Annotated in this window: 56 protein-coding genes, 1 tRNA gene, 1 pseudogene and 1 riboswitch (2 of these 59 running past the window's edge); of the genes and pseudogenes, 34 read left to right on the top strand and 24 right to left on the bottom strand. The window is 68.2% G+C overall.

Annotation, left to right across the window (positions count from 1 at the left end; translation table 11 throughout):
* The 7 genes from nudC to BMZ38_RS05345 all read right to left on the bottom strand — a co-directional run.
* On the bottom strand, positions 1–188 hold the start of the coding sequence (gene nudC, locus BMZ38_RS05375) for an NAD(+) diphosphatase (RefSeq protein WP_091335084.1). The gene continues 766 nt to the left of window position 1, outside the view; only the first 188 of its 954 coding nucleotides appear in the window; it begins with the start codon at positions 186–188; the stop codon falls past the left edge of the window.
* A 7-nt stretch (positions 189–195) separates the two neighbouring features.
* Positions 196–564, bottom strand: coding sequence for an iron-sulfur cluster insertion protein ErpA (gene erpA, locus BMZ38_RS05370; protein WP_091335081.1), 369 nt, complete (start codon positions 562–564; stop codon positions 196–198).
* Between the two features lie 60 nt (positions 565–624).
* Entirely contained in the window at positions 625–1,059 is a 435-nt protein-coding gene (locus BMZ38_RS05365; RefSeq protein WP_091335079.1) for a bactofilin family protein, read from the bottom strand.
* A 2-nt stretch (positions 1,060–1,061) separates the two neighbouring features.
* Positions 1,062–1,808: a DUF6776 family protein gene (locus tag BMZ38_RS05360; protein WP_091335077.1), complete on the bottom strand. Its 747-nt coding sequence runs from the start codon at positions 1,806–1,808 to the stop codon at positions 1,062–1,064.
* Between the two features lie 122 nt (positions 1,809–1,930).
* On the bottom strand, positions 1,931–2,401 hold the full coding sequence (gene bfr / locus BMZ38_RS05355) for a bacterioferritin (RefSeq protein ID WP_091335075.1): 471 nt from the start codon (positions 2,399–2,401) through the stop codon (positions 1,931–1,933).
* Between the two features lie 99 nt (positions 2,402–2,500).
* Positions 2,501–2,707, bottom strand: a complete 207-nt coding sequence (locus BMZ38_RS05350) for a (2Fe-2S)-binding protein (protein WP_091335070.1) — start codon at positions 2,705–2,707, stop codon at positions 2,501–2,503.
* A gap of 47 nt (positions 2,708–2,754) precedes the next feature.
* Positions 2,755–3,300 (bottom strand): RNA pyrophosphohydrolase, encoded by a 546-nt coding sequence (locus tag BMZ38_RS05345; RefSeq protein WP_091335068.1) that lies wholly within the window; start codon positions 3,298–3,300, stop codon positions 2,755–2,757.
* 258 nt (positions 3,301–3,558) lie between these two features.
* Here BMZ38_RS05345 and BMZ38_RS05340 point away from each other — a divergent pair.
* From BMZ38_RS05340 to glmU, 15 genes are all read left to right on the top strand, one after another.
* Positions 3,559–3,635 (top strand) — tRNA-Met (locus BMZ38_RS05340).
* Positions 3,636–3,717: 82 nt separating this feature from the next.
* Positions 3,718–4,080 (top strand): 6-carboxytetrahydropterin synthase QueD, encoded by a 363-nt coding sequence (queD, locus tag BMZ38_RS05335; protein ID WP_091335066.1) that lies wholly within the window; start codon positions 3,718–3,720, stop codon positions 4,078–4,080.
* 119 nt (positions 4,081–4,199) lie between these two features.
* Positions 4,200–4,571, top strand: coding sequence for a phasin family protein (locus BMZ38_RS05330; protein WP_091335063.1), 372 nt, complete (start codon positions 4,200–4,202; stop codon positions 4,569–4,571).
* A 254-nt stretch (positions 4,572–4,825) separates the two neighbouring features.
* Positions 4,826–5,191, top strand: coding sequence for an ATP synthase subunit I (locus BMZ38_RS05325; protein ID WP_091335060.1), 366 nt, complete (start codon positions 4,826–4,828; stop codon positions 5,189–5,191).
* 3 nt (positions 5,192–5,194) lie between these two features.
* Entirely contained in the window at positions 5,195–5,998 is an 804-nt protein-coding gene (gene atpB / locus BMZ38_RS05320) for a F0F1 ATP synthase subunit A (RefSeq protein WP_091335058.1), read from the top strand.
* Between the two features lie 64 nt (positions 5,999–6,062).
* Entirely contained in the window at positions 6,063–6,356 is a 294-nt protein-coding gene (gene atpE, locus BMZ38_RS05315; protein ID WP_056390773.1) for a F0F1 ATP synthase subunit C, read from the top strand.
* Positions 6,357–6,457: 101 nt separating this feature from the next.
* Positions 6,458–6,928: a F0F1 ATP synthase subunit B gene (locus BMZ38_RS05310; RefSeq protein ID WP_091335055.1), complete on the top strand. Its 471-nt coding sequence runs from the start codon at positions 6,458–6,460 to the stop codon at positions 6,926–6,928.
* A gap of 2 nt (positions 6,929–6,930) precedes the next feature.
* Positions 6,931–7,464, top strand: a complete 534-nt coding sequence (locus BMZ38_RS05305) for a F0F1 ATP synthase subunit delta (protein ID WP_091335053.1) — start codon at positions 6,931–6,933, stop codon at positions 7,462–7,464.
* Positions 7,465–7,596: 132 nt separating this feature from the next.
* The gene (gene atpA, locus BMZ38_RS05300; protein ID WP_091335051.1) at positions 7,597–9,147 is read left to right on the top strand and encodes a F0F1 ATP synthase subunit alpha; all 1,551 of its coding nucleotides are present in this window, start codon (positions 7,597–7,599) and stop codon (positions 9,145–9,147) included.
* 86 nt (positions 9,148–9,233) lie between these two features.
* The gene (gene atpG, locus BMZ38_RS05295; protein WP_091335048.1) at positions 9,234–10,151 is read left to right on the top strand and encodes a F0F1 ATP synthase subunit gamma; all 918 of its coding nucleotides are present in this window, start codon (positions 9,234–9,236) and stop codon (positions 10,149–10,151) included.
* Positions 10,152–10,229: 78 nt separating this feature from the next.
* Positions 10,230–11,663: a F0F1 ATP synthase subunit beta gene (atpD, locus tag BMZ38_RS05290; RefSeq protein ID WP_091335045.1), complete on the top strand. Its 1,434-nt coding sequence runs from the start codon at positions 10,230–10,232 to the stop codon at positions 11,661–11,663.
* Positions 11,664–11,716: 53 nt separating this feature from the next.
* Complete coding sequence (locus tag BMZ38_RS05285) at positions 11,717–12,145, top strand: F0F1 ATP synthase subunit epsilon (protein WP_091335041.1); 429 nt, start codon at positions 11,717–11,719, stop codon at positions 12,143–12,145.
* Between the two features lie 215 nt (positions 12,146–12,360).
* Positions 12,361–12,879, top strand: a complete 519-nt coding sequence (locus BMZ38_RS05280) for an energy transducer TonB (protein ID WP_091335038.1) — start codon at positions 12,361–12,363, stop codon at positions 12,877–12,879.
* Between the two features lie 72 nt (positions 12,880–12,951).
* The gene (locus BMZ38_RS05275; RefSeq protein ID WP_091335035.1) at positions 12,952–14,034 is read left to right on the top strand and encodes a DUF748 domain-containing protein; all 1,083 of its coding nucleotides are present in this window, start codon (positions 12,952–12,954) and stop codon (positions 14,032–14,034) included.
* Between the two features lie 63 nt (positions 14,035–14,097).
* Complete coding sequence (gene glmU / locus BMZ38_RS05270) at positions 14,098–15,474, top strand: bifunctional UDP-N-acetylglucosamine diphosphorylase/glucosamine-1-phosphate N-acetyltransferase GlmU (RefSeq protein ID WP_091335032.1); 1,377 nt, start codon at positions 14,098–14,100, stop codon at positions 15,472–15,474.
* Positions 15,475–15,592: 118 nt separating this feature from the next.
* Here the strand turns inward: glmU and BMZ38_RS05265 are convergent, their stop codons facing one another.
* Complete coding sequence (locus BMZ38_RS05265) at positions 15,593–16,585, bottom strand: chorismate transformation FkbO/Hyg5 family protein (protein ID WP_091335030.1); 993 nt, start codon at positions 16,583–16,585, stop codon at positions 15,593–15,595.
* 91 nt (positions 16,586–16,676) lie between these two features.
* Here BMZ38_RS05265 and BMZ38_RS05260 point away from each other — a divergent pair, with 91 nt between their 5' ends.
* The 8 genes from BMZ38_RS05260 (at position 16,677) to fabG (ending at position 23,056) form a co-directional block, all read left to right on the top strand.
* Positions 16,677–16,946 (top strand): phosphopantetheine-binding protein, encoded by a 270-nt coding sequence (locus BMZ38_RS05260; protein WP_091335028.1) that lies wholly within the window; start codon positions 16,677–16,679, stop codon positions 16,944–16,946.
* An 85-nt stretch (positions 16,947–17,031) separates the two neighbouring features.
* Positions 17,032–17,736 carry a COG4648 family protein gene (locus BMZ38_RS05255; protein ID WP_175483677.1) on the top strand — a complete coding sequence of 235 codons (705 nt, stop codon included), beginning with the start codon at positions 17,032–17,034 and terminating at the stop codon, positions 17,734–17,736.
* Positions 17,733–18,035: an ApeI family dehydratase gene (locus tag BMZ38_RS05250; RefSeq protein ID WP_091335021.1), complete on the top strand. Its 303-nt coding sequence runs from the start codon at positions 17,733–17,735 to the stop codon at positions 18,033–18,035. The genes BMZ38_RS05255 and BMZ38_RS05250 overlap by 4 nt, the downstream gene beginning before the upstream one ends.
* Positions 18,032–18,985, top strand: coding sequence for a lysophospholipid acyltransferase family protein (locus BMZ38_RS05245; RefSeq protein ID WP_091335019.1), 954 nt, complete (start codon positions 18,032–18,034; stop codon positions 18,983–18,985). The genes BMZ38_RS05250 and BMZ38_RS05245 overlap by 4 nt, the downstream gene beginning before the upstream one ends.
* Positions 18,909–19,547, top strand: coding sequence for a LolA-related protein (locus tag BMZ38_RS05240; RefSeq protein ID WP_091335017.1), 639 nt, complete (start codon positions 18,909–18,911; stop codon positions 19,545–19,547). The genes BMZ38_RS05245 and BMZ38_RS05240 overlap by 77 nt, the downstream gene beginning before the upstream one ends.
* A 23-nt stretch (positions 19,548–19,570) precedes the next feature.
* Positions 19,571–21,898, top strand: a complete 2,328-nt coding sequence (locus tag BMZ38_RS05235) for an MMPL family transporter (protein WP_425431859.1) — start codon at positions 19,571–19,573, stop codon at positions 21,896–21,898.
* Positions 21,882–22,322, top strand: coding sequence for a hotdog family protein (locus tag BMZ38_RS05230; RefSeq protein WP_091335012.1), 441 nt, complete (start codon positions 21,882–21,884; stop codon positions 22,320–22,322). Before BMZ38_RS05235 ends, BMZ38_RS05230 begins: the two co-directional genes overlap by 17 nt.
* Positions 22,319–23,056: a 3-oxoacyl-ACP reductase FabG gene (gene fabG / locus BMZ38_RS05225; protein WP_091335010.1), complete on the top strand. Its 738-nt coding sequence runs from the start codon at positions 22,319–22,321 to the stop codon at positions 23,054–23,056. Before BMZ38_RS05230 ends, fabG begins: the two co-directional genes overlap by 4 nt.
* Positions 23,057–23,123: 67 nt before the next feature.
* On the opposite strand, the gene BMZ38_RS05220 is transcribed toward fabG, so the two are convergent.
* The 7 genes from BMZ38_RS05220 to BMZ38_RS05190 form a co-directional block, all read right to left on the bottom strand.
* Positions 23,124–25,001 (bottom strand): M56 family metallopeptidase, encoded by a 1,878-nt coding sequence (locus tag BMZ38_RS05220; protein ID WP_091335007.1) that lies wholly within the window; start codon positions 24,999–25,001, stop codon positions 23,124–23,126.
* Between the two features lie 2 nt (positions 25,002–25,003).
* On the bottom strand, positions 25,004–25,390 hold the full coding sequence (locus tag BMZ38_RS05215; protein WP_091335004.1) for a BlaI/MecI/CopY family transcriptional regulator: 387 nt from the start codon (positions 25,388–25,390) through the stop codon (positions 25,004–25,006).
* A gap of 242 nt (positions 25,391–25,632) precedes the next feature.
* Positions 25,633–26,082 carry a nuclear transport factor 2 family protein gene (locus BMZ38_RS05210; RefSeq protein WP_091335002.1) on the bottom strand — a complete coding sequence of 150 codons (450 nt, stop codon included), beginning with the start codon at positions 26,080–26,082 and terminating at the stop codon, positions 25,633–25,635.
* A 28-nt stretch (positions 26,083–26,110) separates the two neighbouring features.
* Complete coding sequence (locus BMZ38_RS05205; protein ID WP_091334998.1) at positions 26,111–26,977, bottom strand: AraC family transcriptional regulator; 867 nt, start codon at positions 26,975–26,977, stop codon at positions 26,111–26,113.
* Positions 26,978–27,007: 30 nt separating this feature from the next.
* Positions 27,008–28,015 carry a ribonucleotide-diphosphate reductase subunit beta gene (locus tag BMZ38_RS05200; RefSeq protein WP_091334996.1) on the bottom strand — a complete coding sequence of 336 codons (1,008 nt, stop codon included), beginning with the start codon at positions 28,013–28,015 and terminating at the stop codon, positions 27,008–27,010.
* Positions 28,016–28,219: 204 nt separating this feature from the next.
* Positions 28,220–28,444: a hypothetical protein gene (locus tag BMZ38_RS05195; RefSeq protein ID WP_091334994.1), complete on the bottom strand. Its 225-nt coding sequence runs from the start codon at positions 28,442–28,444 to the stop codon at positions 28,220–28,222.
* A gap of 12 nt (positions 28,445–28,456) precedes the next feature.
* On the bottom strand, positions 28,457–30,874 hold the full coding sequence (locus BMZ38_RS05190; RefSeq protein WP_091334991.1) for a ribonucleoside-diphosphate reductase subunit alpha: 2,418 nt from the start codon (positions 30,872–30,874) through the stop codon (positions 28,457–28,459).
* 241 nt (positions 30,875–31,115) lie between these two features.
* A riboswitch (cobalamin riboswitch) is annotated at positions 31,116–31,331 on the bottom strand.
* A 373-nt stretch (positions 31,332–31,704) separates the two neighbouring features.
* Between BMZ38_RS05190 and BMZ38_RS05185 the strand changes: the two genes are divergently transcribed.
* Complete coding sequence (locus BMZ38_RS05185; RefSeq protein ID WP_091334989.1) at positions 31,705–32,733, top strand: SDR family oxidoreductase; 1,029 nt, start codon at positions 31,705–31,707, stop codon at positions 32,731–32,733.
* Between the two features lie 4 nt (positions 32,734–32,737).
* The gene (locus BMZ38_RS05180; protein ID WP_091334987.1) at positions 32,738–33,208 is read left to right on the top strand and encodes a DUF421 domain-containing protein; all 471 of its coding nucleotides are present in this window, start codon (positions 32,738–32,740) and stop codon (positions 33,206–33,208) included.
* A gap of 57 nt (positions 33,209–33,265) precedes the next feature.
* Here BMZ38_RS05180 and BMZ38_RS05175 read toward each other — a convergent pair whose 3' ends face one another.
* From BMZ38_RS05175 to BMZ38_RS05160, 4 genes are all read right to left on the bottom strand, one after another.
* Positions 33,266–33,676 carry a hemerythrin domain-containing protein gene (locus BMZ38_RS05175; protein WP_175483676.1) on the bottom strand — a complete coding sequence of 137 codons (411 nt, stop codon included), beginning with the start codon at positions 33,674–33,676 and terminating at the stop codon, positions 33,266–33,268.
* The gene (locus BMZ38_RS05170; protein WP_091334985.1) at positions 33,673–35,493 is read right to left on the bottom strand and encodes a putative bifunctional diguanylate cyclase/phosphodiesterase; all 1,821 of its coding nucleotides are present in this window, start codon (positions 35,491–35,493) and stop codon (positions 33,673–33,675) included. The genes BMZ38_RS05175 and BMZ38_RS05170 overlap by 4 nt, the downstream gene beginning before the upstream one ends.
* Positions 35,494–35,644: 151 nt before the next feature.
* Positions 35,645–36,751 (bottom strand): cell division protein ZapE, encoded by a 1,107-nt coding sequence (zapE, locus tag BMZ38_RS05165; RefSeq protein ID WP_091334983.1) that lies wholly within the window; start codon positions 36,749–36,751, stop codon positions 35,645–35,647.
* Between the two features lie 133 nt (positions 36,752–36,884).
* Entirely contained in the window at positions 36,885–37,574 is a 690-nt protein-coding gene (locus BMZ38_RS05160; RefSeq protein WP_091334981.1) for an alpha/beta hydrolase, read from the bottom strand.
* A 60-nt stretch (positions 37,575–37,634) separates the two neighbouring features.
* Between BMZ38_RS05160 and BMZ38_RS05155 the strand changes: the two genes are divergently transcribed.
* On the top strand, positions 37,635–38,231 hold the full coding sequence (locus tag BMZ38_RS05155; RefSeq protein ID WP_091334979.1) for an acyl carrier protein phosphodiesterase: 597 nt from the start codon (positions 37,635–37,637) through the stop codon (positions 38,229–38,231).
* A gap of 189 nt (positions 38,232–38,420) precedes the next feature.
* Here BMZ38_RS05155 and BMZ38_RS05150 read toward each other — a convergent pair whose 3' ends face one another.
* Positions 38,421–38,942, bottom strand: coding sequence for a c-type cytochrome (locus tag BMZ38_RS05150; RefSeq protein ID WP_091334977.1), 522 nt, complete (start codon positions 38,940–38,942; stop codon positions 38,421–38,423).
* A 318-nt stretch (positions 38,943–39,260) separates the two neighbouring features.
* Between BMZ38_RS05150 and BMZ38_RS05145 the strand changes: the two genes are divergently transcribed.
* From BMZ38_RS05145 to BMZ38_RS05135, 3 genes are all read left to right on the top strand, one after another.
* Positions 39,261–40,487 (top strand): efflux RND transporter periplasmic adaptor subunit, encoded by a 1,227-nt coding sequence (locus BMZ38_RS05145; protein WP_091334975.1) that lies wholly within the window; start codon positions 39,261–39,263, stop codon positions 40,485–40,487.
* 139 nt (positions 40,488–40,626) lie between these two features.
* Positions 40,627–43,869: an efflux RND transporter permease subunit gene (locus tag BMZ38_RS05140; RefSeq protein ID WP_091334972.1), complete on the top strand. Its 3,243-nt coding sequence runs from the start codon at positions 40,627–40,629 to the stop codon at positions 43,867–43,869.
* Between the two features lie 589 nt (positions 43,870–44,458).
* Positions 44,459–47,572 (top strand): efflux RND transporter permease subunit, encoded by a 3,114-nt coding sequence (locus BMZ38_RS05135; RefSeq protein ID WP_091334969.1) that lies wholly within the window; start codon positions 44,459–44,461, stop codon positions 47,570–47,572.
* Between the two features lie 156 nt (positions 47,573–47,728).
* Here the strand turns inward: BMZ38_RS05135 and acpA are convergent, their stop codons facing one another.
* Positions 47,729–49,417, bottom strand: a complete 1,689-nt coding sequence (acpA, locus tag BMZ38_RS05130) for an acid phosphatase (protein WP_091334967.1) — start codon at positions 49,415–49,417, stop codon at positions 47,729–47,731.
* Between the two features lie 94 nt (positions 49,418–49,511).
* Complete coding sequence (locus tag BMZ38_RS05125; RefSeq protein WP_091334966.1) at positions 49,512–50,009, bottom strand: Lrp/AsnC family transcriptional regulator; 498 nt, start codon at positions 50,007–50,009, stop codon at positions 49,512–49,514.
* A gap of 115 nt (positions 50,010–50,124) precedes the next feature.
* Here BMZ38_RS05125 and BMZ38_RS05120 point away from each other — a divergent pair, with 115 nt between their 5' ends.
* The 3 genes from BMZ38_RS05120 to BMZ38_RS05110 are packed head-to-tail and all read left to right on the top strand — an operon-like array spanning position 50,125 to position 52,038.
* Positions 50,125–51,048: a DMT family transporter gene (locus tag BMZ38_RS05120; protein WP_091334964.1), complete on the top strand. Its 924-nt coding sequence runs from the start codon at positions 50,125–50,127 to the stop codon at positions 51,046–51,048.
* Positions 51,035–51,340, top strand: coding sequence for a cupin domain-containing protein (locus tag BMZ38_RS17930; protein WP_245747186.1), 306 nt, complete (start codon positions 51,035–51,037; stop codon positions 51,338–51,340). Before BMZ38_RS05120 ends, BMZ38_RS17930 begins: the two co-directional genes overlap by 14 nt.
* An 11-nt stretch (positions 51,341–51,351) precedes the next feature.
* Positions 51,352–52,038 carry a glutathione S-transferase family protein gene (locus tag BMZ38_RS05110; RefSeq protein ID WP_091334961.1) on the top strand — a complete coding sequence of 229 codons (687 nt, stop codon included), beginning with the start codon at positions 51,352–51,354 and terminating at the stop codon, positions 52,036–52,038.
* Between the two features lie 101 nt (positions 52,039–52,139).
* Here the strand turns inward: BMZ38_RS05110 and BMZ38_RS18165 are convergent.
* Positions 52,140–52,319, bottom strand: a pseudogene (locus BMZ38_RS18165) (TMEM175 family protein); the annotation flags it as partial.
* Positions 52,320–52,384: 65 nt separating this feature from the next.
* Positions 52,385–53,137 carry a bifunctional demethylmenaquinone methyltransferase/2-methoxy-6-polyprenyl-1,4-benzoquinol methylase UbiE gene (gene ubiE, locus BMZ38_RS05100; protein WP_091334956.1) on the bottom strand — a complete coding sequence of 251 codons (753 nt, stop codon included), beginning with the start codon at positions 53,135–53,137 and terminating at the stop codon, positions 52,385–52,387.
* A 363-nt stretch (positions 53,138–53,500) separates the two neighbouring features.
* On the opposite strand from ubiE, the gene BMZ38_RS05095 reads away from it, so the two are divergent.
* The gene (locus tag BMZ38_RS05095) at positions 53,501–53,998 is read left to right on the top strand and encodes a MarR family winged helix-turn-helix transcriptional regulator (protein ID WP_091334953.1); all 498 of its coding nucleotides are present in this window, start codon (positions 53,501–53,503) and stop codon (positions 53,996–53,998) included.
* 14 nt (positions 53,999–54,012) lie between these two features.
* Positions 54,013–54,464: the 5' end (the start) of an FUSC family protein gene (locus BMZ38_RS05090; protein ID WP_091334951.1), read on the top strand. Its footprint extends 1,642 nt past the window's final position; only the first 452 of its 2,094 coding nucleotides appear in the window; the start codon lies at positions 54,013–54,015; its stop codon lies off the right edge, out of view.

Raw genomic sequence — 54,464 nt, 5'->3', positions numbered from 1 at the left:
TCGCTCAACCAGCGCAGGCCTTCGCTGTCGCGCAGCAGGTAGCTGTCGCCAGGGGCATCGAGCACCAGGTAGCGCGCCTCTCGGCAACCGGCCTGTTCGGCCAGCCATGCCTCGTGGTCGCGGCGTTCGGACATGCGGTCGAGCACCAGGCTCAGGCCGGCGAAGATGTTGGTGACGCCAGCGCTCATCGGCGGCTCAGGTGGAGAACGAAGAGCCGCAGCCGCAGGTGGTCTTGGCATTCGGATTGCGGATCACGAACTGCGCGCCGGACAGGCTCTCGGCGTAGTCGATTTCCGCGCCGGTGAGGTACTGCAGCGAGAGCGGGTCGACCAGCAACGTGACACCTTCGCGATCGAGCGCGAAGTCGTCCTCGGCCTGTGCCTCGTCGAAGGTGAAGCCGTACTGGAACCCCGAGCAGCCACCGCCGGAAATGTAGACGCGCAGCTTCAGCGCCGGGTTGCCCTCCTCGACGATCAACTCGTGCACCTTGCGCGCGGCGGCCTCGGTGAAGACCAGCGGGGCGCCGGCCTGGCGGTAGTCGGGGATCGAAAGGACGGTTTCCATGTGGCGGATGTGCGGTTGCGGAGGCGCGATCTCAAGGATAGCGCCTGTCGGGCGCCGCAGTCAGGCCGGTACGGCCTGATCCAGTTCGGTTTGCTCGGCGGCAACGGGCGCAGGCAGTTCGCGCGCGACTGATTCCACGCGGTGGCTCATGCGGCCGTTGACCTGCGCGCCGCCGGCCATCTCCAGCGTGCGGTAATGCACGTCGCCGATGATGCGCGCCAGAGGTGCCAGCTCCAGTCGCTCGCCGGCGTGGATGTCGCCTTCAACGGTGCCATTGACGATGACGTGCGGCACATGGATGTCGCCCCGTACCTGCCCATGCTCGCTCAGGGTAAACACCGCATCCTCGCCTTCGGCCAGCACGGTGCCCTCGATGCGGCCGTCCAGATGCAGCGCACCGCTGAAGCGCAGGTCGCCACGGATCACCGTGCCGCGGGCGATTAGGCTGGTGTCGTTGCTGCCGCTGGCGCGGTCGGTGCGGCGACGGTTGAACATGGTCAGTTTCCCCCTTCGATCGTGGTGAGGTTGCCCGACAGCGCGTCGTTCCACGCCACGGCGCGGTCGACGGCCTCGTCTCCCTCGGGTTTGACGTGGATACGCAGCCGCGTCGGCTTGAAGTCGGCAGGCAGCATGAACGTGGCGTGCAACTGCTGGAAATAGCGGAAACGGAACGGCAGGCCATCCTTCTGTGCGGCATCGCCCAGCGCCGGCCAGTCCAGCGCGACCACCTTGTCCCCGCGCACGCCTTCCACGCTGATCGTGACCGTACCGTTGACGTCGCTGCCCCGCTTGGCGTTCTGGGTCAGGCTGAGCGCCAGATTCCAGGCGTGCGAGCCGCTCACCGGGCGCAACTGCACTTCCTGCACCTTGAGTCCCTCGCGCTGCGCGTTGCCACCGACCAGGCGCGAATAGAAGCCGAGGTCGGCACGCAGGCCGTTGATCTCCTCGTCGCGCTCGGTGAGCGTGCCGCGCAATGATTTGGTGGCGATCTCAGTGACCTGCTGCGCGCGCTTCAGGTTGGCGATCTGCTGTTTGAGCTGCTCGTTCTGCGCTGCCAGTTGCCGGGCTTCGCGGTGGTCGATCGCCGCTGGCGTGGTGCGCCAGGCCAGCGTACCGACCACGATTGCGGTCAACAGCATGCTGGCCAGCCACGCCGCGCCCAGCCACAGCCGGCGGCGGCGGCGGCGCAGGCTGGCCTCATCGTGCGGGCGCACGACGAAGCGCGGGGGCGGGCGTGAAGCCATGTGGAGATCCAGGACTGCTGGGGTGACCGGTATAGCTGCAGCGTGACGAGAGCGTCAAGGAACGGTCGCACGCTTTGCCCGGTTGAAAATTACAGGGGCCGGATCAGGTCCGGGCCTTCACTTCAGCTGCCCATCTTGCTCTGCAGGTAGCGCCCGGTGCCGATGTCCTTGACCAGGTTGAGCTGGGTCTCGAGCCAGTCGATGTGCTCTTCCTCGTCGTGCAGGATGGTCTTGAACAGGTCGCGGCTGATGTAGTCGGCGATGCCCTCGCTGTGTGCGATGGCCGCACGCAGGTCGATGGCGGCTGCCAGCTCGAGGTCGAGGTCGCCCTGGATGCACTCCGGCACGTTCTCGCCGATCCGCAGCTTGCCCAGGTGCTGCAGGTTGGGCAGGCCGTCGAGGAACAGAATCCGCTCGATCAGGCGATCGGCGTGCTTCATTTCCTCGATCGATTCCTTGTACTCGTGCTCGGCCAGTTCGCCATAGCCCCAGTCCTTGAACATGCGGTAATGCAGGAAGTACTGGTTGATCGCGGTCAGCTCGTTGTAGAGCACCTTGTTGAGGTACTCGATGACCTTGGCGTCGCCTTTCATGGAAGTCTCCGGTGCGGGGCCGACCGGGGACTATACGGCCTGGTCCCCCGTGGGGAGTAACGCGAATGGTTGCGTTTTGGATGGCCTGAACCGGTCTGGTTACGCAGTGACCAACGGCAGCGGAAACGCCACAGGGGCCAGCGCGGCGTCCAGGGTGGCGCGTGCTTCGGGCTCGCAGCAGCCACAGCAGTCCGAACAACCGGTGCGCGCCTGCAGTTCGGCGAACGTACGCACGCCGCCCGCGACGGCGCGTCGGATATCGCCGTCAGTCACGGCGTTGCAGAGGCAAATGTACATGCCGCGCATTCCAACGCGAATGCGAATGATTGTCAAATGACTTCCGCGGCCCGGATTCAGGCGACGGCGCGGTCGCCCGGCTGTGCGCCTTCCTCAGCTCGCGGGAGCGAGCCCAGCTTGACGCTGAGCAGCTCCTCCACCAGCGGCGCGAAATGGCGCAGCGCCCGCTCGTAAACCTGGCGCTTGAAGTTGACCACGTGCACCGTCGGGTACCAGAAATCCACCCAGCGCCAGATGTCGAACTCCGGTTTGTCGCAGGCATCCAGCTTGAGTACGTCCTCGCCGCCGACCAGGCGCAGCAGAAACCACACCTGCTTCTGGCCGATACAGGTGGGTCGCTGGTGGTGGCGCACGTAGCGGTTGGGGAGGCGGTAGCGCAGCCAGCCGCGGGTGTTGGCGATGACCTCCACGTGCTCGGGCGCCAGGCCGGTTTCCTCGGCCAGTTCGCGGTACATCGCTTCGAGCGGCGTCTCGTCGCTGCGCATGCCACCCTGCGGGAACTGCCAGCCATCGTGGCTGACGCGGCGGGCCCAGAACAGCCGGCCATCGCCGTTGAGCAGCACGATGCCTACGTTGGGGCGATAGCCATCCGCGTCGATCATGTCGCCTCCTCAAGCCCGCGCCGCATGGCTAGGGCTCGGATTCAACCATAGCGCGCACGGCAACGAAAAGCGAAGTGCGCCTGGTGGGTACCTGGACGCGAGGTTTTTGCCGGCGCGGCGCATTTCGAATCCCGAAAGCACGCCGGACTGGGTCTTTCCTGCAAAGTGGCCGATTGCACCGCGTCGAGGCTTGAACCGACCCATTCCCCCGATTACACTGCCGGGCTCCGTTGGCGCCTTGCGCTGGCGACGCCCCAAGGCTATGTAGCTCAGCCGGTTAGAGCACAGCACTCATAATGCTGGGGTCGGTGGTTCGAGTCCACCCATAGCCACCACGCGCCCGCGGGCGCCGTGCCTTCCGCTGCTTCCCCTCGCTGTCGTTGCCCAGGCTGGCCACGGGCGTCGTTACAATGCCCCATGCACATCCATAAAGTGTTCCAGATCGAGGCCGCTCACCGGCTGCCGAACGTGCCGGCCGGGCACAAGTGCGCGCGACTGCACGGGCATTCGTTTCGTGTCGAGGTCCATGTCGAGGGTGAGCCCGATCCCGCGCTCGGCTGGGTAATGGATTTTGCCGACATCAAGACGGCTTTCGCGCCGCTGTTCGAGCAGCTGGACCATCACTATCTCAACGATATCGAAGGGCTGGACAACCCGACCAGCGAGATGCTGGCGCGCTGGATCTTTCGCCGGCTGGAACCGCGTTTGCCGGGCCTGGACCGGGTCGTAGTGCACGAAACCTGTACCTCGGCGGCAAGCTGCAGCCGGACGAGCTTCTGACGCACTGCAAAACCGGCTTCTCTTCGTGAGGCAAGGCTAGGCATTGATCGCATGTTGCAGTGCACAAAACAACCTGTTAGGCTTGTTCCACTCCAAAGACCTCCCGCGAGGGACAAGCCATGACCAACTTCGATTTCCAGGTGTTCGCTTACGCCCGTCAGTTCGCCGACAACGCTTTCAAGGCCCAGGCGCTGGTGCTCAAGGGTCTGGAGCAGGCCGCCGGCCTGCAGCTGGGCGCGCTGGAGCAGCAGTCTCGTTCGACCACTGATTTCCTGCTCGCCGCGGGCGAGGCGCGTGACGCCGACGCACTGCGTGGCCTGTGGGACAAGAGCGTAGCGCTCGGCCGTTCGCAGGCCGAACAGACGGTGGTCTTGACCCAGGGCCTGGTCGCCGTCGGCAAGCAGACTGCCGAATCGCTCGGTGCCTTGGTACAGCCGCAGCAGGCCGCCAACGACGCGGTCGCCGCGAGCGGTCGCAAGGCTGCCAAATAAGCTTTCTGCCCGCGTCCCCATCCCCTCCCCGCCGGGACGCGCTCCTGGGCCGGACTCTCCGTCCGGCCCTTTTTTGTGTGCGCATCTGCAAGAAGTTGCGAGCAGCGGAAAGTGAACGCGAGCGCCCGCACGACAAGATGTCGCAGCCCGTGCGGCTTGTCCGTGCAAAAGCCCGGCTGATATACTTTTGCGGATTGGATCGTGGCCCGCAGCTGCAAGGGTGACGCCTGGTGCGAAGCCGCGCGGGAACACACGTGCTCAACAGTCTTGCCTCCGGTCGCCGCCTGGCCTTGCGCATCGTGATGTCGCAGGTTGTGGTGGCCGCGCTGGTCGGCCTCGTCTTCCTGATGCAGGGGCGCCGCGAAGCTTTGGCGGCCCTTGCAGGCGCCCTCGTGGTGGCGCTGGGCAACGCGCTGCTTGGCGCGCGGGCCTTCGCCGGGATGCACGGGGCTGGCGTGGCGTTGGGTCGGCTGCTGGTGGGCATGATCCTCAAGTGGATCGCGGTCATCGGAGGGATGGGCGTGATCCTGATCAAACTGAAACTGCCGCCGCTGGCCGCCATCACGGGGCTGGCGGCTGCTTACGCGGTTCATCTGCTGGCGTTTCGATTCAAGGGTTGACACATGGCAAGCGAGCCGCAGGGCGGTCTTACCGAATACATCTCGCATCACCTGCACTTCCTGCAATCGACGCATGATGGTGATTTCTGGTCGGTCCACATCGATTCGATCACCGTATCGCTGGTGCTGGGCGTGCTGTTCAGCCTGTGGTTCTGGCTGAAGGCGCGCAAGGCGACGGCCGGTGTGCCTGGCAAGGGCCAAGCCTTCGTCGAGCTCGTGCTCGAGTTCGTCGATGGCCAGGTCAAGGATGTATTCCACGGCGATCGCCGCATCCTCGGACCGTTGGCGCTGACCGTGTTCGTCTGGGTGTTCCTCATGAACGCGATGGACCTGCTGCCGGTCGATCTGCTGCCCTGGATCACCCAGAAATTCGGCGTCGAGCATTTCCGTGCCGTGCCCACGGCCGACCTGAGCCTGACCTTCGCCATGTCGCTGACCGTGCTGGCGCTGGTGATCTTCTACAGCTTCAAGGCCAAGGGCTTTGGCGGGTACATGCACGAACTGTTCACTGCGCCGTTCGGCAGCAGCCCGTTTCTGTGGATCCCGAACTTCCTGCTGAACCTGGTCGAGCTGCTGTCCAAGCCGGTGAGCCTCGCCATGCGACTGTTCGGCAACATGTATGCCGGCGAGCTCGTGTTCATGCTGATCGCCGGGCTGTTCAGCGCCGGCAGCTGGGCGCTGTATGGCATGGGCATCATCGGCTACACCGTGTGGGGCCTGTTCCACATCCTGATCATCTCGATCCAGGCCTTCATCTTCATGGTGCTGACCGTCGTGTACATCTCGATGGCTCACGATCATCACTGATCGCGCACCGGGCTGACGCTTCACCCTTCCAACTACAAAAGTTCGCTTTTCTCAGGAGACCACCGTGGAACATCTCGTCCAGTTTGCTCAAATCCAGGGCTTCACCGCCATCGCGCTTGGCCTGATCATCGGCCTGGGCGCCCTCGGTGCCTGTATCGGTATCGGCGTCATGGGTTCGAAGTTCCTCGAAGCCGCCGCTCGCCAGCCTGAGCTGGTGCCGCTGCTGCAGGGCCGCATGTTCCTGCTGGCCGGTCTGATCGACGCGGCGTTCCTGATCGGCGTGGCGCTGGCGATGTACTTCGCCGTGGCCAACCCGCTGCTCGGCAAGATCCTGACTGCTGCCGGCGCCGGTCAGTAAGTCTGCGCTCCAGGCGCGCCGCGGTCGCGGCGCGCCTCATCCTGGCAAGGGCGCTCTAGCACCCGTGTCCGTACCACCCCGCATTTGCAGGTAACGCAGCGATGGATATCAACGCGACCTTGATCGGCGAAATGCTGTCTTTCGCCATCCTGATCTGGTTCTCCGTCCAGTTCATCTGGCCGCACATCAACAAGGCCATCGAAGAGCGCCAGCTCAAGATCGCCGAAGGCCTCGACGCCGCCGAGCGCGCACGCGCCGAGCTGCGCGATGCCGACAGCAAGGTGGCTGCCGAGATCAAGGTGGCGCGCCAGCAGGCGGCGGAAATCATCGACCGCGCCCAGCAGCAGGCCAACCAGATCCTGGACAAGGCACGCGGCGACGCCATCGCGGAAATCAACCGCCTCAAGGCCAGCGCCCAGGACGACATCGCCTCGATGGCGCAGCGCGCCCGCGAGGAGCTGCGCGAGAAGGTCGGTGCGCTCGCCGTGCAGGGCGCCACCAAGATCGTGCAGCGCGAGATCGATCCGGCCGCGCACAAGGCGTTGCTCGATCAGCTCGCCACGGAAATCTGACCATGGCCCAGGCAATCACCCTCGCCCGTCCGTACGCGCGCGCCGCTTTCGAGTTGGCGCACGAGGCCGGCACGCTCGGCGAATGGTCGCAGGCGTTCGCCTTCGCCGCTTCGGTAGCGAGGGACCCGCGTGTGACCGTCCTGGTCGGCGACCCGCGCGTGCAGCCGGCGCAGCTGGTGGCATTGCACCTGCCGCAGGGCATGGGTGCGGACACCGCGTTTGCGCAATTCCTGCAGACGCTGGCCGAACAGCGCCGCCTGGCGCTGCTGCCGGAAGTGGCCGAGCTGTACGAGGAACACAAGCGCGAAGCGGGTTCGCAGCTGAAGGTCAAGGTCACCAGCGCAATGGCGCTGGACGCCGCCCAGGCCGAGCAGCTGAAGGCGTCGCTCAAGCGCCGCTTCAAGCGCGAGATCGAGCTCGAGGCCAAGGTCGACCCGGCACTGCTCGGCGGCGTGGTGATCGACACCGGCAACGAAGTGATCGACGGCTCCGCGCGCGGCCGCCTGCAACGCCTCGCCAGCGTCTTGGCAAGTTGATCTGAGCGCGGCGTCCGCGCCGCGAAATGGAAAGGGCCATCCGTGGCTGGTTCCGGAAAAAGCATCGAAGAGCAAAACCGGCCAACGTGGTCGGACTCTTGAAAAAGCATTCCCAAATTCAGGAAAGCGACCATGTCCAGCACCACTCTGAATCCGTCCGAGATCAGCGAACTGATCAAGAGCCGCATCGAGCAGTTCAAGCTCGGTGCCGAGGCCCGCAACGAAGGCACCATCATCAGCGTGTCCGACGGCATCGTGCGCATCCACGGCCTGGCCGACGTGATGCAGGGCGAAATGATCGAGCTGCCGGGCAATGCCTACGCGCTCGCGCTGAACCTCGAGCGCGACTCGGTCGGCGCCGTGGTGCTGGGTGAGTTCCAGCATCTGAAGGAAGGCGATACCGCCAAGACCACCGGCCGCATCCTCGAGGTGCCGGTCGGCCCCGAGCTGCTCGGCCGCGTCGTCGACGCGCTGGGCAACCCGATCGACGGCAAGGGCCCGATCAACGCTGCGAAAACCTCGCCGATCGAGAAGGTCGCGCCGGGCGTGGTGTGGCGCAAGTCGGTCGACCAGCCGGTGCAGACCGGCTACAAGGCGATCGACTCGATGATCCCGATCGGCCGCGGCCAGCGCGAGCTGATCATCGGCGACCGCCAGACCGGCAAGACCGCGGTCGCGATCGACGCGATCATCAACCAGAAGGATTCGGGCATCTTCTGCATCTACGTCGCGATCGGCCAGAAGCGCTCGTCGATCGCCAACGTGGTGCGCAAGCTCGAGGAGCACGGCGCGCTGGCCAACACCATCGTCGTGGTCGCCTCGGCCTCCGAGTCGGCCGCGCTGCAGTACATCGCGCCGTATTCGGGCTGCGCCATGGGCGAGTACTTCCGCGACCGCGGCCAGGACGCCCTGATCATTTACGACGACCTGTCCAAGCAGGCCGTGGCCTATCGCCAGATCTCGCTGCTGCTCAAGCGCCCGCCGGGCCGCGAAGCCTACCCGGGCGACGTGTTCTACCTGCACTCGCGCCTGCTCGAGCGCGCCGCGCGCGTCAACGAGGCCTACGTCGAGAAGGAGACCCACGGCGAGGTCAAGGGCAAGACCGGCTCGCTCACCGCGCTGCCGATCATCGAGACCCAGGCCGGCGACGTCTCGGCGTTCGTGCCGACCAACGTGATCTCGATCACCGACGGCCAGATCTTCCTGGAGACCGACCTGTTCAACGCCGGCATCCGTCCGGCCGTGAACGCCGGTATTTCGGTGTCGCGCGTGGGTGGTGCGGCGCAGACCAAGATCGTCAAGAAGCTGTCCGGCGGCGTGAAGCTGTCGCTGGCGCAGTTCCGCGAGCTGGCTGCGTTCGCGCAGTTCGCCTCCGACCTCGACCCGGCCACCCGCGCCCAGCTCGACCGCGGCCAGCGCGTGACCGAGCTGATGAAGCAGAAGCAGTACGCGCCGCTTTCGATTGCCGAGCTCGCGCTGTCGGTGTACGCCGCCGAGAAGGGCTACCTGGACGACCTGCCGGTCGCCAAGGTGCTGGACTTCGAGCGTGGCCTGCATGCCTTCTTCCATCAGAACCACGAGGAACTGATGAAGAAGATCGTCGCCACCGGCGACTGGAACGGCGAGATCGAGGGCGTCTTCAAGAGCGGCCTGGACGAGTACAAGAAGACCGGTTCCTGGTGAACCCCCGGCGGGCCTTCGGGCTCGCCGAGCACGATGACGGCCGGCTTTGAGCCCGCCCCACGCAGGTCGAACCCAAGAGCAGACAGATGGCAAGCGGACGCGAAATCAAAACCAAGATCAAGAGCACGCAGAACATGCGCAAGGTGACGCGCGCGCTCGAGATGGTCTCGGCCTCGAAGATCCGCAAGGCGCAGGACCTGATGAAGGCCTCGCGTCCGTATGCGCGGATGATGCGCCGGGTGATCGCCCACGTGGCCCAGGCCCACACGGACTTCAAGCATCCGTTCCTGATCGAGCGCGAGAACGTGGCGCGCGTGGCGTTCATCGTGATCTCCACCGATCGCGGCCTGTGTGGCGGCCTGAACTCCAACCTGTTCCGGCGCGTCCTGCCGGCCGTGCGCGAGTGGCAGGACAAGGGCGCGCAGGTCGACGTCGTCGCCATCGGCCAGAAGGCAATCCAGTTCTTCCGCCGCATCAAGGGCGTGAACCTGGTCGGCAGCGTAAGCCACTTGGGCGAGCGGCCGAAGCTGGAGCAGCTGGTGGGCGTGATCAAGGTCGTGCTGGACGCCTATGCGGCCAATGGCCTGGACCGCGTGTTCCTGGCCTACAACGACTTCGTCAACACCATGACGCAGAAGCCGATGGTCGACGCGCTGCTGCCGCTGCCGCTGGTCGCGGCCGAGCTGGCCGCGCAGCAGGCCTCGGGTGACAACGCCTACGCCGGCATCACGCTGGAGCAGACCCACGACTGGGACTACATCTACGAGCCCGATGCCGCGGCGGTGCTCGAGCACGTGCTCGGCCGCTACGTCGAGTCGGTGGTGTACCAGGGCGTGCTGGAGAACCTCGCCAGCGAGCATGCCGCGCGCATGGTCGCCATGAAGAGCGCCTCGGACAACGCCAACAAGGTCATCGCCGAGCTGACCCTGAGCTACAACAAGGCGCGCCAGGCCGCGATCACCCAGGAAATTTCCGAAATCGTGGGAGGTGCCGCCGCGGTGTAACCGCGGTAGCACAGCCTATCTAGCGACGCGTAGCGGCGCTGCAATCAGACACTGAAAGAATCCATCCGGAGCACATCCATGAGCCAGGGCAAAGTTGTTCAGATCATCGGCGCGGTCATCGACGTCGAGTTCGCGCGCGATCAGGTGCCGCAGGTGTACGACGCACTGAAGATCGACGGCATGGACATCACGCTGGAAGTCCAGCAGGTATTGGGCGACGGCGTCGTCCGCACCATCGCGCTGGGCTCCACCGAAGGCCTGCGCCGCGGCCTGGTCGCGCGCAACACCGGCGAAGGCATCAAGGTGCCGGTCGGTGCCGCCACGCTCGGCCGCATCATGGACGTGCTCGGCAATCCGATCGACGAAGTCGGTCCGATCAACGCCGAGGACCACTGGGTCATCCACCGCGAAGCGCCGACCTACGACGAGCAGGCCGCGGCCAACGAACTGCTGGAAACCGGCATCAAGGTGATCGACCTGGTCTGCCCGTTCGCCAAGGGCGGCAAGGTCGGCCTGTTCGGCGGCGCCGGCGTGGGCAAGACGGTGAACATGCTCGAGCTGATCAACAACATCGCGACCCAGCACGCGGGCCTGTCGGTGTTCGCCGGCGTGGGCGAGCGCACCCGCGAGGGCAACGACTTCTACCACGAGATGCAGGACGCGGGCGTCGTGAAGCTCGACAACCTGCCCGAGTCGAAGGTGGCGATGGTCTACGGCCAGATGAACGAGCCGCCGGGCAACCGCCTGCGTGTGGCGCTGACCGGCCTGACCATGGCCGAGTACTTCCGCGACCAGAAGGACGAGAGCGGCAAGGGCAAGGACGTGCTGCTGTTCGTCGACAACATCTACCGCTACACGCTGGCCGGTACCGAGGTGTCCGCGCTGCTCGGCCGCATGCCGTCGGCGGTGGGCTACCAGCCGACCCTGGCCGAGGAAATGGGCGTGCTGCAGGAGCGCATCACCTCGACCAAGACCGGTTCGATCACCTCGATCCAGGCGGTGTACGTACCCGCGGACGACCTGACCGACCCGTCGCCGGCGACTACGTTTGCCCATCTCGACGCCACTGTCGTGTTGTCGCGCAACATCGCCGCGCTCGGCATCTATCCGGCGGTCGATCCGCTGGACTCGACCAGCCGCCAGCTCGATCCGAACGTGATCGGCGCCGAGCACTACGACGTCGCCCGCCGCGTACAGGGCACGCTGCAGCGCTACAAGGAGCTCAAGGACATCATCGCGATCCTGGGCATGGACGAGCTGTCCGAGGAAGACAAGCAGGTCGTGTCGCGCGCGCGCAAGTGCGAGCGCTTCTTCAGCCAGCCGTTCCACGTGGCCGAAGTGTTCACCGGCGCGCCGGGCAAGTACGTCTCGCTGGCCGAGACCATCCGCGGCTTCAAGATGATCGTCGACGGCGACGTCGACCACCTGCCGGAGCAGGCGTTCTACATGGTCGGCGGCATCGACGAGGCGATCAAGAAGGGCGAGGAGATGTCCGCCAAGAAGGCGGCCTGATCCGACGGCGGGCCGCACGGCCCGCCTTCCCCTGAGCAGAACGAGACATCCACATGGCAACCACCATCCGCGTCGAAGTCGTCAGCGCCGAAGCCGCGATCTACTCGGGCGAGGCCACGATGGTCGTCGCCACCGGCGACCAGGGCGAGCTGGGCATCACGCCCCGCCACGCCCCGCTGATCACCCGCCTCAAGCCGGGCAAGGTCGTCGTGACCGAGGCCGGCGGCGAGAAGGTCGACATCTCGATCACCGGCGGCGGCATCCTGGAGGTGCAGCCGCACGCGGTCACCGTGCTGGCCGACACGGCCGTGCGTTCCGAGGAGATCGACGAGGCCGCCGCGCTGGCCGCCAAGAAGGAAGCCGAGGACGCCCTGGCCAACCGCTCCGACGCCATCGACGTGGCCGAGGCGCAGGCCAAGCTCGTCGCCGCGCTGACCCAGCTGCAAGCGCTCGAGCGCCTGCGCAGGAACCTCAAGCACTGACCGGCCGCCAAGCCCGATGAAAACGCCGGCCCTCGCGCCGGCGTTTTTTTTGCCAGGCCCTTGCTTCCTTTCATCGAATCACGCTTGCCAAGCGTCACGCGGATCATGGCCTCGCGCCCGGGCCCTCAGCCGAACGAACGAGAAGCTAGGCCGCGAATTTGTCGCCCTCCCCCCTCCCGGTTAGGCTGTCCTGCGTCATCCAGGAAGGAGCGACCATGACACGTGCGATCACGCTGCTGGCTACCGCCACGATGCTGGCCGGATGCGCCCACACCTCACGCAAACCGGCGAACGGGCCCGGGGTCGGTTCGGCCAGCTACCGCGTCGCGGACGACACCGGCATGGCGCACTACCAGCTGGCCATGGGCCAGGTGGCCACCGGCGCGACGCTCGAGGCGCACGAGCCACCTGCCTATCCTGACGCAATGCTATCCAGCTGCCCTTCGCTGGTCGAAGTGCCCGCGCGGGTGATCGTCGGCACGCAGGGCAACGTCGGCGACGTGCGGATGAACCCGCCAGCGGCGCAACTGCCGTTCGCCGACGCCGTGCGTCGCGCCGTGCGGAGTTGGCGCTACACGCCGCTGACCCTTTCCCGCTGGGCGGCCGATGCCGACGGCAACAGTCATCCGGTGGACACCGAGGCCAAACCCTTCAGCCTCGACTATGTCTTCACCTTCCGCTGCGAGCACGGCCATACCTCGATTTCCTCCGGGCCGCAGCCGGCAACGCGCTGAGCCGTTCTTCTGAACGCCGCGCCCACACGGGCGCGCCTAGACTCGCGGCGGACTGGGCTGTCAGGACCGCGCATGAAACACGTCGCCCGACGCACGCTGGTCGTCGTGCTGGTCATCGTCGCGCTGCTCGTAGCGGCGCGCGTGGCCCTGCCCTATGTGGTCAAGGACTATCTCAACCGCAAGATGGACCACATGGGCGCGTACCATGGGCACGTCGCCGACGTGGACATCCATCTGTGGCGAGGGGCCTACAGCCTCGCCGACCTGCGCATCGACAAGGTCGAGGGCAAGGTGCCGGTGCCGTTCTTTTCCGCCGCCACGACCGACATTGCGATCAGCTGGCGCGCGCTCACCCACGGCACCGTCCGCGGACGCGTGGAGTTCGACCGCGCCAGCCTCAACTTCGTCGACGGCGGGGACAAGGCCACCGGACAGTCCGGCAAGGGCGTGGACTGGCGACAGCAACTGGAAGGGTTGCTGCCGATCCGCCTGGATGAGGTGACCGTGCACAACAGCCAGGTGACCTTCCACAACTTCGTTTCGCACCCGAAGGTCGACATGAAGATGACCGACGTGGAAGCCACCGCGGTCAACCTGAGCAACGCCGACCGCAGCGAGGGCCGCCGCGTGGCGGACTTCGACGCCACGGCCAAGGTGCTCGGCGATGCGCCGCTGATGGCCAAGGCCAGCTTCGACCCGCTGGACGCGAAGCTGCTCGACTTCACCTTCGTGCTGCGCATCCGCGACATCCAGCTCAAGCGGCTCAATGACCTGGCGCGCGCCTATGCCAAGCTCGACTTCGCCGCAGGGCAAGGCACGTTCGTGATGCAGCTGGAGGCCCACAACGGCGAGCTCAACGGCTATGCCAAGCCGCTGCTGCATGATGTGCAGATCTTCAGCTGGAAGCAGGACGTCGAAGAAGAAGGCAAGAACCCGCTGCAGGTCGCCTGGGAGGCCCTCGCCAACGGTGTCACCTGGCTGTTCAAGAACCACGAGAAGGACCAGTTCGCCACCAAGGTGCCGATCAGCGGGCGCATCGACAACAAGGACATCGGGACCTGGCAGGCGGTCGTCAACGTGTTGCACAACGCCTTCGTGCAGGCGTACACGCCCAAGCTGGAGGATCTCAAACCCGCGCCCGAGAAGAAGCACTGACCAGTCCGCTTCACCTGGGCACTGTTATCCTCCCGGCCATTCCCTGTTGTCGCCCGGTGCCCGATGCCTGCCTCGCCCCTGCACGTCGTGATCCTCGCCGCCGGCGAGGGCAAGCGAATGAAATCGCGCAAGCCGAAGGTACTCATGCCGTTGGCCGGGCGGCCGCTGCTGGCGCACGTCCTGGCGACCGCCCGTGCACTGTCGCCCGCCACCATCCACGTGGTCTACGGCCATGCCGGCGAGCAGGTGCGCACAGCCTTCGGCGCCGATCCGGACATCGACTGGGTCGAACAGGCCGAGCGATTGGGCACCGGCCATGCCCTGGCGCAGGCGCTGGCACACGTTCCCGATGGCGCGCGCGTACTGGTGCTCTACGGCGACGTACCGTTGCTTCGTGCCGAAACGCTCGCGCCGCTGGCCAGCGCCGAGGGTCTCGCCCTGCTGGCCACGGCCTTCGCCGATCCGACCGGCTACGGTCGCGTGTTGCGCGACGCCGGCGGTCGCGTCACCGGCGTGGTGGAGGAAAAGGACGCCGACGCCGCGCAGCGCGCCATCCCTCTGGTCAACACCGGCATCCTGGCTGGCGATGCCGCCACGCTGCGTGGCTGGATCGCGCGGCTCGACCGCAACAACGCCCAGGGCGAGTACTACCTCACCGACGTCTTTGCCATGGCCGCGGCCGAAGGCCGGCCGGCCGTCTGCATCGAATGCGCCGACCCGATCGAGGCAGCCGGCGCCAACAACCCGCTGCAGCTCACCGAGCTGGAGGATCATCATCGTCGCCGTGCGGCACACGAGTTGCTGCTGGCGGGCGTGCGCCTGGCCGATCCGGCGCGGCTGGAGGTACGCGGCCAGGTGCAGGCGGGCATGGACGTGGAGCTGGACATCGACGTGATCCTGGAAGGTCGCGTCACGCTCGGCGACGACGTACGCGTGGGCCCCTTCGTGCGGATGAAGGACGTCGAGCTGGCAGCCGGCACCGTGGTCCTCGCGCACTGCGACCTGGAGGGCGTGGTCACCCACGGCGCCTGCACGATCGGCCCGTTCGCGCGCTTGCGCACCGGCACCGAGCTTGCCCCTGGCGTGCACGTGGGCAATTTCGTCGAGACCAAGCAGGTGCGGCTGGGCGAAGGTAGCAAGGCCAATCACCTCACCTACCTCGGTGATGCGCGCATCGGCGCCGGCGTGAACGTGGGCGCCGGCACCATCACCTGCAACTACGACGGCGTCAACAAGCACCTGACGCAGATCGGCGACGGCGCCTTCATCGGCTCCAACAGTGCGCTGGTGGCGCCGGTGACGATCGGCGCCAACGCCACCATCGGCGCCGGCTCGGTGATCACCAAGCATGCGCCCGATGGCGAGCTCACCCTCGCGCGTGGCCGGCAGCAGACCATTCCCGGCTACAAGCGGCCGACCAGAAAACCCAGGCCCGCGTAGGAACGCATCGGCGCGTGGCCGCACTTCCGGGGTGCGCGCGCGGCGGGCTTCAGCTTCCATCCCTTCAGCCCCCTCCCAGGCGCGGCGAGGGCGGGCTCGAGTCCATCCTGGATGATGCTCAGGCGTAACGCCAGCCGTCGATCTCCACCAGCAGCTCGCTACGGCAGATGTCGCCGTGCAGCAACAGCACCGGCACACCGGGCAGGCGGCGGGTGATGAACTCGCGCACCTGCGCGGCATCGGCCGGATGGCGCACGTAGGCCTTCAGCGGCGACTGCGTGTCGAAGCCGGGGGCGAGCCGGCCGCGCGCCAGCAACGCCTCCAGATTGGTGAAGGTCTCTTCCAGTTGCGCGTGCAGGTCGTCTTCGTGCGCCGAGGCATGGCCGACCACTGCGGCGGTACCGGAGATGGCCAGTGCGTCCTGCGCCGGCAGCAGCATGGCGCGGGCGAAGCTCGGCGGCGTGCGGCCGTATTGGCGCGGGTAGCACCAGGCGCTGACCTGGCGCGGGTTCTCGATCCGCTCGCCAGGCTGGTCGCAGGCCAGCAGGTAAACCTGCAGGCGGCCGGCGGGCCCGTGGTGGCCAATCGCCGTAGCGGCCGGGAAGCCCTCGGCGAAGAACGCACCCATGCCGGTGGCGCGGCCTTCGCAGAACAGCTTGTAGCGCTCGGCGTCACCCTCGCCGCGGTTGATCGCCTCCAGGTAATTCCAGATGCGCAGCACGTGCCGCTCGGCTCGTCCCTCGACCAGCTGGCGCAGCGCCTGGTACGCATGGGTGGCCGCGCCGCCGGGGCCGCCGTGGGCCGCCTCGTCCAGCTCCACCGCGGCAAACAGCCAGCCACCGCCGGCCGCCCAGCGCACGGCGCCGTCGCGCCCGTGGCTGACCTCGGCATCGACCTGCCACAGTTCCAGCGGCGCAGGCGCGTCGAAACTCTCCAGCGCGACGCGCAACCAGCGCGGGTCCTCGCTCGCCGACACGCCGCTGCCGAAACCCAATACCGCCAATGTACCGTGCTCGGCCAATGCCGCCGCCACCTCGCCATTGCGGTAGGCGACCCGCGGCGCGCGGCGCGGCAGCGTCCGGGCCAGCACGTTTTCACAACCCTGCATCATGCACCGCGAACCAGGAGCAACAGGGCCGCTATGTTACACTCCGCGCCTGCTGCCGCCGGGGGGAGGCAACACATGGGGTACGGAATCGCGCATGGCAGAACAGACCGCGGCCCAGCACGAGCTGGCCACCTTGATCGTCCAGAGCCTGAACCTGGAATCGGTCGCGCCCGAACAGATCGAGCCGGACGCACCGCTGTTCGGCGGCGAGCTGGGACTGGATTCGATCGACGCGCTGGAAATCGCCTTGGCGGTGTCCAAGCGCTACGGCTTCCAGTTGCGTTCGGACAACCCGGACAACCGGCGCATCTTTACCAGCCTGGCTACGCTTGCCGCGCACATCGAGCAGCATCGCGCCGCCTGAGCCGGCGCGTGCGCGCCCTCGTGACGCGTTCGTCAATCCGTTGCGCGGACCATCGCCCTTTCCAGCCCTGATGCACGCGCACGTCATGTCCGATCCCCGGCGCCCCGGTGGGCGCCCGCTGCCGCTGTTGCTCGCCTATCCGTTGCTGGCGCTCGCCGGCGCGGTGTGGCATCGGCAATGGCTGTCACTCGCCGCGCTGGCCCTCCTGCTGGGCCTGCTGCTGTGGCCGGCCCTGCGCGCCAGGCGTCCGGGCGCCTGGCTGCTCTGGATGGGCCTGTCCGGCGCCATGGCCTGGCTCGCCGCCCGCGGGCTGGCTGCTCTTGCGCTCGACGCGGTGCCGCTACTGCTGAACCTGCTGCTGGCCTGGGTTTTCGGGCGCACCCTGCACGTCGGCCGGCAACCGCTGGTGGCGCAGTTCATCGAGGCGATCGAGGGGGCACCGCGGCTGTCGATGCCGGGCATCGCCCGCTACGCGCGCCAGCTCACCGCGTTCTGGGCCGTGCTGCTCGCCGTCCAGGCGCTGGTACTGGGCGCGTTGTTGTCCTGCCAGGTTCCGGGCGGCCTGCTGGCGCGACTGGGCGTAGCCTCACCGTGGCCGGTGCCGCAAGACTGGGTGCAGGCCTACGTGCACCTGGGCGCCTACCTGCTGCTGGCGGCGGTGTTCGTCCTGGAATACCTGTTTCGCCGCTGGCACCTGCGGCACCTGCCGCACTTGGGCCTGTATGCCCTGATGCACCGGCTGGCGGTACGCTGGCCCCAACTGATCCGCGGCAGGAACCGCGCACCATGAACGACGGCTACCAGACCACGCTGCGTTTCGCGGACGATCACCCGAGCCTGCCGGGCCACTTCCCGGGGCGCCCGCTGGTCGCCGGCGTGCTGCTGCTCGAACAGGTTGCCGAGGCCTTGCGGGCCTGGCGCGGCGAGCGGCTGGCCTGCGTGCGCGACGCGAAGTTCGTCGCGCCGCTGAAACCGGAGGAGAGCGCCGAATTGCGATTGACGCCAGATGGTGCGCGGGTACGCTTCGAGCTGCGCCGCGACGGCATCCTGCTGGCACGCGGCCTGGTCGAGGGGGCGGCACCGGCATGACCCATCACTGGCAAAGCCGGCCCGAAGGCGGCGGGCGTTTCGCGCTGTGGCTGATACGCAACATCGCGCTGTACGGCGGGCGGCGGTTCGGCCGGCTGTTCCTGTATCCGATTACGCTCTACTTCTTCCTGCGCCGCAGCCCCGAGCGTGCCGCCTCGCGCGCCTACCTGAGCCGTGTGTTCGGCCGCCGTGCCTCCGCCTGGCAGGTGATGCGCCACATCCACTGCTTCGCCGCCACGATCATGGACCGGATCTTCCTGCTGGCCCACGGCGAGAAGAATTTCGAGATCGAAACGGTCGGGCTGGAAATGCTCGACGAACGCCTGGCGCAGGGCCGCGGCGTGCTGCTGTTCGGCTCGCATCAGGGCAGCTTCGAGGCCTTGCGCGCGGTCGGCGCGCGCCGCCCGGAGATGCCGCTGCGCGTGCTGCTGGACAAGCAGAAGACCCCGGCGATGACCGAACTGCTCGAAGCGCTGGCGCCGGAAGTGGGCGCCTGCGTGATCGACGCTTCGCAGGATGGCACCTCGATCACCCTGGCGATCGCCGAGGCGTGCCAGGGCGGCGCGCTGGTGGCGCTGCTGGCCGACCGCGGACGCAGCCATGAGGCACTGCGCTCCGCGCCGTTCCTCGGCCAGAACGCCCCGTTCCCGGTCGGCCCGTGGCTCCTGGCCCATTCGCTGAAGGTGCCGGTCGTGCTGTGCTTCGGGCTGTACATGGGCGGCCGCCGCTATCGCCTGATATTCGAGCCGCTGGCCGACCAGGTCGACATCCCGCGCCATGCCCGCGGACCGGCCCTGGACGCGCTCATCGCCCGTTATGCCCAGCGGCTGGAGCATTACGTCCACGTGGCCCCTTACAACTGGTTCAACTTCTATGATTTCTGGCAGCAAGATCAGCGCGCTCCTGTGCACCCTGGCCCTGAGCTGCTCGGCCAGCGCCTCGGCACCTGATGCCACCGATGCATTGATCGCCGCGCTCGGCCGCCCCGCCCCCGCGCGCACGGCCTTCGCCGAAGCGCGCTTCATGCAGGTGCTCGATCGACCGCTGGTGGTTTCCGGCGAACTGGCCTGGCTGGGCGGCGACACCCTGGAGCGCCACGTACTCAAGCCGCGCGTGGAAACCGCGCGCATCGCCGGCGGCCAGGTCACCCAGCAGCGCGAGGGCAAGGGCGAGCGCAGCTTCTCGCTGGACCGCGCGCCGCAGCTGAAAGTGCTGGTGGACAGCTTCGTGGCGCTGCTCGGTGGCGATGCCAGCCGCTTGCGCAAGGCCTTCGCGATCGCCCGCCGCGGTGATGCAGCGGGCGCCTGGACACTCACCCTGACCCCGCGCGACCTCGACGTGGCACGCACCGTGGCGAGTATCCGCATCGACGGCCAGGGCGGGCAGGCGCGCTGCATGTGGATGCAGGAAGCCGACGGCGACGTGGCCGTCGACCTGCTTGGCGGCCTGGCGGCGAAGATGCCGGCCGAGCCCACCCGCGATACGCTCGCCACGCTCTGCCACGGCGAATGAACAGCGCTCGGCCGGGCATGCCGATGCGTGCGCGCGCCGCGCTGTTGGCCGCATGGCTGCTGGCGCTCGCATTGCTGGGCCTGTGGGTGGTCAAGCACCTGCAGGTCAGTTCCGACCTGCGCAGCTTCATGCCCGCGCCGACCACGCCCGACCAGCGGCTGCTGATGGAGCAGGTGGGCGAGGGTCCTGGCTCGCGCCTGCTGCTGCTGGCGCTCCACGGCCAGGACGAAGCCACGCTGGCGAGCCTGAGCCACGCACTCGCGACGAAGCTCAAGGCCGACCCGCGCTACGCACAGGTGCTCAACGGAAGCTTCGACCTCACCGCGCTCGATCCCCGGCTGCTGCCCTACCGCTACCTGCTCTCGCCCACGCTGGACACGCACGCGCTCGACGCGCCGTTCCTGCGCGACCAGCTCGAACAGCGCCTGGACGAGCTCTCCTCACCGGCGGCCAGCCTGCTCAAGGGCCTGCTCCCGCGCGACCCGACGCTGGAGGTCCTCAAGCTCGCGCAGCGCTGGGCACCGCCGCGTTCGCCGCAGATCCGCGACGGCGTGTGGTTCTCCCCCCAGGGCGAAGCGCTGCTGCTGGTGCAGACGCGTGCGCCCGGTTTCGATCCGGACGCGCAACAGGCAGCCATCGCCGGCATCGAACAGGCGCTGCACACGCTGCCGCACGGTCGCGATGCCAAGCTCATCGTCTCCGGTCCGGGCTATTTCAGCGTGGTCGCCAGCACGCAGACACGCACGCAGGCCGACTGGATCGGCCGCGTCTCGACAGTCGGTTTCATTGCCCTGCTGCTGCTGGCGTACCGCAGCATCGGGTCGCTGCTGCTGGCCGCGTTGCCGGTGGCCAGCGGTGCGCTGGCCGGCATCGCCGCGCTGACGGTGGTCTACCCGCAGGTGCACGGCATCACCCTGGCGTTCGGTTTCACCCTGCTCGGCGTGGCGCAGGAGTATCCGATCCGCATGCTGAGTCACCGCCGCGCCGGCGAGGATGCGGTCGCCAGCGTGCGCGACCTGTGGCCGCTGCTGCTCACCGCGATCGCCTCGGCCTGCATTGCCTATCTGGCCTTTTACGCCTCGGGCGTGAACGGCCTCAAGCAGCTGGCCGTATTCACCATCGTGGGCCTGCTGGCTGCCGGTTTCAGCACGCGCTACCTGCTGCCCTACCTGCTGCCGGCGCGGGTACGCGACGTCGCCGCGCTGCCGTGGCTCAAGCGGTTGCGCAGCGCGGTCGACTCGTTGCCGCGGCCGCGCTGGGTTCCCTGGGCCGTGGCTCTGGTGATCGTGGCGATGCTGGCGCTGGCGCGCGGTCCGTTCTGGCAGAACGACCTGGCGGCATTGACCCCGCTGCCGACCGAGCTGCTGCAGCGCGATGCACGCCTGCGTGCGGCGCTGGGCGCGCCGGACGTGCGCTATCTGTTCATCCTGGAAGCGGCCACGCCCGAGGCGGTGCTCGCCCTGTCGGAGCGGCTGGAGCCGAAGGTGGATGCGCTGGTCGCCCGGCATGCGGTCGATGCGATCGAACTGCCCTCGCGCTACCTGCCCAGTGCCGCGACGCAGCGCGCACGCCAGCAGAAGCTGCCCGATCGCGCGACGCTGGACGGTGCGCTTGCCAAGGCCACCGACGGACTGCCATTCCGCCGCGACCTGTTCGCACCGTTCGTGGCCGACGTGGAAACCGCGCGCGGGCTGCCGCCGCTGACGCCGCAGGCGTTCGCGGCCAGCCCGCTGGGGCAGCGCCTGGCTGCGATGCTGGTCGAGCGCGACGGCCGCTGGCTGGGGTTGGGCACGGTCAGCGGCGTGCATGATGCAGCGGCCCTCGCGGCGCTGTCCCGCGACAGTGGCGGCGCGGTGCGCGTGCTGGACCTCAAGGCCGCCGCGGAATCGCTGGTGATCGCCTACCGCACGCGCATCCTGCAGGCGTTGCTGGCCGCCACCTTGCTGCTGGTGCTGACCATCAGCCTGGCCCTGCGCAGCCTGCGCCGCGCCTGGCACGTGCTGGCGCCGATGACCCTGGCCACGTTCCTCGTGCTGGCAGTCGAGCGGGTGGCGGGCGTGGAGATCTCGCTGTTCCACCTGGTCGCGCTGATTCTGGCCGGCGGACTGGGCCTGCACTACGCGCTGTTCTTCGAGCGCGATACCGGCGATGCGGCGGAGCAGCGGCGCACGCTGCACGCCACGCTGGTTTGCGTGCTGTCGGCGTTGCTGGTGTTCGGCATGCTGGCCTGGGCGACCATTCCCGTGCTGCGCGCGATCGGGCTTACCGTGAGCCTGGGCGTGGCGTTCCACTTCTGCCTTTCCATCCTGATGGCACCGCACGCACAGGCCGACCATGCTGCCGAAGAGTGACTGGTCCCATCTGATCCCGCATGCCGGCGGCATGTGCCTGCTCGATGCGGTGCTGGCCTGGGATGCGGATACCCTCCACGCCACCAGCGACAGCCACCTGCGGCCCGACCATCCGCTGCGAAGTCCGCAAGGACTGCATGCGGTGCACCTGGCCGAATACGGTGCGCAGGCGATGGCCGTGCATGGTGCCCTGCGGGCACGCGCACGCGGCGTCGAGACCGCGCGGCCGGGGATGCTGGTGAGCCTGCGCGACGTCGCGCTGCTGGTCGAATACGTTCCGACCGCTGGACGCCTGGACGTCCACGCGCAATGCCTCTACGCCGACGATGCGGGTGCGCAGTACGCCTTCCGCGTCGAGCACGGCGACCGGCTGCTGGCCAGTGGCCGAGCCGCAGTGATCCATCCCCAGGGAGCCTTGCCATGAGCACGAACCCCTCGCCCCGTCGTGCGCTGGTCTGCGGCGGCAGCGGCGATCTTGGTGGCGCGATCTGCCACGCGCTGGCCGCCGCGGGCTACCAGGTGATCGTGCACGCCAACCGCGCGCCGGAGCGTGCGGAAGCCGTCGTTGCGGCGATCCGCGAGGCCGGCGGACAGGCCCAGGCGGTTGCCTTCGATGTCACTGACGCCGGCGCGACACAGGCCGCGCTGGAGCGCCTGCTCGCCGACGGTGCGATCCATGCCGTGGTCAGCAACGCCGGTGTGCACGACGACGCACCGATGGCCGGCATGCGCGTCGAGCAGTGGCGGCGGGTGATCGACATTTCACTCCATGGCTTCTTCAACGTCGTGCAACCGTTGCTACTGCCGATGGCGCGCGCCCGCTATGGCCGTGTCGTGGCCGTGGGCTCGGTGGCCGGCCAGCTGGGCAACCGCGGCCAGGCAAACTACGCAGCGGCCAAGGCCGGGCTGCACGGCGCGGTCAAATCGCTGGCGCGCGAGATGGCCTCGCGCGGGATCACCGCCAACGTGGTCGCGCCCGGCGTGATCGAGGGCCGCATGATCGGCGAGAACTTTCCGCCCGAGCGCATCCGCGAGATGGTGCCGGCGCAGCGCGCGGGGAAGCCGGAGGAGGTCGCGGCACTGGTCGCCTTCCTTTGCTCCGACGCCGCCGGCTATATCAATGGCCAGGTGATCGGCATCAACGGCGGCATGGTCTGAAGGAAAAAGGCGCCGCATCGCTGCGGCGCCTGTGCACGTGGGTGCGCGTCGAGTGACGCGGATGGTCTCAGCTTGCGCGGACCGGCTGCGCCTTGCCGCTGCGGATGGCCTCTTCCAGCAACTGCTGCATCTGCTGCTCGGCCTTGCGGCTGACGTCCTGCTGGCGTTGCGAGAGCGTCTGCTGCTGTCGTTGGAAGGCCGCCTGCTGGGCTTCAAGCTCATGTTGCTGCGCGGCGATCTCCTTCTGGACGGCGGCGCGCCTCTGCTCCAGCCTGGCTTGCCGCTGCTCGATGGATTGCCGGCGCGATTCGCGGGCCCGTTCAGCCGCCTCGTCCGAGCCCGTACCGACTTCCACCGCCTGTGCTGCCAGCTCGGCCGCTTCGCCGGCGAGTTCCGCCTGTTCGCGTGCGAAGGCCGCGTCGCGCGCGGCGAGCCCGGCCTGCCGGCCGGCGAGCCGTCCCTGCTCTCCAGCAAGCCGCCCCTGTTCGGTCGCCATATCGGTCACCGGCGCATAGATCGTCTTGGCGCGCGCGACCAGCGCCTCGTCGTGCACGACATACGTCTTGTCGGCATGCCGGAACCAGACCAGCGGCTTGTCGCCGTCCCGCAGCCGGCGCGCCGCCGACACGTCGGCATCGTTGCCGTTGATGATCGTGGTGTCGCCGTCGAAGATGGCCAGTCCGCTGCGCGCATCCGGATCGGTATCGACGTGCACGTGGTGGCCGGGGAAACCCGTCAGCACCGGGGGCGGCGGCGGTGCAGGAGGAGCCGGCGGCGGGGGCGGGGGGGGCGCCGGAGGAGCCGGTGGCGGCGGCGGGATGCGATGGGCTACCCCGGTTGCCGGCTGCGCAGCAGGCGCCGGCAATGCGGCGGGCGCGGGGCTCGGGGCAGGAGCGGGCGCCGGCGTGGCCTGGGCGTGGCTCGCGGGAGCCGTCGCAATGCCGGCGGTCACGCGGTAGGGCAGCACGCCCGCCGTTGCGATCGCGACGAGCAGCAGCCAGCCGCGGCTGCGGCGGGAAGTGGCCTCGATGTGCTGCAACATGGTCAGTCGCCTCTTGAGGTTGTGGAACGTGGGGGAAGCCCCGGCCAGGCTGGAGGGGAGCGGTGTGGCCACGCCCAGCCGCAGCAGCAGGCGGCCATAGGCCTGCGGTTCGCCGCCGGTGCAGGCCAGTGCCCGGGCGTCGCAGGCGGCCTCGCGGCTGAGCGCGTATTCGCGCATCGCCCAGGCCACCAGCGGGTGGAAGAAGAACAGCCGCTGCGCCAGCGCCGGAACCCAGCCCAGCCACAGGTCGCCACGGCGCAGGTGCGCCAGTTCGTGGGCGATGGCCATGGCGGTCTCCTCGTCGGAGAGGTGCGCGTGGGCAGGAAACAGCACCAGCGGGTGCCAGGCGCCGAGCACCTGGGGCGAAGCGATTGCGGACGAAAAGGCGAGCCTCGGCACACGACGCAGACCCAGCTGCCGTGCCTGGACCTGGCAGGCCGCCTGCCAGTCCGGCGGTGCCGGTCGGGCAGCATGGCGAGCCTGCGCGGCGCGCCACGCCTGCCGCGCGACCAGTGCCAGTTGCAGCAGTACGCCGCCCAGCCAGAGCGCCAACAGCAGCTGCAACCAGGGAAACGCCGTTGCGGCGGGCGTGGTGATCGGGGTTGCCGGGGTCGGCGCGCTCCGCGTGACCAAGGGCAGCGTCATGACCGGCGCCGGCGGTGCCACCGAGATCGCCGCCGTGGTGGGAGCGGGCAACCAACGCAACTGCAGCGGGTCGTGCCAGGCCAGGCCCAGCACCAGCTGAGCGCCGACCAGCCACCACAACGCGCACCGGGTCGCCGCCGGCAAGCGTGGCAGCAGGCGACAGGCCAGCGCCACCGTGCCGATCAGCAGGCAGGCCTGCGCCGAGGTCCACAGCAGGCGCGACGACAGCACATCCAGCAACGCGGCGGGCGTGGCCATGGTCAGGACTCTTTGCGGCGCGATTGCAGCTGGGCGACCAGTGCCTCGAGTTCGGCCAGCTCGGCGTCACTGACCTCGGCACGTTCGGACAGATACGCCACGAACGGCGAAACCGAGCCGCTCAGGGTTTTTTCCACGAAGCTGCCGACCGCATGGCGCATGGCTTCGCCCGGGGCGGTGACCGGGCTGTAGCGGTATACGCCGCCGGCCTGCCGGCGCTTGAGGTAACCCTTGCCGCGCAGGCGCTCCATCATGGTCAGCACGGTCGAGCGGGCCAGGCCGCGCGCCTCGCCGAAACCGGCGGCGACCTCGCCTACCGATGCGGGCGCGTGCTCGGCCAGGTAGTGGAGCAGAGCGAGTTCCTGGTCACCAATGGAGGGGCGGGGCATGGCGGCTTCCTGACTACAGCTGTAGTCAAGCTAGCGATGACTACAGCTGTAGTCAATAGGCCGGCCGTCACATGGGCATGGCTCCCCCACCCCTGCGGAAAGAGGGCTGAGGGGACAAGGCTGGCGGGGAAAGTCAGGCGTGGCGGGGAATTGTCGGGAAAAGCGCCGTCATGCCATGGATTCCTGCGGGACCGGCCCTCTCAGCGCGGGCCTCCCGCCGGCGCGGAGAGGGAGCCGTTGAATTACGGCGAGGGGGCGCGGGTCGCCTCGGTGAAGACCACCTGCCAGCGTCCATCGCGCTCGGCCCAGATGTCGGCGAAGCGCAGCCGCACCTTGTACGGCTTGCCCTCGCTGATGCCCTCTAGCGTGACCGCGCCGCCGAGCACGGCGCCACCCGGCCAGTGGCGAACCACCTCGTCCTCCACCGTGAACGGCTTCATCGAGGTGCCGGGCGCGGTGTAGTCGCGAATGAAGGCGGCCTTGTCCTCGACCAGGCCGCGGCTGTTGAACAGCACGTAGTCGTCGGCGAGCAAATGCGCGAGCGCCACGCCGTCGCCCTGCATCTGGGCACGATCGAACGCGGCGACGGCTTTGGCTAGCGCCGGCGGCAGCATGGCGTGCGGCGCGGTGGCATGGACGTCGAGGGCATGGAAGGCGACGGCAAGGGCGAGCAGGGCGGTGGCTGATTTCATGACGTCCTCCGTTGGGGCGCCTTGCACGCTAGCGAGAGGACTGCTGCGCCGCTATCAAAAACCTGCCCATGCGCGCGGCTGTGGCGGCGCGGAGACGCTCCCGTGCCACCGCGGGCGTGAGCCCGACATGCCGGCGGAAGGCCGCGCCGAAATGGCTGTGGTGGCTGAAGCCCAGTTCGCAGGCGAGCGCAGCGAGATCTTCCGTGCCGGCGGCGAGCCGTTCCAAGGCGAGCGCCAGGCGCAGCCGTGTGCGGTAGTCGGTGAGGGACAGGCCGAAGGCGCGGCGAAACACCCGCGCCAGATGGAAAGGGGAGCAGCCCAGGCGCGCCGCCAGCACCGCAAGGCCCGCATCGTCGGCGGGATTGGCGAGCAACGCCTCCCGGGCGCGTCCGGCCAGGCGCCGCGCGGCAACCGAAAGCGTTGCCTCGGGAAGCGCGGCACGGTGCAGGATGCCGTGGCAAAGCGAGCTGGCCGCTTCCTCCGTTGCCAGTGGGTCGGCGCCACGGCTCACCAGCGCAGCGTGCAGCGCGCGATGTGCGTATTGCTCGGCCGGGCTGACCATCCGCGCGGCATCGGCCGTGTCGCACAGGCGGCGGCCGAACAGTTCTTCCTCGTGCTCCGGCGCCAGCTCGAAGCAGGTGCAGGCATCGCCGCCGTCGAACGGATGCGAGATGCGGTAACTGTCGCCGGCGCGGTAGAGCAGTGCGGTGGCCGGGTCGCCCACGTACATCGTGTTGCGCAGGTGGTAGCCAAAGCCGCCGCGGCGCAGCAGCGCCAGATGGGTACGCTCATCGCCGCGCTCGCAGCTGCAGCCGCCGCGCGGGTGCCGGCATTCGACGCCGGTGATCCGCAGCAGCGGGCTGTCGAACAGCACGGTGGCGTCGGCCAGGCTCATCGGTTACTCGCGACGGGGGCGGTCAGCGTCTCAGAACGCGATGTCGAACGCCACCTCGCCCTGGACGCCGACCTGGTAGGCCGACACGCGCCGCTCGAAAAAGTTGGTGATCTCCTGCACGTCCTGCAGGTCCATGAAGTCGAACGGGTTGGAGGCGCCATACTTCTTCGGCAGCTCCAGCTGAGCCAGGCGTTGGTCGGCGCAGTATTGGAGGTACTGGCGCATGTCCTTCACCGACAACCCCGCCACGCCGCCGGAGAGCACGTCCTGCGCGAATTGCGTCTCGCAGGCGATCGCCTCGTCCAGCATCTGCCCCACCTGAGCGTGCAGCGCGTCGTCGAACAATTCGGGTTCCTCGGCGCGGACCGTGCGCACCACTTCGAAGGCGAACGCCATGTGCCCGCTCTCGTCGCGGAACACCCAGTTGGTGCCCGAGGCCAGGCCGTGCAACAGGCCGCGTGAGCGCAGGTAGTAGACGTAGGCGAAGGCGGCATAGAAGAACAGGCCCTCGATGCAGGCGGCGAAGCAGATCAGGTTGAGCAGGAACTGCCGCCGTTGCTCGCGGTTCCCCAGGTGGCGCAGGTGCTGGATCGAGTCGATCCACTTGAAACAGAACTCGCCCTTCGCGCGGATCGACGGAATCGCCTCGATCGCGACGAACGCCTTGTGCCGCTCACCCGGATCGGGGATGTAGGTGTCCAGCAGGGTCAGGTAGAACTGCACGTGCAGCGCTTCCTCGTAGAGCTGGCGCGAGAGGTACATGCGCGCTTCGGGCGCGTTGACGTGCTGGTAGAGGTTGAGCACCAGGTTGTTGGCCACGATAGTGTCGCCGGTGGCGAAGAAGGCGACCAGGCGCTGGATCAGGTGGCGCTCGGCGGGGCTCATCTTGTCGTTGAGGTCGTTGAGGTCGGGCGTGAAGTCGACCTCGTCCACCGTCCAGGTGTTGCGGATGGCGGCGCGGTACATCTCGTAGAAAGCCGGATAGCGCATCGGGCGCAGGGTGAGGGCGTAGCCGGGGTCGAGCAGTTGGCTTGTCATCAGGTGGGCCTTGGGTATGCGTGTTCCTTCTCCTCAGGGAGAAGGTGCCCCGCCGGGGCGGATCAGGGTGTAGGCATCGTGCGTGGATGCCGAGGCGGGCCGCCTTTCGATTTCGGCGATTTGTGCCTACGCTCGGGGTGAACGGATTCCTGGCAAGGGTCGCACCCTCCCCCCAAGCCCTCTCCCGGTGGGAGAGGGCGTCTTTCAAGCCTCGCGGTCGTAGTCGTCATGGACGAACTTGCTGATGTAGGTCGCCAGGCCCTCGCCGGCCTGCGCGAGGATCTGCATGTTCCGCACATGCTCGGCTCCCGCGCGGGCCGCGGAATACCTGTAGTCCGCGCCGTTGACGAACCAGACGCGAATCCAGTCCGCGCCGAGTTCGTAAGCGGTGACGCCCGAATGGCTGTCCAGGTGGCGATAAGGCTGCATGCGCGTGTCCCGTCACTGGCAGGCCTCGCAATACTCCGGGTTCTCCAGTGAACAAAACACCGCGGCGCTTGCCTGGCTCTGCTCGGGCACGGCGGCGACCGTGGTCTTGGCGATCTTCGTCGCCGGCCGCGAGCGCAGGTAGTACGTGGTCTTGATGCCCGCCTTCCACGCGTACATGTACATCGAGGAAAGCTGCCCGATGTTCGGGTTCTCCATGAACAGGTTGAGCGACTGGCTCTGGTCGATGTATGCGCCGCGCGCGGCGGCGAGGTCGATCAGCGCCCTCTGCGGAAGTTCCCATACGGTGCGGTAGACCTGGCGCAGGCGTTCGGGGATCGCGCCGATGCCCTGGATGGAGCCTTCCGCCAGCTTGATCGCATCGCGTATCTCGGCCGTCCACAGGCCCAGCGTCTTGAGCTCCTCGATCAGATAGCGGTTGACCACGAGGAAGTCGCCCGAGAGCGTCTCGCGCTTGAACAGGTTCGATACCTGCGGCTCGATGCATTCGTAGCAGCCGGCGATCGAGGCGATGGTCGCGGTGGGGGCGATGGCAATCAGCAGCGAGTTGCGCAGGCCGTCGGTCCTGATGCGTTCGCGCAGGGCGCCCCAGCGCGCCTGGTCGTGCGCTTCGGCCTGCGGCCAGTAATCGAACTGCAGCTCGCCGCGCGCCGCGCGGGTCTGCGCAAAGCCCGGGTGCGCGCCCGCCCGTCCGGCCAGTTCGCAGGACTGCTCCAGCGCGTGGAAGTAGATCTCTTCGGCGATCCGCGTGGACAACGCCAATGCCTCCGCCGAGTCGAACGGCAGGCGCAATTGGAAGAACACGTCCTGCAGGCCCATCACGCCCAGTCCCACCGGCCGCCACTTGCGATTGGCCGCGCGCGCCGTGGCGATGGGGTAGAAGTTGAGGTCGATGACGCGGTCGAGCTGGCGTACCGCCGTGCGCACGGTGGCCGCGAGCTTGGCGAAGTCGAAGGCGCCGTCCGCCACGTGCCGCGCCAGGTTGATCGAGCCCAGGTTGCACACGGCCGTCTCGTCGGCAGAGGTCACCTCCAGGATCTCGGTGCACAGGTTGGACAGGTGGATCACGTTGCCCGGCTCGGCGGTCTGGTTGCCGGTGGCGTTGCAGCGGTCCTTGAAGGTCATCCAGCCGTTGCCGGTCTGCGCCAGCGTGCGCAGCATGCGTGCATAGAGTTCGCGCGCCTTGACCCTCTTCACCGCCAGGCCAGCGGCTTCCGCCCCTCGGTAGGCATGCTCGAAGGCCACGCCCCACAGGTCGACCAGCTGCGGCACGGCTTTCGGGTCGAACAGCGACCAGTCGCCGTCGGCCTCCACGCGGCGCATGAACTCGTCGGGGATCCAGTTGGCGAGGTTGAGGTTGTGCGTGCGCCGCGCCTCGTCGCCGGTGTTGTCGCGCAATTCCAGGAACTCCTCGACGTCCGCGTGCCACGGTTCGACGTAGACGCACGCCGCACCCTTGCGCTTGCCGCCCTGGTTGACCGCGGCGACCGAAGCGTCAAGCGTCTTCAGCCACGGCACCAGCCCATTGGAATGGCCGTTGGTGCCGCGGATCAGCGAGCCGCGCGAGCGCACGCGGGTGAACGAAAGGCCGATGCCGCCGGCGAACTTGGAAAGCTTGGCGACATCCGCGTATGTGTCGTAAATCGCTTCCAGCGAATCGGCCGGCGAATCGAGCAGGAAGCAGGACGACAGCTGCTCGTGCGCGGTGCCGGCGTTGAACAACGTCGGCGAGCTGGCGATATATTCCAGCGCCGAGAACAGGCGGTAGAGCTGCAGCGTCTCGCCGACATCGTTGTCGCCAAGCGCGCAAGCGATGCGCATGAAGAAATGCTGCGGCGTCTCGATCACCGTGCGCGCCTGCGGATGGCGCAGCAGGTAGCGGTCGTACACCGTGCGCAGGCCGAAGTATTCGAAGCGGCGCGTGGCCAGAGGGTCGATCGCGTCGTTCAACTTGCGCGCGTGCGCGGCGACGAAATCGCGCAGGCGTGCGTTGAGCAGTCCAAGCTCGGCGCCGCGCGCGATCGATTGGGAGAAGCTCTGGATCTCCTGCCCGCGCACTTCCTTGTCGATGTAGGCGCCGAGCAGGCGCGCGGCGAGCTGGCCGTACTCAGGTTCCTCGGCGGTCAGTGCGGCAGCCGTGCGGATCGAGAGCTGGTCCAGCTCCGCCGTGCTCGCACCGTCGTACAGGCCGCCGATGGTCTTCAACGCCACGCGCAACGGATCGACTGCGTGCAGGCCATCGGCATTGCGCGTCACCGCGCGCACGATCTTGTTGACGTCGACGCTTTCGGTGGCGCCGTTGCGCTTGGTCACGCGCATCTGCGCGGGGCTGTGCGGCGAGGTCAGCGCGAAGCCGTCGTCGGCGCATGCGGCGGGCGTGCCTTCGCGGGCGGGGGTGTCGAGGGTGTCCATGCGGATCTCCGGAAAGGAAGCCGCCGCGCCGATACGGAGGAGAACGCAGCGACGCGACGGTTCCGAAAACATCAAACGCCTGCTCCCGCGCGCAGGGCCTGAGGGTTCGCTTGCCACGGAACATGCGCATCACGCGGACGAAGATTGCCCGCATGCAACGCGCCTCCCCGCGGAAGCGGTCACCCGCGCCGGGCCGCGTCAGGATCGAACGGACACGTCTCATCCGACGCGACCGTCGGCCCTTGGGCCCGACGTGCCGGCAGGTCTTCGGACTCGCGGACGTGGGATCGCTCGATCCCGCCTACTTGCGCTCGCTTCCCAGGCGCTGCGGCCCAGTGCATGTGAGGGCGTTCGTTTCCGCTTACCGCTGCGGGGCAGTTCCGGATTCGCACCGGATTCCCTTTTAAGCCCGACCGACAGTCGCGTCTGGACGGGCACCGACGAGACACAACATATCGTGTTGATTGGCGCCGGTCAACCCAACATTTCGTGGTTACGTCTCGCGCCATGCGAGGGCTCGCCTCCCGGAGGAGGATTCGGCATGCCGGCGTTCCCGCAGCGGCCGAACCCTCAGCGCCTGTCGGCACCCTCTCCGGGAGCCAGGAGTTCGGTGGGTGGCTCGAGGCGAGCGCCTCGACTTCGGACGCGGCGCGCCCATGCTCGGCGCGAAGGATGTCTGGGTGAGGCCGGGCTTTGGCCGCTTTCCCGAAGACAGACGGGTCGGGCAAGGGAACAAACCGGCCGTCGCGATGCAACGCCATGCTCACCTGTCCGCCACGGCGCGCTGCCTATCGTCGCGAGCCATACCCAGCCACGACGGGAGCCGAACGATGGCGATTTCGAAAATCTCTTCCCGGCGCAACGGCAGCGACGGCGCGGCCACCAAGGAGCGGCGCGTGCAGAAGCAGACCGACGCGAAGGACCAGCACAAGCAGCAGGCCAAGGTGTCCAAATCCGCCAGCAAGAAGGCCGCGGCGAAGAAGCAGCCGGCACCGACCAGTCCGCGCCCGAAGCCGCGCCCGCCCTTGCCCGAGCAACACCTGCGCAAGCCGGGCAAGGAAGCGAAGCTCGATCCGCGCCCGCAGTTCGAGGCGCCCGATTACCGTGGCAGCGGCAAGCTCGAAGGCATGGCCGCGATCATCACCGGTGCCGATTCAGGCATTGGCCGCGCGGTCGCCGTCCTGTTCGCGCGCGAAGGCGCCGACGTGGCGGTGGTCTACCTGTCCGAGGACGACGACGCGCGCGAAACGAAGCGCCATGTGGAAAAGGAAGGCCAGCGCTGCCTGCTGATCCGCGGCGACGTGCGTGACCCGGACTTCTGCGAACAGGCGGTGCAGCAGACGGTGGATGAATTCGGTCGACTCGACGTACTGGTCAACAACGCCGCGTTCCAGGAACACGCCGACGCGCTGGAGGACATCACCGAGGAGCACTTCGACCTCACCATGCGCACCAATATCTACGGCTATTTCCACATGGCCAAGGCCGCGTTGCCGCACCTGCACGCGGGCAGCGCGATCATCAACACCGGCTCGGAGACCGGCCTGTTCGGCAACGCGCACCTGCTCGACTATTCGGCGACCAAGGGTGCGATCCACGCCTTCACCATGTCGCTGGCGAGCAACCTGGTCGGCCGCGGGATCCGGGTCAACGCGGTGGCGCCGGGGCCGGTGTGGACACCGCTCAATCCTGCCGACAAGCAGGCCAGGCAGGTCGCCAGGTTCGGCCAGCACAATCCATTGGGCCGACCGGCGCAGCCGGAGGAACTTTCGCCGGCGTACGTGTTCCTGGCCGCGCCCAGCTGCTCCAGCTACATCAATGGCGCGATCCTGCCGGTGATGGGTGGCTCGACCGGCTGACGCCATGCACCTGTCCGATCCGTGGTGGGTCTACGTGTTGCGCGGGGCGGGGGTTTACCTGTGCCTGCTGATCGTGTTGCGGCTGATCGGCAAGCGCGCGTTCGGCGACATGACGACGTTCGACATCGTGGTGCTGATGCTGGTCGGCAGCACGTTGCGCATCGCGATCACCGGCGAGGACAAGTCGCCGCTGTCGGCGGTGATCGGGGTGATACCCATCTTTCTGCTGGACAAGGCGATGGGATGGGCGTGCGCACGCTGGCCCTGGCTCGAGCGCGTGGTGGAGGGCAAGGACAGCCTGCTCGCCCGCGGAGGGCAGATCCTCGACGGTGCGCTGCGCCGGCACGACATGTCCGAAGCGGCCTTCCGCCGTGCGCTGCGCGAAAAGGGGGTGCGCGACATCGGCGATGCCGCCGAAGTGCGGCTGGAAGCCAATGGCAAGGTCAGCGTGCTGAAGGTGGCCAGGCGCGAGTAGTCCTGTCGAACCCCCGCGGAACGACGCCAAGCCTTCCGGCCGTGCCCCGCGCAGCTGCTACGGCGGGCCGTCTGCGATCGGCTCGCAGTGCGCCTCGTAGGCTGGATAGAGCCGCTCTTCCTCGCGCCCGATGCGCTGCCGCAGCACAGCCAGCAGCTGCTCCAGGCTGCGCGAGAACGCCAGAGGGTCGGTGCTGCCTTCGCGGTAGGTGTCGAAGAACGCGACCAGCGCAGGGGTGAGCTGCTGCATCTCGTCGGCGTACTGGTGGGCCAGCCCGGCGGTCGCCGGGTGTGCGTGCAGGGCCGGGTAGAGCCGGTTGTCCTCCAGGCTCAGGTGCGAAAGCATCGCCTGGCGCGCTTTCTCCAGGCGGTCGCCGCCTTCGTCGCCGGCCACGCCGAAGCGCCGCAGCTCGTCGAGCAGGACGTACAGCTGCGCATGCTGGTCGCGCAGGATATCGGTCAGTCTCACGAGGCATCCCCGCCGTCGGCCTGGTGCCAGTCGGCGGCGCGCTCGAGCCAGGGCGGCACGGCCGCGGCGGCGAGCGGGCGCGAGACGTGGAAGCCCTGCACTTCGTCGCAGGCCATGCGCCGAACGGTCTCGTAGATGCGGCGCGTCTCCACGCCTTCGACCACCACCCGGAAACCCAGGTCGTGCGCGAGTGCTGCGGTCGAACGCACGATCGCTGCGTCGTGCCGGCTGGCATCCATCGCGCGCACGAACGACTGGTCGATCTTCAGACAGGTCGCCGGCATCTGCCGCAACGAAGCGAGGTTGCTGTAGCCGGTGCCGAAATCGTCGATGGCGATGCCGGCACCGAGCTCGCGCACGGCGTCGAGGTGGCGGCGGGTGGCGTCGCTGTGCGCCAGCAGCGTGGTTTCGGTGAATTCGAGCTCGAGCGCGCGCGGATCGACGGCATGGCGCGAGGACACCGCCTGCAGGCGGGTGACCAGGTCGGCATCGAAGTCGGCGTTGGAGATGTTGATCGACAGGCCGATATCGTGGCCGGCACGGTGCCACGCGGCCAGCTGCGCCACGCCGTGATCGAGTACCCAGCCGGTCAGCGAGCGCATCAGGCCGGCGCGCTCGGCCAGGGGAACGAACTGGCCTGGCGGCACCTCGCCGAGCGTCGGATGCCGCCAGCGCGCGAGCGCCTCCAGCGCGATGCATTTGCCATCGCTCAGGCGCACCCGCGGCTGGTAGTGCAGGTACAGCTCGGTGCGTTCGGTCAGCGCGGCGGCCAGCTCGGTGACCAGGAAGAATTCCTGCCGGTGGCGCTCGTCCTGGCTGCGTTCGTACAAGGCCCAGCCGCGCGGGCTGCGCTGCGCGGCATAGGAGGCGCTCATCACCCGACGCAGCGGGTCGGCGCCGTCGAGCTGGCGCATGTCCAGTTCGAGCAGGCCCACACCCGGTTGCAGCGTGAGCGGGATGTCCATGCAGATGACCGGCGTGCGCAGGCGCGCGACCAGGTCGTCGAGCTGGCCGGTCTCCAGCGGCACGTCAGCGTCGGGCAGCACCGCCGCGAAGCGCGTCACGCCGACCTGGTACAGGCGGGTGTCGGTGGGCATCCATTCGAGCACGCGTGCGGCCACCGCGCGCATCAATTCGTCGGCGTAGGCGAAACCCATCGCCCGCACGAACGCATTGAAGCGCTCCACCGGCGCCACCTCGATGGCGATCAGCCAGGCCCGCTGCGCGCCGTTCTGCCGGCGCGCGCGCAGATCCTCGAAGAACGCGCTGCGGTGCGGCAGCTGGGTGACCGGATCGGTGCGGCCCAGGTAGCCCCCCAGCACCACGCCGGCGCCGGCCAGCCGCGCGGACTGCAGCAAGGCGTTGCGGCCGGCCTCGCCCAGGCTGGCGCGCGGGGCGTGGTCCATCACGCACAGCGCGCCGACGTGGCGGCCGTTGAGCGTATAGACCGGTTCGCAGGCGAAGAAGCGCAAGGTCGCAGGGGATGGGCCGGTCAGTGGCGGCGTGTCGCGGTAGCGCGCGTCGGCTGCGATGTCCGGCAGCACCTGGCCGGTGCCGCGGCGTGCCGCTTCCAGGTACAGCGGGTGCAGCACATGGCTGCCGTGCGCGGCGGGATCGCGGCTGTACCAGTAGGCGCTGCCGTTGTTGAGCACCAGCGAGACCATCGCCACGTCGAGCGAGGCCGAGGCCAGTTGCGCGACCGCGTCGAATCCGGGCACGGCGTAACCGTCCGCGGATGCCGGGCTCCCTCCGGCGCCGAAGCTGGCTTCCCCGTCCAGGAGCGCTGCGTCGGGGTCTTGCTCCGCGGTCGTATGCATGGCGTCCTCTCCCTCCGACCGGCCTGGTGGGAACTGCAGTAACCGTCGGCCAGAGTACTTCGGCCGCCTCGGCGGCCGCAATGCGAAAAAATGCGAGGCGGCGGACGGCGGCCGCAGACCGAACCGCGTGCGTCGCCTGTGGCAGCGGCGGCTATTCCGGGCGATGCGGCAGCGCCAGGTATTGCTCGCTCTGCATCTCGATCAGGCGCGACTCGGTGCGGCTGAATTCGGCGCGGTGACGCTCGCCGTCGTACAGCTCGGTGATCGGCGCGGCGGCAGAAAGCACCAGCTTGACGTGACGGTCGTAGAACTCGTCCACCATCAACAGGAAACGCCTGGCTGCGTCCTCGCTGTAAATCGAAAACTGCGGCACGTTGGAAACGATCACGGTGGGCACCAGGCGGGCCAGCGCAATGTAGTCGGCCACGGCGCGCGGGCCTTCGCACAGTGCCTCGAAGTCGAACCACAGCACGCCCGTGGCCTCCGCCCTGGCGGAGATGGGGCGGCCGTTGACTTCCAGCGTGATGTCCTGGCGTGCCTCGCCCTGGCGCTGGCTGGAGAAGATGCGCGCCAGGGCGCGCTCGGCCTCGGCGCCGGGCGGGGTCAGGTAGACCGGCGCCTGGGTCAGTGCGCGCAGGCGCCAATCGTGTGGCGAGACCATTTCCACCACGTGGCAGTGCTTCTGGATCGACGCGATGGCGGGCAGGAAGCGGGCGCGCTGCAGGCCGTCCCGGTAAAGGTTTGCCGGCGGCGTGTTGGAGGTGGTCACCAGCGTCACGCCGCGGCGGAACAGCGCGTCGAGCAAGTTGGCCAGGATCATCGCATCGCCGATGTCGTTGACCAGGAACTCGTCCAGGCACAGCACGCGGCAGCGCTCGGCCAGGCCTTCGGCCACCGCTTCGAGCGGATCGGCACGCTCGCCCAGTTCGCGCAGGTGTGCGTGCACTTCCCCCATGAAGCGGTGGAAATGCCGGCGCAGCGCCACGCCGTGGGGCAGGCTGGCGGCGAACAGGTCCATCAGAAAGGTCTTGCCACGGCCCACGCTGCCCCACAGGTACAGCCCGGGCGCCGGCGCGCGGGGATCCTCGCCGAATAGCGATTTCAGCCGGCCGAGCAGGCCGCCGTTGTCCGGCCTGGCGCACAGCGCCGCGTGCATGCGGTCGAATTCCGGCAGAACGGCCAGCTGCGCCGGATCGGCTTCCCAGCGGTGCGCGGCGATGCCTTCGTGGTAGCGGGCGGAAGGGGTGAGCAAGGTCATCGGGCTAGGAGGCAAACGCGCAGAATCGAGGCTCCTCGACCTGGGTGCAGGAGGAGGGCGGCAAGAGGACAGCTGGGTGGAATGGCACCGCTACCTGCGCTCCCCTGGGCTGCAGGTGCGGAGCAACAGCGGCTCATTCATGGCGCGGCGGCGGCAGCCACGGCTGCACCGCATGCTTGACCGCGCCGCGCAGGTCCATCAGCCGACGATGGAAGAAGTGGCTGGTCTCGGGCATGCGCACCAGTTCGGGCGTCACCGGCAGGCTGTCGATCCAGTCGAATACCGCCTGCGGCTCGACCACCTCGTCGGCCTCGCCCTGCACGATCAGCCAGGGGCACTGCGGCGGCTCGACCGTGGTCAGCGCAAAACGCCCGGCAGGCGGCGCAATGCTCACCAGCGCGGCCGCCTTCAGCCGCACCGCGTTGCGGATGGTGACGTAGCTGCCGAAGGAGAACCCGGCCAGCCACAGCGCATCGCCCGGGCGCACGCGGCGCACCCATGCGGCCACCGCGGCCAGGTCCTCGCTTTCGCCGTTGCCCTCGTCGTAACTGCCTTCGGAGGCGCCGGTGCCGCGAAAGTTGAAGCGCAGCGTATCCAGCCCCGACTCACGCAGGCTGCGCTCGACCATCGTCACCACCTTGTTGTGCATGGTGCCGCCCTGCACGGGGTTGGGATGGCAGATCACCGCCGTGCCGCGGCGCGCCTCGGCGGGCTCGGCCACGTTGCTGATCGCCTCCAGCTTGCCGGCGGGGCCGTCGAGCGCGAAGCTCGACTCTTCCGTTGGAAAGCTGGCGGGATTGTCGGGAATGGTGGTGGGCGTCATGCGTGCAATGATAACCGTCGCGGCCGTGCACCGGCCGTCGCGTCCGTGGCGGGAGCGCCCGTGAACCACCTGGCCCATGCGCTGCTGGCCGGGCCGGACGAGGCGTGGCGCCTGGGCGGCGTGCTCGGCGATTTCGTGCGCGGGGCGCCGGATCCGTTGCTGCCGGCCGGGGTGCGCGAGGGCATTGCGCTGCACCGCGCGATCGATGGTTACACCGACCGCCACCCCGAAGTGCTCGCCGCGCGCGCGCTGTTCGAGCCGCCGTACCGGCGCTATGCCGGTATCGCGCTGGACATGTGGTTCGACCATTGCCTGGCGCGCGGTTTCGCATGCTGGTCGACGCAACCGCTGGACGGCTTTTCGACCGACCTGCGCCAGCTGCTGCAGCGGCACGGTGCATTGCTGCCGCCCGCGGCGCAGCACTTCGCGCGCTACATGCAGGCCAACGACCTGCCTGCCGGCTATGCCGACCCGGTCGTGCTCGAGCGTGCACTGGCCGGCATCGGTCAGCGGTTGCGGCGGGACAACCCGCTGGACCGGATGCTGCCGGTGCTGCAGGCGCTGGATGCGCCGCTGCAGGAGCGCTTCGAGTCGTTCTTCCCGCAGTTGCAGCGCTTCGTCGGCGACTGGGCTGTCGCGCGTCAGTCTTCCGTGTAGGAGCGTGTTTGGGCGCAAATCCAGGGTTGCGCCATGCGCGAGCGCGGCTCGCAAAGAGCTCTTACCGAAGGGGATCGTCACGAGCCCCGCTCCTCGCCCCAACCCGCTCCCGCAACAGAGAAAGGGGCCAAACGAAAAACGCCGCCCGGTAGGCGGCGCTTTTCGAAAGTCCGTTGGATCAGGCCAACTTTACTTGGCCTGATCAACGATCCAGTGCACGGTATTCTTGACCTGCTCGTCGGTGAGCGACGGCATGCCACCCTTCGGCGGCATGAAGTTGCCATCGGGACCGTGGTAGCCGTGAATCGCATGCTGCACCAGGGTGTCGATGCCTTGCGCGATGCGTGGTGCCCAGGCCGCCTTGTCGCCCAGCTTGGGCGCGCCGGCCACGCCAGCGGTGTGGCAGCTGTGGCACAGGCCTTCGTAGATCGTCTTGCCGTCGGTGCTGCCGCCGAAGGCGACCTGCGAGGCGGCGGCCTTGGCCGCGGCGTCCTGCGCCGCCAGCATGGCCGCGCGACCGGTGTCGCCGGCGTACACCGCACCGGCCGGGGCCAGGCGCTCGGCCACCTTCTGCGCCGCGTGCGGGTTGGTTTCCTTCGGCGAGCGGGCGTAGATGGTGTACGCCATGATCAGCAACACCAGCGCCAGTACGTGGAGACCGGCGATCAGCCAGCTGAACTGGCGGATGAAGCTCTGGTCCGATTTGGTCATGGTACCGCTCACGCAAGTCACTCCAGGTAATCAGTGGACGGGCCGGCAAGCCCCGTGGGCGGCCGGCGCGGGCAGACAAGACGCCGGATTATAGATCAAAGCGCGGTCCAAGTTTCAGCGCACGCGGTACCCTCGCAATGCATCGCGCGCGGCGATGGCATTCCCCTGCCGTCGGTAACGTGTCATCGGTCATGGGGCACCCCTGTCAACTGGCATTGTCCAAGCCCGTTGCTGTAACCCTATGCTTTTCACAGGGTCGGCTTCGATTGCGCATGGCGCGGATGAAGCGGCCGACATTCATTCCGGGAGCTTTTGCACATGTCGCGTTTTTGGAAGATCGCGCTGGTCGTGGTGGTTGTGCTGGTGCTGGCCGTGATCGGCCTGCGCCTGATGCACAAGCCGGGCGGCCCCCAGGCTGGGCCGGCCCATGCCCAGGGCAAGGAAGGCGAGCAGCAACCGCCGGTGCCGGTCACCGTGGTGCCGGTGGCGCGCCAGGACGTGCCGGTCTATCTGACCGCGCTGGGCACGGTGCAGGCGCTCAACACGGTGGTGGTCAGCCCGCAGGTGAGTGGCCGCCTGCTCAGCCTGGAGTTCACCGAAGGCCAACCGGTGAAGAAGGGCCAGGTGCTGGCGCAGATCGACCCGCGCACCTTCCAGGCCGCCTACGACCAGGCCGTCGCGCGGCTGCACCAGGACCAGGCGCAGCTGGCCACCGCCAAGGCCAATTATTCGCGCAGCCAGGAGCTCGGCCCGAAGGGCTACATCGCCAAGCAGGACCTGGATGCGTTGCGCAACACGGTCAGCCAGCTGCAGGCGACGCTCGCCTCCGACCAGGCGCAGATCCGCGACGCGCAGGTGCAGCTGGGCTATACCAAGGTGATTTCGCCGATCGATGGTCTGGCCGGCATCCGTGGCGTCGACCCGGGCAACGTCGTGACCACCACCAGCAGCATCGTCACGCTGACCCAGCTGCATCCGATCAACGTGATGTTCAACCTGCCCGAGCAGAACCTGGACATGGTGCGCCAGGCCTCGCAGGGCGGCGGCGAACTGACCGTGGCGGCGCTCGGCCATGACGACTCGCGCCTGCTCGCCGACAACGGCGTGCTCAAGGTGATCGACAACCAGATCGACGCCAGCACCGGCACCTTCCGCCTGAAGTCGGAGTTCCCGAACGCCAGCAATGAGCTGTGGCCCGGCCAGTTCGTCAACGTGCGGCTGAAGGTGCGCACGGTCGGCGGCGGCCTGGTGATTCCGGCGCAGGCGGTGCAGCGCGGCCCGGACGGCGACTACGTCTACCTGCTGCAGCCGGACAACACGGTCAAGATGCAGCCGGTCAAGGTCGCGCAGGAAGTGGGCGACAGCGCCGTGATGATCGGCAGCGGCCTGGCCGAAGGCCAGCGCGTGGTCACCGAGGGCCAGTTCCGGCTCAAGCCCGGCAGCAAGGTCAATCCGCTCAGGCCGGGCGAGCTGCCACCGGCGCCGACCAAGGAAGAACTGGACAAGGCCAAGAAGAGTGGTGGCCGCGGTCGCCGCGGACACTGACTAGCAAAAGAAGCCGTTCGCCCTGAGCGTAGGCCGCAGGCCGAAGTGGAAGGGTAGCCCCAGGTACCGCCGCTGCGCTCAGGGCGAGCGGCGATCCACGGATGGCGCGCCTCTACCTAACAGACAGACCGGATAACCCATGGGCTTTTCCACCCTCTTCATCCGACGCCCGATCGCTACTTCGCTGCTGATGGTGGCGGTGCTGCTGCTGGGCGTGCTCGGCTACCGCCAGCTGCCGGTGTCGGCGCTGCCGGAGATCGACGCGCCCAGCCTGGTCGTGACCACCCAGTACCCCGGCGCCAGCGCGACCACCATGGCGGCGCTGGTGACCACGCCGCTGGAGCGCCAGCTCGGCCAGATCTCGGGCCTGTCGATGATGAGCTCGGATTCGTCCGCGGGCCTGTCGACGATCATCCTGCAGTTCAACATGGACCGGGACATCGACATCGCCGCACAGGACGTGCAGGCGGCGATCAGCTCGGCCAAGGGCACGCTGCCCAACAACCTTCCCTACCCGCCGGTCTACAACCGGGTGAACCCGGCCGACGCGCCGATCCTCACGCTGATGCTCACCTCGGACAGCCGCCAGCTGCGCGAGGTGAACGACCTTGCCGACTCGATCATCGCGCAGAAGCTCTCGCAGGTGCAGGGCGTGGGCCTGGTCTCGATCGCCGGCAACGTGCGCCCGGCCGTGCGCGTGCAGGTCAACCCCTCGCAGCTGTCCAACCTCGGGCTCACGCTGGAAGACGTGCGCGCCTCGCTGCAGGCGGCCAACGTCAACGCGCCCAAGGGCACCCTGAACGGCGCCACGCAGAGCTACTCGATCGGCACCAACGACCAGCTCACCGACGCGGCCGCCTACGGCCAGACCATCATCAGCTACAAGGACGGCGCGCCGGTGCGGCTGAAGGACGTCGCCCGCGTCGTCGACGGCGTGGAGAACGACCAGCTCGCCGCCTGGGCCAACGGCAAGCCGGCGGTGCTGCTGGACATCCGCCGCCAGCCCGGCGCCAACATCGTGCAGACGGTGGAACAGATCCGCGCCGTGCTTCCCTCGCTGCGCGCGGTGCTGCCGGCCGACGTGCACCTGGACGTGTTCGCCGACCGCACGGTGACCATCCGCGCCTCGGTGCACGACGTCGAGTTCACCCTGATCCTCACCGTGTTCCTGGTGGTGGCGGTGATCTTCGTGTTCCTGCGCCGGCTGTGGGCCACGGTGATTCCGTCGGTGGCGGTGCCGCTGTCGCTGCTGGGCACCTTCGGCGTGATGGCCTTCACCGGCATGTCGCTGGACAACCTTTCGCTGATGGCGCTGACCGTGGCCACCGGTTTCGTGGTCGACGATGCGATCGTGATGATCGAGAACATCGTGCGCTACATCGAGCAGGGCAAGAGCGGCAAGGAGGCAGCGGAGGTCGGTGCCAGGGAGATCGGCTTCACGGTGCTCTCGCTGACCGTCTCGCTGATCGCCGTGTTCCTGCCGCTGCTGCTGATGCCCGGCGTCACCGGCCGCCTGTTCCACGAGTTCGCCTGGGTGCTGACCATCGCCGTGGCGATCTCGATGCTGGTGTCGCTGACGCTGACGCCGATGATGTGTGCGTACCTCCTCAGGCCCGATCAACTGCCGGAAGGCGACGCTGCGCATGAGCACGCCGCCGTGCACGGCAAGCGCAACCTGTGGACGCGCACGGTCGACTTCTACGGCCGCACGCTGGACGTGGTGCTCGACCATCGCCGCCTGACCATGCTGGTAGCCGGCGCCACGGTGGTGCTCACGGTGATCCTCTACGTGGTGATTCCCAAGGGCCTGCTGCCCGAGCAGGACACCGGCCTGATCACCGGCGTGGTGCAGGCGGACGAGAACGTCGCCTTTCCGCAGATGGAGCAACGCACCAAGGCGGTCGCCGATGCCTTGCGCAAGGATCCGGCCGTGTCCGGCGTGGCCGCTTTCATCGGCGCCGGCACCATCAACCCGACGCTCAACCAGGGCCAGCTCTCGATCGTGCTGAAGGATCGCGGCGACCGCGGCGGCCTGGACGAGGTGGTGCCGCGGCTGCAACAGGCGGTGGCCAACATCCCGGGCGTGGCGCTGTACCTCAAGCCCGTGCAGGACGTCACGCTGGACAGCCGCGTCGCCGCCACCGAGTACCAGTACTCGCTGTCCGAGGTGAACTCGTCGGAACTGGCCAAGTACGCCGAGCAGATGACCCAGGCGCTGCGCCAGCGGCCCGAACTGGCCGACGTGGACAACAACCTGGCCGACCAGGGCAACGCGCTGAAGCTGACCATCGACCGCGAGAAAGCCAGCCGCCTGGGCGTGCCGGTGCAGACCATCGACGACACGCTGTACGACGCCTTCGGCCAGCGCCAGATCTCGACCATCTTCACCCAGTTGAACCAGTACCGCGTGGTGCTGGAGGTGGCGCCGGAGTTCCGTTCCAGCCGCGACCTGCTCAACAAGCTCACCGTGCGCGGCAACGGCTCGGGCGCGCTGACCGGTTCCAATGCCACCAGCTTCGGCCAGCTGACCTCGGCCAACTCGGCCACGCCTTCGGGCATCGGCAATACGGGCAACGTCGGCTTCCAGATCGGTGCCGGGGGCACCATCCCGATCGCCTCGCTGGCCACCGCGCAGGTCACCAATGCGCCGCTGGTGGTGAGCCACCAGCAGCAGCTGCCGGCGGTGACGCTGTCGTTCAACCTGGCGCCGGGCTACTCGCTGTCGCAGGCGGTCGACGCCATCCACGAGGTCGAGGCGCAGCTCAGCTTCCCGCCGCAGGTGCGCGGTGAATTCATCGGCAAGGCGGCCGAGTTCAACGCCTCGCTGGGCGACGAGGTGCTGTTGCTGCTGGCGGCGATCGTGGTGATCTACATCGTGCTGGGCGTGCTCTACGAGAGCTACATCCACCCGTTGACCATCATCTCGACGCTGCCGCCGGCCGGCGTGGGCGCGCTGCTTGCGCTGATCCTGTGCGGCATGAGCCTGTCGGTGGACGGCATCGTCGGCATCGTGCTGCTGATCGGCATCGTCAAGAAGAACGCGATCATGATGATCGACTTCGCCATCGAGGCGCAGCGCGAGGGGCGCAACGCGCGTGATGCGATCCGCCGCGCCTGCCTGCTGCGCTTCCGCCCGATCATGATGACCACCGCCGCGGCGATGCTCGGTGCCTTGCCGCTGGCGCTCGGCAACGGCATCGGCGCGGAATTGCGGCGGCCGCTGGGCGTGTCGATCGTCGGCGGCCTGCTGCTCTCGCAGCTGGTCACGCTGTACACCACGCCGGTGATCTACCTCTACATGGAACGCTTCTCCGACTGGCTGCGGCTGCGCCGCGAGCGCCGGGCGCTGGCGCGTGCCGAGGCGGACGCCCGCGCGGTGTAACACGCACTGCTCCCTCTCCCTCCGGGGAGAGGGTCGGGGGTGAGGGGCCGGGGCTCGCGGGACAGCTCGTTGGGGGCCGCTCTTGTTTGCCGCACTTGCGGGATTTTCCCGTGGCCTGGCCGGGCGCGAAGAGCTTCCGATCGCCTGCGGCGCTCGGGTCACTTTCTTTGCTGGCCCAAAGAAAGTAACCAAAGAAATGGCCTGGCTCAGCCCGGTGAGGGATAAGAGCTAGGCGCCTCCTCGCCTTGCCGGGAGCGTCGCTTGCTCTTAGAGGAGCCGCAGTCGCTATACCGCGGGCGCTCGGGAGTTGAGGCAAGAGAGGCGTATGGGCTCGTGGCGAGAAGCGGCTGCCGGGACTCGCCGACGCCGACGTCCGCACAGAAGTCTGGGAGCGCGTTGCCTTTGCTCGTCCTTCTTGCGGGCGCTTCGGCCCCGCCCGCGCGCGGCGGCCGAGCGCCTGTCGCCCTCGTGAGGGCGAGGAAAACTTTGGCGCTGTCCCGCCCGATCCGGATCAACCGATCGGCGCGATGCGCGTTAGCACGGCGATGCCGCGTATCCTCCCTTCCTTTGCCCCGTCGTCCCCCGCTGCATGAACATCTCCGGCCCATTCATCCGTCGTCCGATCGGCACCTCTCTGCTGGCTATCGGCGTGTTCATCGCGGGGGTGATCTGCTACGCGCTGCTGGGTGTCGCGGCGTTGCCGCAGATGCAGTTCCCGGTGATCTTCGTGCAGGCGCAGGAGGCCGGTGCCGACGCCAGCACCATGGCCTCGACGGTGGCCGCGCCGCTGGAGCGCCACCTGGGCCAGGTGCCCGGCATCGACACCATGCGCTCGCACAGTTCCGAGGGCAGCACGTTCGTCTTCATCATGTTCCGCGGCGGCACCGACCTGGATGCCGCGGCGCGCGACGTACAGGCGGCGATCAACGCCGCCGCGCCGGACCTGCCGCCGGGACTCAACAGTCCGCCCAGCTACGAGAAGGCCAATCCCAACGATGACCCGGTCATCGCCTTCGCGTTGACCTCGGACACCGAATCGGCCGCCACGCTCTACAACGCGGCCGATTCGCTGCTCGCGCAGCGGCTGCGCCAGCTGCCCGGGGTGTCTTCGGTGGAGATCGCCGGCGCGGCCACGCCGGCGATCCGCGTGGACGTGGACCTGCACGCGCTCAGTGCGATGGACCTGTCGCCGGACCAGCTGCGCAATGCGCTGACCGCCGCCAACGTCACCTCGCCACAGGGCTTCCTGTCCAACGGCGTGACCACCATGGCGGTGACCGCCAACGACCAGCTGCACACCGCCGACGACTTCGCCAAGCTGGTAATCGCCGTGCGCAACGGTGTGCCGATAAGGCTCTCGGACGTGGCACACGTCTACGCCGGCCAGCAGGATGCCTTCCAGGCCGCCTGGTTCGAGGGCAAGCCAGCGGTGCTGATGTACGTCTACAAGAAGGCCGACGCCAACGTCATCGCCACCGTCGACGCGGTCAAGGCCCAGGTCCCGACGCTGCGCGCCTACCTCTCGCCCGGCACCACGCTGACGCCCTACTTCGACGGCACGCCGACCATTCGCGCCTCGTTGCACGAGGTGCAGGCGACGTTGCTGATCTCGCTGGCGATGGTGGTGCTGACCATGGCGCTGTTCCTGCGCCGGTTGGCGCCCACGCTGATCGCCGCCATCACGGTGCCACTGTCGCTGGCCGGCGCGTTCGTGGTGATGTACGTGCTCGGCTACACGCTCAACAACCTCACGCTGCTGGCGCTGGTGATCGCCATCGGCTTCGTGGTGGACGACGCCATCGTGGTGATCGAGAACGTGATCCGCCACATCGACGATGGCATGCCGCGAATGGCGGCGGCACTGGCCGGCGCGCGCGAGATCGGCTTTACCGTGGTGTCGATCACCGCCTCGCTGATCGCCGTGTTCATTCCGCTGCTGTTCGCGCCGGGCATCACCGGCATGTTCATGCACGAGTTCACGATGACGCTGGTGGCGGCGATCGCGATGTCCGCGCTGATCTCGCTGACGCTGACGCCGTCGCTGTGCGGGTTGTTCCTGCGCGGGCTCGGCAGCGCCAGACCGTCGCGGCTGGGTGGTGCGCTGGACCGCTTCCACGCCGGCATGCTCAGGTTCTATACACGCGCACTGGATTTCGCATTGCGCCACGCGCTGGCGCTCTCGCTCACCCCGCTGGTGCTGATCGTCGCCACCTTCTTCCTGTTCGGCATGGTCAAGTCCGGCCTGTTTCCGCCGCAGGACACCGGGCTGATCTGGGGCCGCGCCACCTCCAGCGCGACGGTGTCGTTCCAGGACGCGATCGACCGGCAGGAGCGCTTGACCCGAATGCTGCTGGCCGACCCGGACGTCAAGGCCGTCGGCTCGCGCCTGGGCACCAGCCGGCAGGGCACCAGCGGTGCCTTCAACATCGAACTGAAGACGCGCGCGGAAGGCCGCAAGGACGACACCTTCGCCGTGGTTGCGCGGCTGTCGGCCAAGGCCGACCGCTACCCGGACCTCAACCTGCGCCTGCGCGCGATCCAGGATCTGCCCAGCGCCAGCGGCGGGGGCGGCAACCAGGGCGCGCAGTACCAGGTCTCGCTGCAGGGCGATGATCTCGGCGAACTGCAGACCTGGTTGCCCAGGCTGGTCGACGCGCTGAAGAAGAATCCCAAGCTGAAGGACGTCGGCAGCGACGTCGACGAGTCCGGGCTGCGCCAGAACGTGGTGATCGACCGCGACAAGGCCGCACGGCTGGGCGTCTCGATCGGCACCATCGACGGAGCGCTGTACAACGCCTTCGGCCAGCGCCAGGTCTCGACCATCTATTCGGACATCAACCAGTACAAGGTGGTCGTCAACGCGCTGCCTTCGCAGACCGCCACGCCGGCGGCGATCGACCGCATCTACGTGCGCTCCAGCAGCGGCAAGATGATCCCGCTCGGCGCCCTGGCACACCAGGAACCCGGGCTGGCGCCGTCGGAGGTCTCGCACGAGGACCAGTACACGACGATGGACCTGTCGTTCAACCTCGCCGAAGGCGTGAGCATGGGCGAGGCGATGGTGATCATCCAGCACACGGTCGAGGGCCTGCGCATGCCCGGCGACATCCGCCTCAACGTGGGCGGCGACTTCCGCCGCTTCATGGAAACCCAGAGCGGCATGGGCTGGCTGATCCTGGCGGCGATCCTCACCGTCTACATCGTGCTGGGCATGCTCTACGAGAGCCTGATCCATCCGGTGACGATCCTCTCCACGCTGCCGGCGGCGGGCGTGGGCGCGCTGCTGGCGTTGTGGCTGACCAGCACCGAACTGTCGGTGGTGTCGCAGATCGCGCTGGTGCTGTTGATCGGCATCGTCAAGAAGAACGCGATCATGATGATCGACTTCGCGCTCGTGGCCGAGCGCGAGCACGGCAAGAGTCCGCTCGAGGCGGTGCGCGAGGCGTGCATCGTGCGCTTCCGGCCGATCATGATGACCACGATGGTGGCCATCCTGGCCGCGGTGCCGATCGCCACCGGACTGGGCGAAGGCTCGGAGCTGCGCCGGCCGCTGGGTATCGCGCTGATCGGCGGCCTGCTGATCTCGCAGAGCCTGACGCTGCTAAGCACGCCGGCGCTGTATGTGATCTTCTCGTGCCTGTCGGCGCGGGTGCGTGCGTGGCGCACGAGACATCGCCGGCGCGAAGTCGTCCAGGCGTCCTGAGGCGAGTTTCCCTTTCTCGCCGGCGAGACTGAGGTCAGGAGCCGTGGCGCGCGGCGAGGTCCGCGGGGGCGGTGCCTTGCACATTCAAGGCACCGCCAGACAACAGCCTGGTGCCTCGTCTCTCTCTCTCTCAAAAAGCGAGGACGCCGCCCGACCTCACCCCACCTCGAAATCCAGCGCGGCGGTGAGGTCGCCCGGCGGCGGGCCGCCGGCGGCACGCATGGATTCCTCGCGCAGGGTCAGTCCCGGCAGCTTGCGCAGGCCGAAGCGGCGGGTCAGGAAGCGGGCGATCGAGCCGGTGTCGTAGATCGTGTGGTCGACGTGGCCCTTCCTTGCGTGCGGCGAGACGATGATCGCCGGGATGCGCGAGCCCGGTCCCCAGCGGTCGCCCCTGGGCGGCGCCACGTGGTCCCACCAGCCGCCGTTCTCGTCCACTGTGATGATCACCAGCAGGCCCGGCCAGGCGGGCGACTGCTGCAGGGCCTCCACCACGGCCATGATGTGGCGGTCGCCGGCATCGACGTCCGAATAGCCGGCGTGCATGTTGAGATCGCCCTGCGGCTTGTAGAACGTGACCGTCGGCAGCGTGTTTGTGGCGATCGCGGCGAGGAAGTGGTTGGTCCCGGCGGTCTCGCCGACGCCGGCATCGCGCAGGTGCTTCCCGCGCGCGGCGGTGCCTGGTGCGTAGGCGGCGAAGTAGTTGAGCGGCTGGTGGTGCGGCTGGAAGTTCGGCCGCTGCGGAAAATCGGCCTGGTCGCCGTCGCCCTTGCCCTCCAGCGCCAGCTTCCAGCCGCCGGCGTACCAGGCCCAGTCGACGCCCGCCTCGGAAAGCACGTCGCCGATCGTGGCGTGCTTCTGCGGCACCAGCGTGTTGGCGCTGTTGGGGTCGGCATGCCTGGGATCATTCGGATCCTTGGAGAAGCCCGGCGAATACGGCGGCCCCATCGTGTTGACCGCCCAGAAATCCGGCGTGAGCGAGCTGGGCGCCAGCGCCTCGGGCTTGCCCTGCATCGCGCTGGCGGGCGAGTCGTGCGCCATCTTCAAGTGGATGTCGGTGGCCTTGCCGCTGACCGTCTGCGCGATGTTGAAGCGCGCGGGGCTCTGGTCCGCGTGCGGGTAGTACGGCGGCTGCGCGGCGACCAGGTACTGGTGGTTGAGGAACGAGCCGCCGAAGGCGCCCATGAAGAAGCGGTCGCAAAGGGTGTACTGGCGCGCCAGCTGCCACAGCCGCAGATTCGCCGCGTTGTCGCCGTAGTAGCCCATCACCAGCGCGCCCGAATCGCCCCAGGCGACGAAGCCGTCGTTCCTGCCGCCGTTGATCTGCCGCTGGTTCTCGTAGAAGCGGTGCCACAGGTCGCGCGTGACTACGCCCTGCGGCAGCGGTTCGCCGTCGCCGGTGCGCAGGGCCCATGGCGCGTTCGGCAGCCCGGTCAGGTCCTCCTGGCGCACCACGTACTTGCGATGGTTGACCACCTGCTCGTGCGGTGCCACACCGTGCCATACCGGCGGCAGCATCCTCAGCAGCGAGCCGTCGCGGTCGCGCTGGCGGTACTGCTCGGGCCTGAGCGCCGAAAGCGGCTCGGCGATGCCCGGGAAGTCGGCAAACAGGTTGTTGAAGCTGCGGTTCTCGGCGTAGATCACCACCACGCGCTGGATGCGCTCGCGCAGCAGGGCGTCCAGTTTCGTGGGTGCGGCGGCGGCCGGCCCGGCGCCAGCGACGGCCTCGGCACCGGTGCCGCCGAGCGCCAGCCCCGCGCCGGCGGCGGCCAGGCCACCGAGCAGGCGGCGGCGTTGCGGATTGGCCGGCTGGTCATCGCCATCGGGCGGTAGCGAAAGATCGGACATACGCATGTCTTCGTGCAGAGCGGGAGAGTGCGCAGTATGCCGGGATTCGTTCCGCGTCCATGATCGCGGCCACCCTGCGGGAACGGCGGCGCGCCTAGCCTTCCGTTGCATGCGCCGCCTGCCACATCGCCCGCGTCAGCGGGCGGTTGGCGTGCGGCGTCTGCAGCACCACCAGCGTGGTGGTGCTCACGCTGGGATGGATCTTCAGCAGGCGGTCGAGCACCGTCTCCAGATGCGCCACCGACAACGCGACCACGTGCAGCAGCGCCGAATCCTCGCCAGCGAGACGACGGCACTCGAGCACCTCGGGTACGTCCGCCACCAGCGCACCGATGCGCGAACAGACGCCACCGTCGCAGCGCAGCCGCACCATGGCGTCGATGCTGTACCCGAGACGTTTCGGATCGATGACTGCGCGGTAGCCGGCGATCACGCCAGCCTCCTCCAGCCGCTTGACCCGCTCGGCCACCGCCGGCGCCGACAGGCCGACCTGCCGGCCCAGCTCCGCATAACCCTGGCGGGCATCCTGCTGCAGGGCTTCGAGCAGTTGCCAGTCGCGGACGTCCAGTTCGGGTTTCGATACGAAGGCCATGGGCGGGGGTTCCCGATTCGTTCGGTGGCGAAGCATGGCATTTTGGCCCGGTTGCATCATTCCTGCGCGAGCGCGCCACCACTAGGATGCGCACTTCCCCGCACCGGAAATTCCCATGGAAACCCCCCGCCTGGACGGGCGGACGCTGGTCCTGATCGGCGTCGCCCTGGTCACCTGGTCGAGCGCCTATGCGGCGATCGCCTATGCCCTGCCGGCGTTCACGCCCGGCGAGGTGGCGTTCGCCCGACTGGCGATCGGTTCGCTGTGCTTTGCGCTGTGGCTGCTGGCAAAGCGCCCGGCGCTGCCGGCCCGTCGCGACTGGCTGCAGGTGGCGCTGCTGGGCGTGACCGGCCTGACCGTCTACCACATGGCGCTCAACTACGCAGAAACGCGCATCGCCAGCGGCACCGCGGCGATCCTGATCTCGCTGGTGCCGGCGGCCACGGCGGCACTGTCCGCGGTGTGGCTGCGCGAGCGGCTGCCGCTGCGCACGCTGGCCGGGCTGGGCGTGGCGCTGGTCGGCGTGGTGATGGTGGTGCTGGCCAGCGGCAAGCAGGTGAAGTTCGAGCCGATGGCGGCGCTGGTACTGGTCAGCGTGGTCGCCTCGGCGATCTATTTCGTGGGGCAGAAGCCGCTGTTCGCGCGCTCGAGCGTGTTCGGCGTCACCGCTTTGACCTTCTTTGCCGGCACGCTCGGCGCGCTGCCGTTCGCCGTGCACCTGCCGCAGGCGCTGGCTGCCGCGCCGTGGCCGCGCATCGGCGCGCTGCTGTGGCTGGGACTGGCGCCGACCTTCGTCGGCTACATCGCCTGGAACATCGCGATCCACCGCAGCTCGGCCTCGCAGGTGTCCAGCTTCATCTATTTTTCGCCGCCGATCGCGGTGCTGATCGGCTGGGTATGGCTGGGCGAACGGCCGGGCCTGCTCACCCTCGTCGGCGGCGCGGTGACCGTCGGTGGCGTGGTGCTGGCCAACGCACGGCGTCGCGCGGCACCGGCCCGGGCCGCCGCGATGGAGGCGAAGCCCTGTGGACACGGCTGAAGTAGTCGCGCTGCTCGCCTTGGCGCAGCAGTTGCCCGCAGCCTGGCAGTCGCGGCTGCTTGGTCGCGTGGGCGCTGCCCGAATCAAGCTGGCGCGTATGGACCGAACGGCCGCGCCAGAAGAAGTGCATGACTACGCCGAGGCACTGATCGTGATGGAAGGCGAACTGCGCTTGCGCATCGCCGGCACGACCCTGTGCCTGCGCGCCGGCGAACTCTGCCTGGTACCGGCCGGCACCGCGCACGCGGTCGGCGAAGGCAGTGCCGGCACCCTGCTGATCCTGGACACCTGAGGGAACGACCCATGTACGAGCTCTACATCGGCAACAAGAACTATTCGTCCTGGTCGCTGCGGCCCTGGCTGCTGATGGTCGAGTGCGGCCTGCCTTTCCACGAACACCTGGTGGCGCTTCAGGAAGGCTCCAGCTGGGACGCTTTCCGCAGCTTCGCGCCCAACGGCAAGGTGCCGTGCCTGCGCGACGGCGACACGGTGGTATGGGATTCGCTGGCCATCGTCGAATACCTGGCCGAGCGCCACCCGGGCGTGTGGCCGGGCGAGGCAAGGGCGCGCGCCTGGGCGCGCTGCGCCGCGGCCGAGATGCACGCTGGCTTCGCCGCGCTGCGCGGCACCTGCCCGATGAACTGCGGCGTGCGGGTCACGCTGCACGGCATCGATGCAGCCCTGCAGCGTGATCTGTCCCGCCTGGCGGAGCTGTGGAACGAAGGCCTTTCGCGTTTCGGCGGCCCGTTCCTGGCCGGACCGGCATTCGGCGCGGTGGACGCCTTCTTTGCACCGGTCGCCTGGCGCATCCTGAGCTACGACCTGCCGCTGGACGATGCCTCGCGTGCCTACGCGCAGCGCCTGCGCGAGCTGCCCGGCATGCAGTGCTGGTACGCAGCCGCGCTGACCGAGACAGCGCGGCTGAAAGACAGCGAAGACACCGCCCGTCGCGTGGGTTCGCTGCGCGAGGACCTGCGCGCGCCGGCCTGAGCGGGAGCACTATCCCACCGTGGTTTCGATCGTTGGCCCGGACCACGCTCACGTCGGCGCTGTTTCGGAGGGGCGATGCAGCGCGCGACGGCGGCATTGGCGCGCGCCAGCAGCGGGTGGTGCGCCGCCCAAGGCGCGCTGATGGTGAGGAAGCTCAGCACGAAGCCCATGAAGCGGGGCATCAGGTGCATCAGCGCGACGAGGGATGCGGCGTCGTCGAGCGTGTCCAGCCGCGGCACGTGTACCTCGATCACCAGCAGGGTGATGGTGATGGCGAACACGGCATCGGAAAAACACCTTCAGGTGTTCGAGCTGCGCGCCGTGGTCGACCCGGTTGGCCTCGGGATCAGAGCTTCCAGGCCTTGTGGATGGCCACGATGCCGTTGGTCAGGTTGCGCACTTCCACGCGGCCGAAGCCGGCTGCTTCCATCATGCCCTTGAGCGTCTGCTGGTCCGGATGCTTGCGGATCGACTCGGCCAGGTACTGGTAGCTGTCCGCGTCGCCGGCGAACAGCTGGCCGAGCTTGGGCAGCACCTTGAACGAGTGGAAATCGTAGAGCTTGCCGAACAGCTCGCTCTGCACGCGCGAGAATTCCAGCACCAGTGCGCGACCGCCTGGCTTCAACACCCGGCAGATGTCGGCCAGTGCCTTGTCCTTGTCGGTGACGTTGCGCAGGCCGAAGGCCATGGTCACCGCATCGAAGCTGTTGTCCGGGAAGGGCAGGCACTCGGCGTTCAATTGCGCCCAGCGCAGGCCGCCGACCAGCCCGCGGTCGGTCATCCGGTCGCGGCCCACGCCGAGCATGGCGGCGTTGATGTCGCCCACCACTACCTCGCCCTCGTCGCCCACCACCGGCTTGAGCAGCGCGGCGATGTCGCCGGTGCCGCCGGCGAGATCGAGCACGCGGTCGCCCCGACGCACGCCACTGATCGCCACGAAGTGGCGCTTCCAAAGCCGGTGCACGCCGAACGACATCAGGTCGTTCATCAGGTCGTAGCTGCGCGCGACCGAGGTGAATACCTGGCCGACCAGCTTCTGCTTGTCGCCCACCGGGACGTCGCGGAAACCGAAATGGGTGGTTTTGGACTGCTCGCTCATGGGCGGCAATGCTACAGCCTTTCGCTTTGGCTCCCTCTCACCCTCCGGGGCGGGATGAGCCGGGACTCGCGGGAAGCTCCCGTGCGGGTCTTTTTTGCATCTGGTCGTGGCCTCTGCGCGGCGTGGCTCGCCTGCGGCGGGCTTCCGAGCGCCACAGGCGATCGAAAAGCTTTTCGCAAGCACCCAGGCTGGCGGGAAAACCCGCGCGAGCGACAAAGACGCCGCCACCCCCAACAGGCATCTCGGCGATGCCAGACCCTCATCCCGCCCTCTCCCTGGAAGGAAAAGGCGCTGCGCCCGCGGGCACAGGACCATTGCGTCGTTTAGTACATAAATGTAATATAGCCGAAGCAGTAAACGCCCATGAACAGCTTTCTCCCCACCGAACGACGCCTCGCCGTCACTCGCCGCCGCCATCCCGCGTTCCCGCGCGGGCCGGCCGTGCTCGTGCGCCTGGTCAAGCACCTGCACAAGCGCATCCACGACGATGCCAACGCGGCGCTCAAGCCTTTCGGCCTCAACCATCCGCAGTACAACCTGCTGATGATGCTCTACGGCACTGAAGGGCATGGGCTGAGTGCCTCCGGGCTGGCCCGGAGCTCGGGCGAGAAGGCGGCCAACATCACGCGGCTTACCAACGAGCTGTGCGAGAAGGGGCTGATCGAGCGCGCCACCAGCGAAGACGATCGCCGCAAGCTGGTCCTTAGCCTGACACCCACGGGACTCGCCCTGATCGACCGCTTCCTGCCCTCGATCTGCGCCCTGCTGGAGGAGCAGACCGAAGGGCTTGCCGCGCGCGACCAGGCCGAGCTGGAGCGCCTGCTGAAGAAGTTCCTCGACGGATTCGACCGTCGCGGCTGAAGGCTCTTCCAACCATGTCCGCCACCACAACCGCCAAGCCGACGCGCTGGCCCTGGCTGGGCGCGTTCCTCGCCGAGGAATCGCGCGCTTGGCTGTTCGTCGCCAAGTCGCTGCTGGCGATGTACGCCACGGCATGGCTGGCGATGTGGCTGAAGCTCGAGCAGCCCTCGACCGCAATGATCACCGTGGCGGTGGTGATGCACCCGCACAGCGGCATGGTGCTGGCCAAGAGCTTCTACCGCGCGCTCGGCACGCTGGCCGGCAGCCTGTTCGGGCTGGCGCTGATCGCGCTGTTCCCGCAGCAGCGCGAGCTGTTCTTCCTCACCCTGTCGCTGTGGCTGGCGCTGTGCGCCGGCGGTGCCACGCTGTACCGCAACTTCATGGCCTATGGCTTCGTGCTTGCCGGCTACACCGCGGCGATCGTCGCGCTGCCGGCGATCGGCCATCCGCTCGACGTGTTCGACTC

The organism is Frateuria terrea, from assembly GCF_900115705.1.
Classification (GTDB): Bacteria; Pseudomonadota; Gammaproteobacteria; order Xanthomonadales; family Rhodanobacteraceae; genus Frateuria_A; species Frateuria_A terrea.
Note: the sequence above shows the minus strand (reverse complement) of the source record. Positions and strands in the feature narration are given on the sequence as shown.

Excerpts from the sequence above, each read along its gene's own strand:
- bfr (WP_091335075.1), bottom strand. The coding sequence starts at position 2,401 with ATGAAAGGCGACGCCAAGGTCATCGAGTACCTCAACAAGGTGCTCTAC.
- queD (WP_091335066.1), top strand. The coding sequence starts at position 3,718 with ATGCACATCCATAAAGTGTTCCAGATCGAGGCCGCTCACCGGCTGCCG.
- glmU (WP_091335032.1), top strand. The coding sequence starts at position 14,098 with ATGCCTGCCTCGCCCCTGCACGTCGTGATCCTCGCCGCCGGCGAGGGC.
- BMZ38_RS05190 (WP_091334991.1), bottom strand. The coding sequence starts at position 30,874 with ATGGACACCCTCGACACCCCCGCCCGCGAAGGCACGCCCGCCGCATGC.
- BMZ38_RS05200 (WP_091334996.1), bottom strand. The coding sequence starts at position 28,015 with ATGACAAGCCAACTGCTCGACCCCGGCTACGCCCTCACCCTGCGCCCG.
- zapE (WP_091334983.1), bottom strand. The coding sequence starts at position 36,751 with ATGACCTTGCTCACCCCTTCCGCCCGCTACCACGAAGGCATCGCCGCG.
- BMZ38_RS05310 (WP_091335055.1), top strand. The coding sequence starts at position 6,458 with ATGGATATCAACGCGACCTTGATCGGCGAAATGCTGTCTTTCGCCATC.
- BMZ38_RS05135 (WP_091334969.1), top strand. The coding sequence starts at position 44,459 with ATGAACATCTCCGGCCCATTCATCCGTCGTCCGATCGGCACCTCTCTG.
- ubiE (WP_091334956.1), bottom strand. The coding sequence starts at position 53,137 with ATGAGCGAGCAGTCCAAAACCACCCATTTCGGTTTCCGCGACGTCCCG.
- BMZ38_RS05195 (WP_091334994.1), bottom strand. The coding sequence starts at position 28,444 with ATGCAGCCTTATCGCCACCTGGACAGCCATTCGGGCGTCACCGCTTAC.
- BMZ38_RS05120 (WP_091334964.1), top strand. The coding sequence starts at position 50,125 with ATGGAAACCCCCCGCCTGGACGGGCGGACGCTGGTCCTGATCGGCGTC.
- BMZ38_RS05220 (WP_091335007.1), bottom strand. The coding sequence starts at position 25,001 with ATGGCCACGCCCGCCGCGTTGCTGGATGTGCTGTCGTCGCGCCTGCTG.
- BMZ38_RS05110 (WP_091334961.1), top strand. The coding sequence starts at position 51,352 with ATGTACGAGCTCTACATCGGCAACAAGAACTATTCGTCCTGGTCGCTG.
- BMZ38_RS05150 (WP_091334977.1), bottom strand. The coding sequence starts at position 38,942 with ATGACCAAATCGGACCAGAGCTTCATCCGCCAGTTCAGCTGGCTGATC.
- BMZ38_RS05170 (WP_091334985.1), bottom strand. The coding sequence starts at position 35,493 with ATGCATACGACCGCGGAGCAAGACCCCGACGCAGCGCTCCTGGACGGG.
- BMZ38_RS05240 (WP_091335017.1), top strand. The coding sequence starts at position 18,909 with ATGATTTCTGGCAGCAAGATCAGCGCGCTCCTGTGCACCCTGGCCCTG.
- atpA (WP_091335051.1), top strand. The coding sequence starts at position 7,597 with ATGTCCAGCACCACTCTGAATCCGTCCGAGATCAGCGAACTGATCAAG.
- BMZ38_RS05275 (WP_091335035.1), top strand. The coding sequence starts at position 12,952 with ATGAAACACGTCGCCCGACGCACGCTGGTCGTCGTGCTGGTCATCGTC.
- erpA (WP_091335081.1), bottom strand. The coding sequence starts at position 564 with ATGGAAACCGTCCTTTCGATCCCCGACTACCGCCAGGCCGGCGCCCCG.
- BMZ38_RS05350 (WP_091335070.1), bottom strand. The coding sequence starts at position 2,707 with ATGCGCGGCATGTACATTTGCCTCTGCAACGCCGTGACTGACGGCGAT.
- BMZ38_RS05205 (WP_091334998.1), bottom strand. The coding sequence starts at position 26,977 with ATGAGCCTGGCCGACGCCACCGTGCTGTTCGACAGCCCGCTGCTGCGG.
- BMZ38_RS05360 (WP_091335077.1), bottom strand. The coding sequence starts at position 1,808 with ATGGCTTCACGCCCGCCCCCGCGCTTCGTCGTGCGCCCGCACGATGAG.
- BMZ38_RS05180 (WP_091334987.1), top strand. The coding sequence starts at position 32,738 with ATGCACCTGTCCGATCCGTGGTGGGTCTACGTGTTGCGCGGGGCGGGG.
- BMZ38_RS05160 (WP_091334981.1), bottom strand. The coding sequence starts at position 37,574 with ATGACGCCCACCACCATTCCCGACAATCCCGCCAGCTTTCCAACGGAA.
- BMZ38_RS05330 (WP_091335063.1), top strand. The coding sequence starts at position 4,200 with ATGACCAACTTCGATTTCCAGGTGTTCGCTTACGCCCGTCAGTTCGCC.
- BMZ38_RS05215 (WP_091335004.1), bottom strand. The coding sequence starts at position 25,390 with ATGCCCCGCCCCTCCATTGGTGACCAGGAACTCGCTCTGCTCCACTAC.
- BMZ38_RS05285 (WP_091335041.1), top strand. The coding sequence starts at position 11,717 with ATGGCAACCACCATCCGCGTCGAAGTCGTCAGCGCCGAAGCCGCGATC.
- atpG (WP_091335048.1), top strand. The coding sequence starts at position 9,234 with ATGGCAAGCGGACGCGAAATCAAAACCAAGATCAAGAGCACGCAGAAC.
- BMZ38_RS05255 (WP_175483677.1), top strand. The coding sequence starts at position 17,032 with ATGTCCGATCCCCGGCGCCCCGGTGGGCGCCCGCTGCCGCTGTTGCTC.
- BMZ38_RS05185 (WP_091334989.1), top strand. The coding sequence starts at position 31,705 with ATGGCGATTTCGAAAATCTCTTCCCGGCGCAACGGCAGCGACGGCGCG.
- BMZ38_RS05230 (WP_091335012.1), top strand. The coding sequence starts at position 21,882 with ATGCTGCCGAAGAGTGACTGGTCCCATCTGATCCCGCATGCCGGCGGC.
- BMZ38_RS05250 (WP_091335021.1), top strand. The coding sequence starts at position 17,733 with ATGAACGACGGCTACCAGACCACGCTGCGTTTCGCGGACGATCACCCG.
- BMZ38_RS05210 (WP_091335002.1), bottom strand. The coding sequence starts at position 26,082 with ATGAAATCAGCCACCGCCCTGCTCGCCCTTGCCGTCGCCTTCCATGCC.
- BMZ38_RS05095 (WP_091334953.1), top strand. The coding sequence starts at position 53,501 with ATGAACAGCTTTCTCCCCACCGAACGACGCCTCGCCGTCACTCGCCGC.
- BMZ38_RS05280 (WP_091335038.1), top strand. The coding sequence starts at position 12,361 with ATGACACGTGCGATCACGCTGCTGGCTACCGCCACGATGCTGGCCGGA.
- BMZ38_RS05260 (WP_091335028.1), top strand. The coding sequence starts at position 16,677 with ATGGCAGAACAGACCGCGGCCCAGCACGAGCTGGCCACCTTGATCGTC.
- atpD (WP_091335045.1), top strand. The coding sequence starts at position 10,230 with ATGAGCCAGGGCAAAGTTGTTCAGATCATCGGCGCGGTCATCGACGTC.
- fabG (WP_091335010.1), top strand. The coding sequence starts at position 22,319 with ATGAGCACGAACCCCTCGCCCCGTCGTGCGCTGGTCTGCGGCGGCAGC.
- atpB (WP_091335058.1), top strand. The coding sequence starts at position 5,195 with ATGGCAAGCGAGCCGCAGGGCGGTCTTACCGAATACATCTCGCATCAC.
- BMZ38_RS05345 (WP_091335068.1), bottom strand. The coding sequence starts at position 3,300 with ATGATCGACGCGGATGGCTATCGCCCCAACGTAGGCATCGTGCTGCTC.
- BMZ38_RS05305 (WP_091335053.1), top strand. The coding sequence starts at position 6,931 with ATGGCCCAGGCAATCACCCTCGCCCGTCCGTACGCGCGCGCCGCTTTC.
- BMZ38_RS05365 (WP_091335079.1), bottom strand. The coding sequence starts at position 1,059 with ATGTTCAACCGTCGCCGCACCGACCGCGCCAGCGGCAGCAACGACACC.
- acpA (WP_091334967.1), bottom strand. The coding sequence starts at position 49,417 with ATGTCCGATCTTTCGCTACCGCCCGATGGCGATGACCAGCCGGCCAAT.
- BMZ38_RS05245 (WP_091335019.1), top strand. The coding sequence starts at position 18,032 with ATGACCCATCACTGGCAAAGCCGGCCCGAAGGCGGCGGGCGTTTCGCG.
- BMZ38_RS05125 (WP_091334966.1), bottom strand. The coding sequence starts at position 50,009 with ATGGCCTTCGTATCGAAACCCGAACTGGACGTCCGCGACTGGCAACTG.
- BMZ38_RS05140 (WP_091334972.1), top strand. The coding sequence starts at position 40,627 with ATGGGCTTTTCCACCCTCTTCATCCGACGCCCGATCGCTACTTCGCTG.
- BMZ38_RS05145 (WP_091334975.1), top strand. The coding sequence starts at position 39,261 with ATGTCGCGTTTTTGGAAGATCGCGCTGGTCGTGGTGGTTGTGCTGGTG.
- BMZ38_RS05265 (WP_091335030.1), bottom strand. The coding sequence starts at position 16,585 with ATGATGCAGGGTTGTGAAAACGTGCTGGCCCGGACGCTGCCGCGCCGC.
- BMZ38_RS05235 (WP_425431859.1), top strand. The coding sequence starts at position 19,571 with ATGCGTGCGCGCGCCGCGCTGTTGGCCGCATGGCTGCTGGCGCTCGCA.